Raw genomic sequence first — 57671 nt, 5'->3', positions numbered from 1 at the left:
ACGACCGAGTGTGGTGGTTTGGCCTTCGGCATTGGCCCCGATGAAGCCTTGGGTGATCACAAAGTGATCCGCCAGCAGGGGGGCCAACTCCTGTTGTGCCAGGCTGCGCAGGGCTTCGATGGCCGGGGTGGCCTTGCCAAAGCGACTGTCAGTACGCATCACCTTGCGCACATCAAACCACACCGTCTTGTGCCCTTGCTGGTTCATCAGTTCGGCGAAGAGACGAGTTGACATCAGCTCGCCCTGGGCGACCATCCGATCCACCAGGGCGGTATCGCTGGCCACACTGGCTTGGGCGGCCAGATCTCGCACTTCGTCGAGCATGTCACGAATGGTCTGGGTCAGCGCAGCCGGTTGGCCCAGCGCCTCGAGTATGTGGAACTGAATGTCGGTGAGGCGTTGTAGCCGCTCTTCGCGTCCGGCGGCGTCGAGAGCGCCTTGTGACAGTTCAACCAACAGGTTGGTGACGCCGGCGCTGGCGCTGAGCACGACCACGCGGGTCTTGGGATTGGCGACAACGACCTGGACACAACGGCCCATGGCCTCGGCATTGGCGACACTGGTGCCACCAAACTTGGCTACGCAAAGCTGGTTCACTGCTGAACTCCTGAAAACGTAAAAATGTGTTTATAACAAGTGCGATGACGAGCAAGAGGCGTGGCTATACGGCGGGAAGACGATTCCTGCCAGAAGCACTTCACCCTTAGGTGACAGCCCGAGGGATTCAGCCCTCGCAGCCGACATCCCTGTTTCCAGTAACAGGGGTGTCTCGGCGTTGCTCCCCCTCCTCGATGTTCTGCGGATACGGGATCCTCACATCGACTACCTGGGCAACGCGCCTCTTCTGGTCCCCGCTAGGCGGGGTTTATCCAACAACAAATACCTGTTTGAACTGCCAGCTGTCAATCGATTATCTCGACTTCAGTCGGAAATAGTGAATGTAACCGGCACCAGAAAGCCATTTCAAAGTGTGATCGAGTCTGTGGTTTTTTGTTAACCATGTGAAAACTATCGCCGATTATGTGAACTGTTACACGAATCAGGGCCGGTCGGCACTGTTATAGTAGCTCCCGTGGAAACCAGAAATCTCCATTGCCAAAACGGGGCCGGTAACTTTGTCGGCCCCGTCTTTTTTTGTCTGCTTTTTAACTTTTATATAGTTTTCAACAAGATCTTTGAACGGCGCTGGTAGTTATACAGCTTCTGCTTCGCCACCGGCAGGTCACTCACCTCAACCGGTTCGAACCCTCTTTCCCGGAACCAGTGAATGGATCGAGTTGTTAACACAAACAACTTCTGAATGTTCTGCCGCCGGGCATGCTCCTCTATCTTGGCTACCAGGCGATCACCGCGGCTGGAGCTGCGGTATTCCGGGTGTATGGCCACACAGGCCATCTCGGCCATGGCCTCCTCCGGGAAGGGGTAGAGGGCGGCGCAGCCGATCACCATGCCATCACGCTCTATGATGCTGAAGTGTTCAATCTCCATCTCCAGCTGTTCGCGGGAACGGCGTACCAGTATGCCATCCTCTTCCAAGGGCCGGATCAGATCCAGTATGCCGCCGATATCGTCTATGGTGGCGGCGCGGGCCTGTTCAGCGCTTTGGCGCACTATCTGGGTGCCTATGCCGTCACGGGTGAAGAGTTCTTGCAACAGGGCACCATCTTCCTTGTAACTGACCAGATGGCAGCGAGGGACACCGGCGCGGCAAGAGGCAATGGCGGCGCGGAAGTAGCGGGCTGTGCCTGAGCTGTCTTCGCCTTGTTGTTCCAGGGCGCTCAGATACTCCTCTGCCTGTTCTGGGAAGAGTTCGGAGACGACTTGCCCAGATTGGCCGATAACCCCTTGCAGTGAGCAGAAGGAGATCAGTTTGTCGGCCTTTAGGTAGATGGCGACCTGAGCGGCTATCTCCTCGGCGTTGACGCTGAAGCTCTCTCCTGTGACTGAAAAGCCGATGGGGGAGATGAGGACTATGGCATTTTGCTCCAACTGGCGACGGATACCCTCCACATCAACCCGACGGACCTTGCCGCTGTGGCAGTAGTCGATACCGTCTTCCACACCCATGGGTTGGGCGGTAACGAAGTTGCCACTGACCACATTGAGCTTGGCGCCTTGCATGGGGGTGTTGATAAGACCCATGGAGAGCCGGGAGGTGATCTCCAGCTGTTGCCCGCCACACACCTGTTTGATGATGCGGAAGCTGTCGCTGTCAGTGACTCTGGTCAGCTTATGGAAGCGAGAGCGAATGCCGGCTTGGGCCAGGGCGCTGTCGATCTGGGGACGGGCACCAAACACCAAAACCAGATGAATCCCCAGACTCTGCAACAAGGCTATGTCTGAGACGATATCGTTGAAATTCTCGTCGGCAATGGTTTCGCCACCAATCATGATGACAAAGGTCGACCCTCTATGATGATTGACATAGGGGGTTGAGTGGCGAAACGCATTAACCAGCACTGCATCTCTTTCGCGAACCATTGAATTATCCTTGCCGAACCTTGCGGTAAAAAGAGAGTATATGATCGTGAAAAACAGGGCGGGCTGCAAGTATAAATAATCAATAAAAGTGATTTTTTATGTTGTTGGCCTGGGTGGGGGAAATAACGGCAGCCAGGTGGTCGCTAACCGACTGCCCTGTGTGACACAAGCTTACGTGGCGGCAACCCCTGTGTGTAGCAGCCGATGATTTATGGATCTCACTCGCAAGCATCTTGGCTCTGTCGGCAAGACAGGGCAAACTAGCCTGGGTGAGATTCCACGACCAGATATAAGGGATACAGGGATGTTCAGCAAACAGGTCAGTTTCATCGTCGATAATAAGGGGCAACGGCGGGCGGCTGTGGTGCCGATCGAGATCTATGATGAGCTGATGACCTTGCAAAAGGCGTTGGCGCACAATGCCCCTGGTGAGCGCGAGCGTTACTACTTCAGCGTCAAGGGGGCTGCGGCGACTGGTTACCCGGTCGGCCAACGCCACAAGCCTGGGTTTGTGGTGCTGGCGGGCTCCACCGTCAACAGCGAGCAGGCGGATTCCCTGCGAGAGGCGGTGATCGAGTTGCGTCAGGCTTTACTGGCCAAGGGGGTTCTCGAGACACAGGCTCAGGGCTATCGCTTTGTTCAGGATCAGATATTCAACAGCCCCAGCTTGGCCGCTAGCCTTATCGCCGGTAACAACCGTAGCGGCCTGGATGCCTGGAGCAACCAGGATGGATTTACCCTCAAGCAATCCGGATTTGGTAAAAAAGAGTAGGTTTTACCTTGAGGGTCCGAGAAAACGCCCAGCGTTAAACAACGCTGGGCGTTTTCTTTTTGGCCGGTAGACTGATATTTTATACAGTATAATTTATCTATCCACTCTGACCTGAGTCTGCCCATGTCACTTCGCCTCTGCTCCAGACTCCCCCTCCTTACTGCGCGGGTTGGTGCATCATGACCCGCTCCTGGCTGGTGAGTGGTCTCCAGGGTTTTATCTTGACTCGCCAGAGCCAGGATTGCCTACGTGATTCGAAGGAGAGTAACGAGATCCAGCTCTGGCTGGCGACCGAGTCGGGGCCGGTCAAGGTGTGCATAGCCGATGAGCCCCTGTTTTTCTATCTGCCTCAAGGCCAGCAGCGACAGGCTGTGGCTCTGCAGCAGCAGCATGGGCTCCATGGTTGGTTGCGGGCTCACCCTCTGCACACCTTTTTTGCTCAGACAGTACAGGCCTGTTGCTTCGCTACTTTGGCCCGCTACCACAGGGCCGTCGAGCTGCTGACCCTCCATGGTATTTCGCTGTATGAGGCAGATATTCGCCACGTGGATCGCTATCTGATGGAGCGATTCATCACCGGTGGCGTGGCGGTTTCCGGCCGCATGCGACAGTGTGCCGGTTACCGAGAGCTAGTGGCTGACCAGGTTACTCCTGCCGATGTGGTTCCCTCTTTTCGTGTGCTCTCTTTGGATGTGGAGTGTGCGCTCAGCGGTGAACTGTTCTGCATTGGCCTGCAGTTGAGCCTGGCGGGGCAGCCTCCCCTTGAGCGGGTGTTAATGGTGGGAGAACCCCGGCCTTATGATGAACCCTTCAGCATAGAGTGGGTGGCTGATGAGCGGCAATTACTGCTGGCCCTGGAGCGTCAGCTACTGGCGCTGGATCCGGATCTCATCATTGGCTGGAATGTGGTGAATTTCGATTTTCGGCTACTGATCCAGCGAGGCGCGCTACACCATTTACCCATGCGCTGGGGGCGTGGTGGAGCCAAGGTTCGTTGGCGTGAGGGGCGCGATGAGCGCCAGGGGCAAGTGCTGCTAGCCGGGCGTGTGGTGCTGGATGGTGTTGCGACGCTCAAATCGGCTACCTGGCAGTTTGACAGCTACAGCCTGGAAGCCGTGGCGCAGCAGTTGCTCGGGCGTGGCAAGCAGATCGATGACGTCGATGGCCGAGCCGAGCAGATAGCCAAGCTGTTTGCCTGCGATAAGCGAGCCCTGGCGCGCTACAACCTGGAGGATTGTCGCCTGGTGACGGCGATCTTCGACCACTGCCACCTGCTGGCGTTTGCCCGTTTGCGCAGCCAACTGACGGGCCTGGAGCTGGATCGCTATGGCGGCTCCGTGGCCGCTTTCTCGCATCTTTATCTGCCTCGCCTGCATCAGCGGGGCTATGTGGCCCCGAATATGGATAGCGTGCTGGGTGCTCCCTCTCCGGGGGGCTATGTGATGGACTCCCGGCCCGGCCTCTATCGCCATGTGCTGGTGCTCGATTACAAGAGCCTCTATCCCAGCATCATACGTACCTTCGGTATCGACCCTCTGGCGCTGATCCTGGGGCTGGCCGAAGAGAGCGCGGCAGACGAGATCGCACCAGATGAGATCGCTAACCCGAGCCGCACAACGACTCCCGGCTATTTGGGGGCGCGTTTTAGCCGCCAGGAGCCCATTCTGCCTGGACTCATTGCCCGACTGTGGGCTGAACGGGATAAGGCCAAGGCCCAGCAGGATGAGGCGCTCTCCCGGGCCATCAAGATCCTGATGAACTCCTTCTATGGCGTGCTGGGCTCTCAGGGCTGCCGCTTCTTTGACCCTCGGTTGGCCTCCAGCATCACCTTGCGTGGCCATTGGCTGATGCAGGAGACACGCAAGCTCATCGAGGCGGCAGGTTATAGCGTCATCTATGGGGATACCGATTCGCTTTTCGTCTGGTTACCAGAGTCGGTCAGCGAGCTCCAGGCCTGTACCATTGGGGAGACGCTGGCTCAGGAAGCCACAGCCTACTGGCGGCAGAGGTTAGCGACTGAGCTGGGGGTCGACTCCTGCCTGGAATTGCAGTTTGAGCGCCACTATCGCCGCTTCTTGATGCCGACCATTCGCGGCACTGAGGTGGGCAGCAAGAAGCGCTATGCAGGGTTGGCCGGGGAGGGCGCTCAGGAGCGGTTGATCTTCAAGGGGCTGGAGACGGTACGCAGTGACTGGACTGAGCTGGCCAAACAGTTTCAGCAGGGGCTCTACCAACGGATATTTCATGATGAGGATCCCGGTCCCTTCATCGCTGAAACTATACGTCAGACCCGGGCTGGCGAGCGGGATGACGCACTCATCTACCATAAGCGGTTGCGACGTCGCCTGGCTGACTATGAAAAGAATCAGCCCCCCCACGTCAAGGCGGCGCGTTTGGCCGATGAAGCATTAGTGCGGCAGGGACTGCCCCCCCGCCACCAACACAGGGGGCGCATCTCCTATCTGATGACCACCCAGGGGCCTGAGCCTGTGGCGTGGCAGCAGCATCCTCTGGACTATGAGCACTATGTACAAAAGCAGTTGCGGCCCATCGCCGATGGCATATTGCCGTTCATCGGCCACCATTTTGATGAGTGGGCCGATGATCAACTCTCGCTGTTTTAACACGGCGGCCCTGCTTGGCTAGCCGCCGGCCAATTTGACCTTGAAGCCAGCCTTGATGAGCTCTTCCTGGATCAGATCCCGCTTATCGCCCTGAATTTCGATGATCCCCTCCTTGATGGCACCCCCGGTGCCACATTTCTTCTTCAACAAGGTGGCCAACTCTTTCTGACGCTCGGCAGGAACGCCGTGAATGGTGATGACGCCCGCTCCTTTGCGCCCCTTGTTCTCCCGGCGTAGACGCACCACACCATCATCAGGAAAGGGGGAGGCCGAAGCGGGGGCTTTGTTGCTGGGTTCAGGGACAAAGCCGCTGGCGGTAGAGTAGACCAGGCGAGAGTTGGGATCAGACATGATAAGGCTCCTCAATACTGGCCAGGAGTATAGCCAGAGCGAGAGATAAAAAACTGCTTTATTTTATGGTTATTCGCTCTATAATCGATTTAGTGATAATCGTTATCAATAAGATTGTGGGTGCGGCATATGCATTTAAGTGATATTCAACCGGGCCAATCAGCCCGTATTTTGAGTCTTGGGGCCTTGGATGCTCCGGTACGACGCAAGCTGATGGCCATGGGCTTGCTGCCCTGCAGTGAAGTGCGTTTTATCTGTGCCGCCCCCTTGGGTGACCCACTGCAGATCACCACGGGGGGGATCACCCTCTCGGTGCAGAAAAAGTTGGCCATGCAGATTGAGGTAGAGAGCCTATGAGCTGGAATTTGATGACGGTTGGCAATCCCAATAGTGGTAAGACCTCGTTGTTCAATGCCTTGACCGGGGCCAACCAGCAGGTGGGTAACTGGAGTGGGGTTACGGTTGATAAGAAGAGTGGCCACTTTGCTCAAGGGGATGAGGCATATCAGTTGATGGATTTGCCAGGCATCTATGCCCTGGAGAGCCGTGACAGCTCCATCGACGAGCAGATAGCTTTTCGCTATGCCATGACCCACAAACCCGATCTGGTGATCAATGTCATTGATGCGACATCGTTAGAGCGCTCCTTACTCCTGACCCTGCAGCTGCGTGAGCTGGGTCTGCCGTTGCTGGTGGTGTTGAACAAATACGATGTAATGCATAAGCGTCGCCAATCCATAGATACCCAGGCCTTGGCCAAGGTGCTGGGTTGTCCAGTGGTAGCGTTGTCGGCCTACCATCGCAAAGAGATCCTGGCGCTCAAGAGTCAGTTGCCCCAGCTCATCGCCCAGACCAGTCGTGAGCCACTGGTACTGGATTATGGCACTGTGATTGAGGCGGCGGTCAGCCAGTTACAACCGCAGATCCAGCACCCGCATCTGGCGGCGCGGGGCTGTGCCCTGCGTTTACTGGAAGGGGATCCGGTACTGGACGAAGCCTTGCTGTTGGCTGATGCCCCGGAGATAGCCGCGCTGGTGCAACGCACCCAAGCTCAGGTGGATATGGACTTGAGCCTGGCCGATGTCCGCTACGGTTTTATCCATGAACAGGCTCGTCCTTGCGTCACTCAGCATGGAAAGTTGGGCATCAAAGGCTCAGAACGTCTGGATAATATTCTGCTCAACCGCTGGATAGGGATCCCGTTTTTTCTCGGGGTTATGTACCTGATGTTCCTGTTTGCCATCAATGTGGGTAGTGCCTTCATCGACTTTTTTGATGTGTTGGCCGGGGCCTTGTTTGTTGATGGCCCAAGACACTGGCTGGGCTTATTGGATACTCCGGAGTGGTTGATTTCGGTGGTGTCGGATGGTGTCGGCAGTGGGATGCAGACGGTGGCAACCTTCATCCCGGTGGTCGGTTTTCTGTATTTGTTTCTGGCGGTACTCGAAGCGTCTGGCTACTTGGCGCGGGCGGCATTTGTGGTTGATCGGCTGATGCAAAAACTGGGATTACCGGGAAAGGCCTTCGTGCCCATGCTGATGGGGTTTGGCTGCTCGGTCCCTGCTTTCATGTCAGCCCGGACGCTGAACGCCGAACGTGAACGCCTGATGACCACAGCCATGGCGCCTTTTATGTCCTGCGGCGCTCGTCTGCCGGTGTATGCCTTGTTCGCGGTCGCCTTCTTCCCGCAATCAGGGCAAAACGTGGTGTTCTTGTTGTATCTCATCGGTATTGCGATTGCTGTGGTGACGGGTTTGGTGCTGCGCAAGACTTTACTGCCCGGGCACAGTGAGTCCATGGTGATGGAGATGCCGGACTATGAAGTCCCGCGGCCAACCTATGTGCTGATCAAGACCTGGCATAAGCTGAGCAGCTTCGTGCTGGGGGCAGGCAAGACCATTGTCATCATGGTAGCGGTGTTGAACCTGTTCAATTCCTTGGGCAGCGATGGCAGTTTCGGCAACCAGAATACCGATAAGTCACTGTTGAGCCAGGCGGCGGCATTTTTAACGCCTGTGTTATCCCCATTGGGTGTACGTGAAGATAACTGGCAAGCCACAGTCGGTATTGCTACCGGTATTTTTGCTAAAGAGGCGGTCGTGGGCACGCTCAACAGCCTCTATCAGTCCCCGGCAGATGACGAGGGTGCTGAGTTCAGTCTGATCGACTCATTCAATGAGGCGGTGGCGACCATTCCGGCTAACCTGGCTGCCATTAATCCGTGGGATCCTGTTGGTCTGGAGTTGGGAGATCTGCAGGACCAATCTGCCATGGCGGAGTCTCAGGAGGTAGACTTGTCGACCTTCGCCAACATGCAGACCCATTTTGATGGTCAGGTGGGTGCCTTTGCTTACTTGCTGTTCATTTTGCTCTACATGCCCTGTGCAGCAGCCATGGGCTCCTTGATCCGGGAGTCAGGCCGCAACTGGGCTATTTTTACCGCCATGTGGTGCAATCTGATGGCGTTCATGATCTCTTCGCTCTATTACCAACTGGCAACGTTCGCCGCCCATCCGGCCCAGAGTATGGCTTGGGTGGCGTTTTATACCATGGTGGCGGTGCTAACCTGGTGGGGTATGCATCGCAAGGGCAACATACTGGCACGCAAGGTGGTATTGGTATGATAATTCGTGAATTGGGCACTCTGCTGGCAACCAGAGGACGCATGACCAGGCTGGAGTTGGCTCGCCACTTCCAGGCCTCGGAAGAGGTAGTGGAGGCCATGTTGGGGGTGTGGATGCGCAAAGGGCGCATTCGCAAATCCCAGGCGGCTGGTTGTGCGGGGAGTTGCTGCGGAGCCCGAGCCGAGTGCTACTACGAGTGGTTACCAGAGGGGCAGATAGGCCTGATCCTGCACTCTTAGCGTCTACGCTCTGCTAATGAAATCGCCCGCTGACTGCGGGCGATTTCATTTTGGCGTTATAATCCGAGGCTGTTTGTTAAGGAGAGTTGCCATGACAACGCTTGCCATCCTATCGGATATTCATGGCTCGGCCACGGCCCTGGAGGCCACCCTCGAGCGTCTGCACCCTTTCGCCCCTGATTATTACCTCTTGCTGGGGGATCTGCTCAATCATGGCCCGCGCAATCCGGTGCCACAGGGGTATGCCCCGGCTCGGGTGGTTGAGCTGCTCAACCCGCTTAAGCGGCGCATCATAGCGGTACGGGGCAATTGTGATAGCGAAGTGGATCAGATGCTGTTCGAGTTTCCCATCATGGCCCCCCATAACTATTTGCTGTTATCACAAGGGCGCCGTATCTGTCTGACGCATGGTCATCTCTATCAGCTGGAACAGTTGGCGCTGGCACCTGGGGAGTTGCTGCTCTCTGGCCATTCTCATGTGGCTGGCATTCGCTGTGATGAGAGCGGGGTTATCTGCATGAACCCTGGATCCATCACCTTTCCCCGGCAGGGCGAGGCCAGCTTCGGCCTCTATCAGGATGGGGAGTTGCTGATCATGAGTGTGGCTCAGGGCTCATCTCTGCAACGCTACACTTGGGAAGAGTAGGAGTTGGAGTCAGCTACGCGATGAGCTCTTGTGAGCGATGCGCCAGGGATGAGTGAGCAGGGCATCAAGCTGGGGATCTCTGGGCGCATTCGTCAGATAGGCCAGAAAGAGGCTACGACTCAAGGCGGGGGCCCCCTCGACCAGATGCAATTCGCCTTCACGGATGAGACTGGCAACCGCCGGATGGGGCAGGTAGGCCACACCACCATGGCGCTTCAGGTGTTGGATCGCCTGACGCAAGGAGGGGGTCACCAGCACCGGGGCTTGGTTCTGCAGCTCAGTTGGCAGTGGCGTGTTGGAGAAGATGGCCTGGTTTTCCACCATGACCCAGGGCTGCTGAGCCACTTGTGACATCAACAGACCCGCTTGGCGACTGACCAGGCAGAGCGGGTATTCGGCGAAGGGGCGAACCGTGACCTCTTCAATCTTGCTCGGCTCGCCGAGGATGGCCAGATCCAGAGTGCGCTCCAGCAGTTGACGGCACAACTGCTCCCGATTACCCAGCTCCAGTCGCAGATGATGCTGGGGCGATTGCTCGAACCAGTTATCCAGCCACTCCTGCAGCCCTAATTCCCAGCAAAACAGGGGGGCACCAATGGCCAGTTGATGGCGGTTGGCTCCCTGCTGCACCAGCTCTTGCTTGGCGCGTCCCAGGGTTTGCAGTATGGATTCGGCATAGGGGAGCAGGCGCTCTCCAGCCAGCGTCAGTTGGATGTTGTTGCGATGGCGGGCAAACAGGGACACCCCCAACTGCTGCTCCAGTTGCCGAATGCGGAAACTGACAGCGGATTGGGTCAGATAGAGGGTTTCTGCCGCGCGGCCAAAATGTCGGGTTTTACTGACCTCGATAAAGGTGCGCAGCAGATCCGTATCCATTAATCCAGGGATTCCTCAACGGCTTCGAATGGACCGTCATCGGTCGCATTACCCCCTGACGTGCACAGGCGGTGTACTCGGCGTGGGCCTATCACCTTCAGGTATTTAAACCATACCTTGGCGAAGTTATTACCCGCGGCCTCTCCTGATTTCACCTGCTCGATGAACGCCCTCTCGATCTCATCTTGAGGCTCACGTTTGCCTTGGTAAAGCTCGAGCATCACGTGACCGCACTGCTCCAGAGTATTGGCCTCGGCCACGGTGAACTCACCGCTACGACGCAGGCCGCGAGGGAAATGTTGGAAGTCATTAAAACGCTTGTCTGATTCAAAGCTCATGATGGTCAATACTTTTGTTGGTTGTCCTATCGCCGGGAAGTATGTTCAGCCTGTAGCAGAGTTAAAAATCGAGTTTTTTCATTTTACGATAAAAACTTTTTATCGCTCGATGATTTGCTGCTTGCCTGCCCAATTGTATGGGCATGACTCGTTCGAACCGACCGATTCTGCCGGTAAAAGCAGCAAAAATCAGAACTTGCCAAGGGCGTCCCGATAAAAATTAGTAGAAAAAAAGCCGATGGCATAGGTTCAGCGATCGGATTTTTCCATGATGCGCTGCAGTAAATCCCCCTCCAGCAGCGCCCGCTTGACCAAAGCAACACCGCCAATGGTGGCCTGGGCTTGAAAATGAGCCCGTGCTATGGGCAGGTTTTTATGAAAACTGGGCAATGACTGCTGTGCTATGCAGCGCTGGATAGCCGGAAATAAAATGGTCTCGGCGGCCACTATTTCGCCCGTCAGCAGGATCTTTTCCGGATTGAAGAGGTTGACCATGATGGCAATGGTGCGCCCCAAGTATTCACCCACCTCAGTGATGACATGGCGGGCCAACTCATCCCCTTGCGTGGCGGCTTGGCAGATCTGCTCTATGGTAAGCGCCTCCGCTTTGAGGCAACTGACATGGCCCTGCAGCAGCAGCGCTTGAGCCTGCTCGACTATGGCAGGGTTGGCGGCAATGGTTTCCAGGCAGCCAAAGTTACCGCAGTGGCAGCGTCGGCCAAAGGGCTTCATCTGAATGTGCCCAATCTCGCCCACGTTGCGGTTTTTCCCGAGCAGTACCCTACCGTTGCTGATGATGCCTGCGCCCGCACCATTATGGACGCTGATGAGGATAGAGTCCTGGCAGTCGCGGGAGGCGCCGAAGTAGTGTTCGGCCAGAGCCAGGGAGCGGGTGTCATTGCCGAGGAAGACGGGGAGGGCAAAGTGCTCGCTCAACAGGGCGCCTAGCGGGAGTTGGTGCAGATCCAGTCTAGGCATATAGATCACCTCACCGGAATCGGGGTTCACTAGCCCAGGGAGGGTAATGGCCAGTGCCAGGGGCGCCTGACCCTGCGCAGCGTGTTGCTGCTGCAACTGGCTGATGGCCGAGATGAGCTGCGTCAGGATCGCCTCATTGCCGGTCACCTGGATGCTCTGCTCCACATGCACCACTTCGTTACCGTTCAGATCGCATAGGCTCAGATGCAGGGTGCGCCGACCCAGGCGACAGGAGATGAAACGCAGGCGATCTCGCACTGTGGTCAACGAGATGGCGCGACGACCGCCGGTGGACTCCTGCAGAGCAACCTCGCTGATGAGGTCGTGCTCCAGTAGCTGGCGAGTGATCTTGGTAATGCTGGCGGGGGCCAGTTGGCTTATATCGGCCACCTGGATCCGGGAGATGGGCCCGCGCTCGTCAATCAGGCGATAAACAGCGGCTGTATTGACCTGTTTGACCAGATCTATGTTGGCAATGTGTCCTTCCGTCATAGGGGCTTATGCTCTTGGTAGTGTCCGTTGACCAAAGTGGCATGAACTCGATAGTTGTCATCGAATATCACCAGATTGGCGATCTTGCCTGGGGTGATACTGCCCAGCTCACTATCGATGCCGATGGCGCGGCTGGGATAGAGGCTCGCCATGCGCAGGGCTTCGTCCAGCGGCAGCCCCACTTGCGCTACCAGATTGCGCACTCCCTCAATCATGGTGAGGGCTGAGCCGCCGAGCGTGCCATTGGCATCCACACACTGGCCGTTGCGATAGAAGACGGTCGCGCCACAAAAATCGAAGTGATCAAATCCGTTGGCGGCCCCTGCGGGGGCGGTGGCATCGGTGACGAGACAGAGGCGATCCCCCAGCAATTTGTGGGCTAGACGCACATTGGCGGGGTGAACGTGATGACCATCGACTATGATGCCGGCGTAGATGTCATCTCTGTCATAAATGGCGCCCACTACGCCAGGCTCTCGACCATTTAGGGTGGGCGTCATGGCGTTATAGAGGTGGGTGGCAAAGCGGATCCCCGCGGTAAAACCGGTCATGGCCTGATCGTAAGTCGCCGCACTGTGGCCGATAGCAACCAGTATGCCCGCGTCGGTGAGGCGCTGAATATGGCTGGGCTGATTGGTCTCGGGGGCTAGCGTGATCTTGGCAATCCAGGGCGCCTGTTCACACAGATAGTCGATCATTTCCGGTGAGGGTGTGCGGATCAGGCTCTGTGGATGGATCCCCTTGCGCTGTGGGTTGGTGTAGGGCCCCTCCAGGTGAAGCCCGAGCACCTCATGGGGGCGGCGCTGCATGTAGTCACGGGTGGCCTCGATCGCCGTGCGCATCTCCTCATCGTGGGAGGTGATGAGCGTAGGCAAGAAGCTGGTGGTGCCAGAACGCAGGTTGGCTTCCTGCATCTGCTCAAGGGTCGTGACGGTGGGAGCTTGATTGAACATCACACCACCACAACCATTGAGTTGCAGATCGATAAAGCCGGCGCTCAGATGGGCGCCGCCCAGATCATGAGTGGGGATCCCTGCCGGGCATGCGTGCTGCGGCAGCAAAGCGGCGATCCGCTCATCTTGGATCAACAAGGCATGGTCATGCAGTACGCCATCCTGACCATGGATGGTGCCATTAACCAGCGCAAAGAGGGTCTTTCCTGCCATATTCGGTCACATCCGTTTGATGTTGTCGGCTTCCAACTGCTGGAAGTAGCGCACTGTCTTGACTTTCAGCTCCTGCGTTGAGGCTTCATCGCAGACCATGATCCCCTTGGGATGCAACTGCAGGGCCGATATGGTCCACATGTGATTAACCCCCCCCTCGACTGCGGCTTGCAGGGCCAAGGCTTTGTTGTGTCCGGTAACCAGTATCATGATCTCTTCGGCATCCAGCAGGGTGCCGACGCCCACGGTCAGAGCCAATTTAGGCACTTGATTGAGGTTGCCATCAAAGAAGCGGGCATTGTTAATCCGGGTGTCATCGGTGAGCGTCTTGATCCGGGTCCGTGAACTCAACGAGGAGGCTGGCTCATTGAAGGCGATGTGGCCATCTGTACCCACGCCACCCAAAAAGAGATGGATGCGCCCGTAGGACTTTATTTTCTCCTCGTAGCGTTGGCACTCCTCCATCAGATCCAGCGCATTACCATCGAGCATATTGATGTTTTCATCGGGAATATCAATGTGCTGGAAGAAGTTTTCATGCATGAAGTGGTGGTAGCTCTGCGGATGGGACTCAGGAAGTGCCACGTACTCATCCATGTTGAAGGTTACCACGTTGGCAAAGCTGATTTCGCCCTGCCTGTGCAACTCGATAAGGCGCTGGTAAGTGGTGAGTGGGGTGCCACCTGTGGGCAGGCCCAGCACAAAGGGGCGATCAGGGGTGGGAGCAAATCGGTTAATACGATCCACTATATAACGGGCGGACCAGTAACCCACTTGCTCGGCTGTTTGCAGAGGGATAAGGCGCATGGCGATCTCCTGTCAAAGTAAGGAATAGGTGTTCATATTTTCAATTGTAAATTAAGTCGCTATTTAAGGCCATTGTGATGGGAGTGCTATTCCGTATTTGGTGATCTTTGTCGCGAAAATGAACAGGCTTAGTTATTCATGGGAAATAAGTGCATTAGACTGCACTCATTCTCCGTGATGAGGTGTGCAACTGGGTTGCGAACGCTCGCGAGGAGTGTTGAACTCTTGGCTGCCGTTAGGCGCATGTCGCTGCTTAGCGGTTAGCTCAGGGCTTTGAGGCATAAAGGTCGTGTAAGGAGCTGCATGTGAACATACTCGGGTATCTACAAAAAGTGGGTCGGGCGCTGATGGTGCCCGTAGCAACGCTACCGGCTGCGGCTATCTTGATGGGGGTCGGTTACTGGATTGACCCTGTGGCTTGGGGCGGAAACAGCGCCTTGGCTGCATTTTTCATCAAATCAGGTGGTGCCATCATAGACAATATGTCTGTGCTGTTCGCCGTCGGGGTCGCGTATGGCATGTCCAAGGATAAGGATGGCGCCGCAGCACTGGCGGGGTTTATCGGCTTCTTGGTGTTGACGACCCTCTGTTCACCTGAGGCGGTCTCACAAATCCTGGGTTTGGCGCCGGCCGATGTGCCCGCGGCCTTTGGCAAGATCAAGAATCAATTTGTCGGCATTCTGACCGGCATCATAGCCGCTGAACTTTACAATCGTTTCAGTGAGGTAGAGCTGCACAAGGCGTTGGCCTTCTTCAGTGGTCGGCGTTTGATCCCCATTCTGACCTCCTTTGCCATGATCCCCTTAGCTTTCGTGCTCATGTACCTGTGGCCTGTGATCTTTGGTGGCTTGGTCAATTTTGGCGAACATATTCAAGGCTTGGGTGCCACAGGGGCGGGCATCTACGCCACCTTCAACCGCCTGCTGATCCCCGTGGGTTTGCACCATGCCCTGAACTCTGTCTTCTGGTTTGATGTGGCCGGGATCAATGATATTCCCAACTTTATCGGCGGGGCCAAGTCCCTGGCGGAAGGTAAGGCTGTGGTGGGGGTGACAGGCATGTATCAGGCGGGTTTCTTCCCCATCATGATGTTTGGTCTGCCTGGGGCGGCATTGGCCATCTATCACACCGCCAAAGCGAGTAACAAGGCGAAAGTGGCTTCCATCATGTTGGCGGCGGCATTTTCCGCCTTCTTCACCGGGGTGACAGAGCCTCTGGAGTTCGCCTTCATGTTTGTGGCGCCCCTGCTCTATGTGCTGCATGCGTTGCTCACCGGGCTCTCAGTCTTCATCGCTGCCTCCATGCACTGGATCGCCGGCTTTGGTTTTAGCGCCGGTCTGGTGGACTTGGTGCTCTCCTCGCGTAACCCGCTGGCCGTGCAGTGGTACATGTTGGTGTTGCAAGGCATCGTTTTCTTCTTCATCTATTATCTGCTCTTTCGCTTTGTGATTGTTCGTTTCAACCTCAAGACTCCGGGTCGAGAAGAGGATGAGGTCGGTAGCGATGATCAGAGCGAACATGTGGCAACGAACCGGGGTGAGCTGGCCAAACAATACCTCAAGGCGCTGGGCGGACATGGCAACCTGGTGACAATCGATGCCTGCATTACCCGCTTGCGGTTGACGTTGAAGGATCGCTCCTTGGTCAATGAGCGTGCGCTTAAAGGGCTGGGTGCCTCTGGGGTGATCAAACTTGGAGAGCAAAATCTGCAAGTAGTGCTGGGTCCCTTGGCGGAGATCATGGCCGGTGAGATGAAGCAGATCCCCGTTGCCGAGGATTTAAGCCAGGTGCGTTTGCCGGGGGAGTAAATCGGGTTATGAACCCTTCTTGGGTCACGAAGTAATGATGGCTGCTTATTAATTCCCCGCTACGGCGGGGTTTTTTCATCTGACTGGGCAGATGGGGGGCGTGATAAATACCTTGAGCCTCAAGGGAGATTCATGGATCATTAGCGGTTATCACGCAGTTGTAGCTATTATCTCTTGAGGTGAGTGAATGACTCAGGCGGAACATCGCCCCAGCAATTTTATTCGTCAGATCATCGATGAAGATCTGGCGAGCGGTAAACACAGCAGTGTGGCTACCCGCTTCCCGCCAGAACCGAACGGTTATTTGCATATCGGTCACGCCAAATCCATCTGCCTGAATTTCGGTATCGCACAGGATTATCAGGGTAGCTGTAACCTGCGCTTTGACGATACCAATCCGGCCAAGGAAGAGGTGGAATACGTCGAGTCTATCCAGCGTGATGTGCAGTGGCTGGGTTTTGCGTGGAGTGGCGCCGTGCGTTACTCCTCGGACTATTTTGACCAATTGCATGGCTATGCCATTGAGCTGATCCAGAAGGGATTGGCCTATGTGGATGAGCTCACGGCCGAGCAGATCCGTGAATACCGTGGCACTCTGACCGCGCCGGGCAAGAACAGCCCCTACCGGGATCGCAGCGTCGAGGAGAATCTGGCGCTGTTTGAGAAGATGCGTGCCGGTGGTTTCAAGGAGGGCGAGGCCTGTTTGCGCGCCAAGATCGACATGGCCTCCTCCTTTATCGTCATGCGTGATCCTGTTATCTACCGGGTCAAGTTCGCCGAGCATCATCAGACCGGGAACAAGTGGTGCATCTATCCCATGTACGACTTTACCCACTGCATCTCGGATGCTCTGGAGGGGATCACCCACTCCATCTGTACACTGGAGTTCCAGGATAACCGTCGCTTGTATGACTGGGTGCTGGATAACATCTCCATCGATTGTCATCCACGCCAGTACGAGTTCAGCCGTCTGAACCTCGAATACAGCATCATGTCCAAGCGTAAGCTGAACCAACTGGTGACCGAGCAGTTGGTTGAGGGGTGGGATGATCCGCGCATGCCGACCGTCTCTGGCCTGCGTCGTCGTGGCTATACCTCAGCAGCGGTTCGTGAGTTCTGCCGCCGTATCGGCGTGACCAAACAGGACAACACGGTGGAGATGAGCGCGCTGGAGTCCTGTATTCGCGAAGATCTCAACGAAAATGCGCCGCGTGCCATGGCGGTACTGCGCCCGGTGCGGGTGGTGATCGAAAACTATCCGCAAGGGCAGGTCGAGATCTTGAGCTCACCCAATCATCCGAACAAGCCGGAGTTGGGAACCCATGAGTTGCCCTTTGCCCGGGAAGTGTTCATCGATGAGGCGGATTTCCGCGAAGAGGCCAACAAGCAGTTCAAGCGTCTGGTGTTGGGCAAGGAAGTGCGTCTGCGCCATGCCTACGTGATCAAGGCCGAACGGGTCGAGAAGGATGCGGATGGCAAAATCACCACCCTCTTCTGTAGCTATGATGCCGAGACGCTGGGTAAAGACCCGGCCGATGGCCGCAAGGTAAAGGGGGTGATCCATTGGGTGAGCGCCGCGCATTCGCTGCCCGCTCAGGTGCGTTTGTACGACCGACTCTTTGCCGTGGCGAATCCTGGTGCAGCCGAGGATTTCCTCTCCACCATCAACCCCAACTCCCTGACTATCATAGAGGGGGCGCGCGTTGAGCCGAGTCTGGCAGAAGCCAAGCCGGAGCAGGCCTATCAGTTCGAACGCGAAGGCTACTTCTGCGCCGATAGCAAGCTCTCCAGCCCGGAGCATCTGGTCTTTAACCTGACCGTGGCTCTGCGTGACACCTGGCAGGAATAATCTACTGTTTTACCTAATAAAAAACCGCCGAAAGGCGGTTTTTTTATGGCGGCAGAAACCTATTTCTTGCTGCGTTTGGCTACGCACTCAGGGTGGGTACAGTGGCCATACAGGTAGAGGCTGTGATGGGTTAATTCCATGCCGTGAGTCTTGGCGATCTCGCTTTGTCGTTGCTCTATCACCGCATCGTGAAACTCGATGACGCGGCCGCAATCCAGACAGACCAGGTGATCGTGGTGTTCCTGATGGGCTAGCTCGAATACCGACTTGCCACCCTCGAAGTGGTGGCGGGTGACAATCCCGGCATCATCAAACTGATTTAGTACCCGATAAACTGTGGCTAGACCAATCTCCTCGCCTTGATCGAGCAGTTTCTTATAGAGCTCTTCGGCACTGATGTGTTGGCACTCTGGGGTCTTCAGGTACTCCAGGATCTTGATCCGCGGAGAAGTGATCTTGAGACCGGCATCTTTGAGCTGCTGATTGTTGGTAGACATGGCACTCTTTCATGATGGACGGCGATGGCTCGGCCGTATGGTGTCAGTTGCTAACATTATATGTCCCAGCGGTACAGAAATGGAACCGCAGGGGGGAAAACAGCTGGGGGCTGGGGCGAATTAACGGCCGATCATAGCCTCGTCTCGGCACATAATGCCAGCCACTGGGCTTCATCCAGCAAGCCATCGGCCGCTCCGATGGCACCCACCTTCCACCCTGCATACTGGGTGGCCCGAGACAGGGCTTGATAGGGATTGCGGTGCTTGCTCCAGTCATGGATGAAGGCCGAGAAGAGGGCATCGCCAGCGCCTATGGTGTTCTTGACGCCGCGTGGAGCCCAAGCTGGGGCATGAAACAGCCGCTGCTCCTCCTTCACATACATCAGGGCGCCAGCGTGACCCTGGCCCATCACCACTATGGCATTGTCATAGAGCGCTGCCAATTCGCGCAGCATGGCTTCAGCTGAGCGCTCGCCAATGCCTTCGTCACTCAGAAACAGGATATCGGCGGCCTGCATGAATTCGCGATTATAGGCATCGTGCAGATCGCTTAGCACATGTACATCACAGGCGATGGGTTTGCCCAACTGTTTGGCGCGTTGCAGCAGGGGCCGGGAGAAGTTGATGTTGCACAGCAGGGCCAGATCGGCCTGCATCAGTTGCGCATCCGTAACCTTGGTCAGGTGGCGCTCCTGGCACTCCTTGAGATCGACATGGATTTGGCGGCGACCCAGGGGCTCGTAGAGAATGACGCTCTGGGCTGTGGCGGAGAGCGCCTCTTCCAGCCCTTGGCTTGATAGACCCAACTCTTTGACGGCATGGCGAATCGTGTCGCCCGCCATATCATGGCCGATCAGGCTGTGCAGGCTGACCTGGTTGCCCAAGCGATGCAGAGCCTTGGCCAGGTTGAAACCTACACCCGATACCGTGCTGTTAATCCCACCGAAGGGATAGTGCACGGGGGCGTAATGGAGTGGAAATCCAGAGATAGCCAAGGTGGTCTCGATGTTAAGCAGACCACTGATGAAGAGTTGGGACATAGTCAGAGCCTCGATGCGTGCGAAGCAGTACAATAAAATGGCCCGCATGAGCGGGCCAGAGAGTTATTGCAATTCGGCGAGACACATCTCATCAAACAACTGTTTGCACCAGGCCTCGACCCGGGCCGAGGTGAGGTCGGGCTGGCGATCTTCGTCAATGCCCAGACCAATGAAATGCTTGTCATCGACCAGCGCCTTGGAGGCCTCAAACTGGTAGCCTTCGGTCGGCCAGTGGCCGATGATGATGGCACCACGGGCCTCGATGATGTCCCGCAGTGTGCCCATGGCATCGAGGAAATACTCGGCATAGTCTTCCTGATCGCCGCAGCCAAAGATGGCAACCAGTTTATCGGTGAAGTCGATCTCTTCGAGTTCAGGGAAAAAGTCATCCCAGTCTGCTTGTGACTCACCGTAATACCAGGTGGGAATTCCGAGGATCAGCAGATCGAAGTTTTCAATATCAGCCTTGGTGCTCTTGGCGATATCAAAGACATCGACCAGATGGGAGCCCAATTCTTTCTGGATCATGCCGGCCACGGCTTCCGTATTACCGGTATCACTACCGAAAAACAGACCTACACTTGCCATAGTGGTTGTATACCCTTGGTGTTGAATGATGGTTGATGATGAATTAACTCTGTGACCCTAGCACAGCTTCTTGCGCTATATGTTGTTTGATCAACATCTGGATCATCTCTGCCCGACTCATGTTGTGTTGCTCTGCCAATAGATTCAGCTGTTCGAGCAACTCCACCTCGACCTTGAGCTCTACCCGGCGCAGGCCTTTGGCCTTGTCCCGTTTGAGTTGATTCCGCTTGTTGACCTTCAACTGCAGGGTGCGGGGTAGGGGATTGGTTTTGGGTCTGCCCGGACGCTTCTCTTCGGCAAATAGATCCAGCGTTGTCCGATCTTCTTGGTGTTTTGCCATTGCTACATCTACCGCGAACTAAACCCAGACTCCTCCTCAGACTAAATGATGGTCGAGGGCGCTGCTGCTAAAAGGAGTCATCTTCTTATGGCGGGTCGAATCGACGCTGGGCGGCGGTTTGACCCTATCCAGAACTCGACCCTGACAACCTCATCTCGTGGCTCTGGGCCTGGAGTGTGTTGGCTGGAAGGGTGACCCCGGCAATTTCAGGGGCGTGATTGTAGCACAAGCCCACTTGGCCTGTTAACGGGATATTGACAGGAAATCCACAACCAGTTTATTGAACAACAAGGGTTTCTCGGCATGGAGCCAGTGACCGGCATCGGGGATGATCCTGGCCTTGGCCAGTGGGAAGAGCCGCACTATGGTGGTCTGATGTTCCGGCAATAAATAGTCAGAGCGACCGCCCTTGATAAAGAGGGTTGGCCCAGTAAATGGGGCCTCTGTGGCCTGCCAACCCATCAGCTCGCCATAGCAGGCCTGCAATGCTGCCAGATTAAAACGCCAGGCTGGCCCGGCCTTCGTTGCCATAAAACTTTTCAGCAGGAACTGGCGAACGGCCGCATCGGCGAGAAAGGCTGCCATGATGGCATTGGCACCTTTTCGATCCGGGGCATCACTATTCACCACCGCCTGCAGCGCCGTAAACACCTGCTCATGGCGAGCCTCGGCATAGGCCACTGGGGCCACATCGACGACCACCAGGCTCAGGGTTCGGGCCGGGTGACGCAGGGCAAATTGCATGGCCAGCTTGCCGCCTAAAGAGTGGCCAACCAGATGGACGGCCGGTATGGCCAACTGATCTAGCAGTGCCAGCAGATCTTGGGTCAATTCAGCCCAGCTCATGGTGGCCTGATGAGGGGAGTGGCCATGGTTGCGCATGTCCAGGGCGATAACCCGATAGTCGCTGGCCAACTGGCGCGCCAATTGCCCGAGATTATCCAAATCGCCAAACAGGCCATGGATCAACAGAACTGTGGGGGAATTTGCCGAGCCCGAATCACGATAATGCAGCAAGTACCGCTCCTGAACAGAGGTCTTTATGGGCCAAAGAGGCGCCCAGTCATTGATGATGCAGCATAGCCAAGGCTGGCATGACAATAAACCATGAGTTTGTTGTGCCCTTGTCTGCGAGGTTTACTCCTACGCCATTTATATCGTTCCCACTATCATTTCGCGCCAGTTGTTGGGCTTGGCCTGTTGGCTATGTATAATTCTCTCGTTTTTCTTTTTGGATAGGTGTGGTAACAGAATGAAGACCATTGAGGTTGATGAAGAGCTCTATCGCTACATTGCCGGTAAAACGTTACACATAGGCGAGAGTGCTTCGGAGATCCTGCGTCGCCTGCTTGCGTTAACCCCCCATGATGCGGCCAAGCCACCTATTATCCCCATGGCGCTGACATCCCGTAGCGAATTCGTGTCAGCCCTCTCCGATGTGTCTGCCTTTATTGACCTGTTGAACAGCGATGAGTTTGCCAGCAAAGAGAGTGCCATTGACCGTTTCCTGCTGGTATTGACCTTCCTGTATCAGGCCAGCCCCGAGGCTTTCGTCAATGCCACCGAGATCAAGGGGCGCAAACGCGTTTATTTTGCCAAGAGCGATGAAGAGTTACAGGCCAATGGCAAGACCACTAAACCCAGGGCTGTGCCAGGCACTCCCTATTGGGTCATATCGAATACCAATACCAGTCGCAAGCGCAACATAGTGGCGCAGTTGATGACCACCATGGGTTACCCGGCCGAGCTCATTGAGCAGGCCTGTGCACAGATTTAATTAACAATACAATTAGGAAGTAATGTCATGGCACAACATCCCCATGCCGGTAAGCCGGCCCGTCTGGAAGACCTGACCAACATCCCACGTCTGATGTCTGCTTATTACCTGAATAAGCCGGATATGACCAAGCCCGAACAGCGCGTAGCATTCGGTACCTCGGGTCACCGTGGTAGCTCTTTCAAGAACGCCTTTACCGAGTCGCACATCCTGGCGGTAAGCCAGGCCATCGCTGAATACCGTAAGGCGCAAGGCATCAGCGGCCCACTGTTTATCGGCATGGACACCCACGCCCTCTCCGAAGCTGCTCTGGCCTCGGCCGTGGAAGTGCTGGCCGCCAATGGGGTGGAAGTGCGTATCGACAAGGGTCTGGGTTACACCCCGACGCCTGTGGTCTCCCACGCCATCCTGCGCTACAACTCAGCCGGTCTGACCGACAAGGCGGACGGCATCGTCATCACCCCCTCCCACAATCCGCCGGAAGATGGTGGCTTCAAGTACAACCCGCCCCATGGTGGCCCAGCTGAAGGCGAAATCACCAAGTGGGTGGAGGATCGTGCCAACGAGCTGCTGGAAAACGATCTGGCTGGCGTCAAGCGCGTCAGCTTTGCCCGGGCCCGAGCCATGAGCAACGTGCAGGAGCACGACTTCATGACACCCTACATCGATGATTTGAAGAACGTCATCGATGTGGAAGCCATCAAGAAGGCCGGCGTGAAGATTGGTGTCGATCCGCTGGGTGGCTCAGGCGTCGCCTACTGGGATGTGATTGCCAAGACCTATGGTCTGAATATCGAAGTGGTCAACTATGCCGTTGATCCGACCTTCTCCTTCATGACGCTGGATAAAGACGGCAAGGTGCGCATGGACTGCTCCAGCCCTTGGGCCATGGCCAGCCTCATCAGCCACAAGGATAGCTTCGACGTGGCCGTGGCCAACGATCCGGACAACGACCGTCACGGCATCGTCTGCAAGGCCGGCCTCATGAACCCCAACCACTACCTGGCCGTGGCTATCCAGTACCTCTTCACCCACAGACCGGGCTGGCCGGCTCAGGCAGCTGTGGGCAAGACCCTGGTTTCCTCCTCCATCATAGACCGCGTGGCCAAGAGCATTGGTCGCGAGCTCAAGGAAGTGCCGGTTGGCTTCAAGTGGTTTGTGGATGGGCTGTTTGATGGCAGCTTCGGTTTTGGTGGCGAAGAGAGCGCCGGCGCCTCCTTCTTGCGCAAGGATGGCAAGGTCTGGACCACAGACAAGGATGGCATCCTGCTCTGCCTGCTGGCCGCTGAAATGCTGGCCGTGACCGGCAAGGATCCGCAGACCCTCTACAACGAGATCACCGCCCAGTTTGGTGCCCCTCTGTACCGTCGTATCGACGCTCCGGCCAATACCGAACAAAAAGCCGTGCTCTCCAAACTGGATCCGGCGCTGGTCGAAGCGGCTGAGCTGGCTGGCGAACCCATACTTGCCAAGCTGACCGCTGCACCGGGTAATGGTGCCGCCATCGGTGGCCTGAAGGTCGTGACCGAAAACGGCTGGTTCGCAGCCCGCCCCAGCGGCACCGAATCCATCTACAAGATCTATATGGAAAGCTTTATCGGCGAAGCCCATCTGGACCGTATCCAGAAGGAAGCCCAGGAGATAGTGACTGCGGCGTTGGCCAAGGCCGGCGTCTGATAACCCGCTTCCCTTAATATCCCGAACCGGCCCTAGTGGCCGGTTTTTTTATCTACCGCTCTGGCCCTTGACGCCTTGGCACTTGGCTGGGGTGACTCAGCAAACGCCGTCAGCTCGACCAGGCGTTCCCCACGCCGGTGGGGATGAAGCTGTGATGCCGTTGAATTTATTGTCGCCATTGGATCCTGCTGCTCGTGGACTGTTGCATCTGGTTCCGGGCAAGTTGGTTCAGCGCTTGTATTGTGACCAAGAGGAAACGGAGAGGCTCTTGGGGCGGTTTCGGGTTTGTTACTCGTGGCATTTTTTCTTTGTGCCTCTGCCAATAAAGGACATGTTGCTGGGTGTTTTTTATGCGGGCTGGCCATTTGTTAACAACTTGCGTGAATATGTTGGTTTCTAGTTAAAAATGCTTTCATGCGGTGGAGGGGGAGTGGAGTGTCACTATTGTTAGCTGTATATCGCCAGAAAAGATTGGATTAGCATGAAGAGGTCGCTGTGAAATCGCTTTCTTTTTTTGCCGTGGGCTGGAATTAATTTGCGGGGATTTTTAGCCACTGTGAAGACTTAAGAAAGCAAATCGGTGTTTTAATGCTAAATGATTAGTTAACATCATGATTTTAAATGAAATGTTACTTTTTAGAATTATTTCTTTTCTGAAAAGAGTTTCATGTCCAATGTATCCGTTTACCAGAAAAAAATGTGACTTACGTCTAATTTCAGGGCCAAGGCATTGGGTAGTATTCGGCTGCCGGATCCACAGCCCTTATAATTCATCCCGGCAGCCCCCCATTAGGGTTCAATACTCTCGAGTAACGAAGGAAATTGGTTATGGCGAAGAAAAAAGTTGAGCAGATCAGCGCGTTGGATAAAGACCAGCTGAAGCAGAACATAGTGCATCACCTGCGCTCCACGCTGGGTACCAGCGAGCAAAAAGCCAGCAAGCAGGCTTGGTGGAAGGCCACCTGTGCTGCGGTGAACGAACTGGTGTATGAGCGTCTGACCCAGACTCAACAGACCCATTACAAGGAAGACACTCGCGCAATTCACTACTTGTCAGCTGAATTCCTGATGGGTCGTCTGACAGCCAACAACCTGCACAACCTCTCTCTGTACGAAGTGTGTGGCGACGCCCTGAAAGATATGGGTATCGATATCGCTGACCTGTGCGAAGAAGAGCCGGACATGGCGCTGGGTAACGGTGGCCTGGGCCGTCTGGCTGCTTGCTTCATCGATTCTATGGCTACCCTGAACCTGCCAGCTGTAGGTTACGGTATCCACTACGAGCACGGTCTGTTCCGTCAAGAAATTCGCGATGGTCGCCAAATTGAGCGTCCTGACTCCTGGCGTGAGTACGGCAACCCATGGGAAATCTGCCGTCCTGAGTCTACCCAGGAAATCCCGCTGTACGGTTATGTTGAAACCGTGTTTGGTGCTGATGGCAAGCTGAAGAAAGTGTGGCATGCCGGTCAGAAGATCAAAGGGGTACCATGGGATATCCCGGTTGTTGGTTACCAAGGTAAGACTGTTAACATCCTGCGTCTGTGGGAATCCCGTGCCTCTGAATTCTTCGATTGGGATGTATTCAACGCTGGTGGTTACATCGACTCCCAGTCTGAAAAAGCACAAGCTGAGACCATCTCCAAGGTTCTCTACCCGAACGATGAAACTGAAGCCGGTAAGATCCTGCGTCTGGTTCAACAGTACTTCTTCTGTGCTTGCTCCCTGAAGGACATCATGCGTCGCTACAAGCGTGTGCATGGCAATGACTTCAGCAAGTTTGCCGCTCAGATCGCTATCCAGTTGAACGATACTCACCCGACTATCGCCATCCCGGAACTGATGCGTATCCTGGTTGACGAAGAAGAGCTGGAGTGGGATGCCGCTTGGGCCATCTGCTACAAGGTCTTTGCTTACACCAACCACACCCTGCTGCCAGAAGCGCTGGAAAAGTGGGCCGTGTATCTGTTCGAACGCGTACTGCCGCGTCACCTGGAAATCATTTACGAAATCAACCGTCGCTTCCTGGAAGATCTGGTTGAGCCGAAGTGGCCGGGCAACGATGAGATCAAGCGCAAGCTCTCCATCATCGAAGAAGGCGAAGCTCGCAAGGTCCGCATGGGTAACCTGTGTGTGATCGGTGCTCATAAGGTGAACGGCGTTGCCGAAATTCACTCCAAGCTGGTTAAGGAAGACTTGTTCCCTGAGTTCGCCGAACTGTGGCCGGAGAAGATGTGCAACGTGACCAACGGTGTGACCCCGCGTCGCTGGTTGCTCTCCTGTAACCCGGCTCTGGCTAACCTCTACACCGAGACCGTTGGTAACGAGTGGCCGTTGAAGCTGGATCAGATGCGTGGCGCCCTGGCTCATGCTGACGATGCTGCGTTCCAGAAGAAGTTCATGGACATCAAGCTGGCTAACAAAGAGAAGTTTGTGAAGGTTGTTAAGGAAGAGACTGGTATCGACATCGATGCCAATGCCATCTTCGACATCCAGATCAAGCGTCTGCATGAGTACAAGCGTCAACAACTGAACCTGATCCACATCATGGCTCTGTATCGTCGTCTGCTGGCTAACCCAGACTATGACATGCACCCACGTGTGTTCATCTTCGGCTCCAAGGCTGCCCCAGGTTACAAGCTGGCCAAAGACATCATCCTGGCTATCAACAAGGTTGCCGAGCGCGTGAACAACGATGCTCGCATCAAGGGCAAGCTGAAGGTTGTGTTCATCCCTAACTACCGTGTCAGCATGGCCGAGAAGATGATTCCGGCTGCCGACGTGTCCCAGCAGATCTCTACCGCCGGTTACGAAGCTTCCGGTACTGGTAACATGAAGCTGGCCATGAACGGTGCTATCACCCTGGGTACTATGGACGGCGCCAACATCGAAATCGCAGAAGAAGCCGGTGCTGAATACAACGCCATCTTCGGTCTGGAAGTGGACGATGTTAAGGCCCTGAAGGCGCGTGGTTACAATCCTTGGGATTACTACTATGCCAACCCTGAGCTGAAGGCTGTGCTCGACTGGTTCGACACCGATTACTTCACTCCAGGTCGTCCGGGTGAGCTCTCCTCCATCAAGCGCGCTCTGCTGGATGGCGGCGATACCTTCCTGGCACTGGCCGACTTCGAGTCCTACTCAGACGCCCACAAGAAGGTGGATGCTCTGTACCGCGACAAGAAGGCATGGGCTAAGGCTGTCATCGTTAACTCTGCCACCATGGGCAAGTTCAACTCTGACCGCTCTATCCAGGACTATGCAGACAACATTTGGTATCTGAAGCCCTGCTCTGTGGTCTAAGAGATTATCCAATGTAAAATGATAAGGGGACCTTCGGGTCCCCTTTGTTTTTGGGCCTAACTGGGCTCTCTATGCCGTGTTGCTGGCTATCCGGTGGCGCGGGCCTATAATGTGCGCCTTTCACTCAGCAGGAGTCATAGATGAGGCTGGATAAATTTATCACCGAAAGTTTGGGTCTGAGTCGCTCTCAGGCCGGGCGCGTCATTCGTGCCGGTGAAGTGTCAGTTAATGAGCAAGTCAGCAAGAATGCCTCGCTACAGCTCACCCCCACGGATGTGGTGGTATTTGATGGTCAACCCCTGTGTCTTACCGGGCCGCGCTATCTGATGCTGCATAAGCCGGAAGGGTATGTTTGCTCCAATGAGGATCCAGACCACCCCAGTGTCCTCCTTTTGCTGGAGGAGCCCGCGCTCAACAAGCTGCACTGTGCCGGGCGTTTGGATCTGGATACGACGGGTCTGCTCTTCATCACGGATGATGGTCAGTGGTCCCATCGCATCACTTCACCGCGGCACGAATGTGCCAAGACCTACCGGGTGTGGCTCGCCGATCCTGTGCCACAATCGGCCATTGCTGAATTTGCCGCAGGGATACAGCTGCGCAGTGAACGGGAATTGACCCGTCCAGCTGAGTTGGTGCTGGTGTCGGAAACCGAAGCGCTGCTGACCATACATGAGGGCAAGTACCATCAGGTTAAGCGGATGTTCGCCGCCATCGGTAACAAGGTGATCCGTCTGCATCGTGAGCAGGTTGGGCCGCTGGCGCTGGATCCTGAGTTGGCGCCGGGAGAGTATCGCTTCCTGACGCCAGAGGAGATGGCGGCCTTCTAGGTCGCAGCTGTCAGATCGGCAACAAGGTGGTCCGTCTGCATCGTGAGCAGGTAGGGCCGCTGGCGCTGGATCCTGAGCTGGCGCCGGTAGAGTATCGCTTCCTGACGCCAGAAGAGATGGCGGCCTTCTAGGTCGCAGCTGTCAGCACGAGCGCCGTGCCGCTAAAGACCAGGCCAGCGCCGAGCCAGGCCGCCAGGCTTGGGCGTTGTCCGGTATAGAGCCAGAGCAGTGGCAAGATCATGACGGGGGTGGTGGAGGAGAGGATGGCCACCATACTCATCTCACCGTGCTGCAGGGCCAGCAGGATCAACGTCATGCCCAGCGCCATGGCCAGAAAGCCATTACCGGCTATGATGAGCAAGATCCGGGGATTGATAGGATGTTTGGCTTTAGTAAAAGCGGCACCGGTGGCTCGCAGCAGCAGGTGTGCCAATAGCGCCACCGCCATGCGGGTACAACTGGCCGCCACCGGATCGACTCCGCTGCCCATTACGGGTTTCGCCAAAAGGGTGCCCAGGGATTGGCACAGGGCCGCCAGTAGGCCAAACAGCAGGCCGATCCACAGGGGGCCGATATTGGGCTCCAGGCTTGGGCTGCTCTGCTGGTTTGTCACCTGACGTCGGGCAAACAGTATGGCCACCAGCACACCAGCAAACACGCCTAGACCACCCACTAGGCGCATTCCTGCCAACTGCTCCTGAAACAGCCAGACACCCAGCAGGGCCGAGAAGACGGCGTGACAGGCAAACAGTAGTCCCGCACGTCTGGGCCCCAAGCGATTGAGGCAGGCGTAGAGGGCGGTATCGCCGATGAAGATCCCCACCAGACCCGATAAGCCCATCTGTGCCAATTGTGGCCAACCTAAGGTGGTGAAACCTTGGGTATAGAGCGACATGCTGCCCAGCATCACAGTGACGCAGGCCATTCGCCAGCGACTGAAGGCAAAGGCGCCAAGATGTGCGGCGGGGATGACGGACATGAGGCCGGCAATCGCCCATAACAGGGCTGCACAGAGGGCAAAAAGTTCGTAATGCATAGTGGTCACTAAAAATTAAAGGGGCCAACAGGCCCCTGAGGTATAGGTGTCAGCCGTTAGTTGAAGGGGTTATTCTCTTCATGGCCCAGTGGATCCAGGCTCCAGCCTATGGTCTCGGCACTCTGGGAGAGTTTGCCATCTTCCAGATAGAGCTTGATCTTGAGTTTCAGGTTGTTGGGGGAGTCGGCGTTTTTGATAGCCTCCTCTTCCGTGATGACCCCGGCGGCAAAGATATCAAACAGCGACTGATCGAAGGTCTTCATCCCTAAGGCCGTGGATTTCTCCATGATCTCCTTGAGCGGGCTGAAGTCTCCGCGCTTGATCATATCCCGTACTGTATGAGTGCCCAGCATGATCTCGATGGCCGCTCGACGCTTGCCATCGACGGTTCGTACCAGGCGTTGGGAGACGAAGGCCTTGAGGTTGTTACCTAAGTCGTTGAGCAGCTGCGGGCGGCGCTCTTCGGGGAAGAAGTTGATGATCCGATCCAGCGCCTGGTTAGCATTGTTGGCGTGCAGGGTGGAGATGGCCAGGTGGCCGGTCTCGGAGAAAGCGAGGGCATGCTCCATGGTCTCCCTATCCCGGATCTCCCCTATGAGGATCACATCGGGCGCCTGCCGCAGGGTGTTCTTCAAGGCGGCATGGAAGCTGCGGGTGTCTACTCCCACTTCCCGCTGGTTGATGATGCTCTTCTTGTGGTTATGTACGTATTCGATAGGGTCTTCTATGGTGATGATATGGCCACTGGTGTTGGTGTTGCGGTGGTCAATCAGGGCGGCCAGCGAGGTGGACTTACCCGAGCCAGTACCGCCAACAAACAGTAGCAGGCCCCGCTTCTCCATGATCACATCGAGCAGGATAGGTGGCAGGAAAAGCTCATCGAACTTGGGAATATCCAGCTTGATATTCCGCGCTACTATGGAGATTTCGTTGCGCTGCTTGAAGATGTTGACCCGGAAGCGGCCCACCTTGGAGATGGAGAGCGCCAGATTCATCTCCAGATCCCGCTCGAAGGCGACTCGCTGCTCTTCATCCATTATGCTGTAGGCGATCTGGGCCACGTCACCCGGGGACATGGCCTCATCCTGTATCGGCTTGAGAATGCCCTGGAATTTGGCGCAAGGGGGGGCTCCGGTCGCTAAGTAGAGATCGGAACCATCCTGGCTGGCCAGGATCTGTAACATCTGCGCAAGATCCATAGTGACGTGACTCCTCATCATCTGTTTTGGTAAGCCTAGCAAGAATACGGGAACTGCATAGGGCTATTGCGATTCAGTCTACTAGGCTAGCCGCTCAGTTTCTGACTCTAATCTGTTAATTTGCAAATAGTTTCTCGCGAAAGACAAAAAACACAGCCCCGAGTATGCACAGCCCAGCCCACAAATAGTCCAACTTGATCTGCTCTTTGAGATAGAGGATTGAGAAGGGAACAAATACCGTCAAGGCGATCACCTCCTGCAGTATCTTTAACTGACCTACACTCAGGCTCTGGTGACCAATCCGGTTGGCTGGCACCTGCAGTAGGTATTCAAACAAGGCTATTCCCCAAGAGAGCAGGGCGGCTATGATCCAGGGTTTATGGCTCATCTCCCTGAGATGGGCATACCAGGCAAAGGTCATGAAGACGTTGCTGCACATCAAGAGCACAGAACTGACCAAAATAGGGTGCATGGGGCATTTTCCGTTGGGGCATGCGGGATGGCGATGTTATAGCGCACTTGATTGGCGGGGGAAAGTATCAACTACCGGACTTTGGCTTGTCTTGGCTCGCTGCTAAGATAGCGACCGATTTCACGGATTGGGACAGGGCATGCATTCGTTATTACGGCAACAGGCTCAACGTCGTCGTCGCTGGTTTCTACTGCTGACTATGTTATTGCTGCTGAGTTTTTTGCTCAATCTCTCGGTCGGGCAGTTGAGCCTGAGTCTAAATGATTGGCTCTCTGGCCTTAGCCCACTGCAACAGCAGGTGTTGCTGGAACTGCGTTTGCCCCGTGCCTGGCTCGCCCTGTTGCTAGGAGCGGGGCTTGCGGTCAGCGGTTGCGTGTTACAGACCCTGCTGCACAATCCGGTCGCTGATACCGGTCTTATCGGTGTTTCCAGTGGCGCCTCGCTCTTTGCGGTCATCACGCTCTTTGTGGCTCGTCGGCTGGAGTGGTTATTACCCCCTTGGTTGCTCTCTGTGGCTGCCTTTGCTGGGGCCTTGCTTATTACCCTGGCTTTGCTGGGCCTGGCGCGCCGTGGTCGGCTGGATAATGCGCGCCTGCTGTTGCTGGGGGTGGCCATGGGTATCTGTGCCAGCGCTATTACCACTTGGCTGCTCTACTTTGCCTCGGATCAATCCATGCGGGAGATCATGTTCTGGATGATGGGCTCCTTGGCCTATGGGCAGACTCAGCCCCTGTGGTGGTGGCTACCCTATCTGCTGGTGCTGTTCTGGTTGCTGGGGCAGTCCCGCCAGTTGGCCTTGCTACAGTTGGGCGAGTATCAGGCCCAGCTGATGGGGCTTAATTTGCGACAGGTGCGGCAGCGCTTGGTGTTGGCGGTTTGTGTGCTCAGCGGTATGGCGGTGGCACTGGCCGGGGCTATTGGCTTTATCGGTCTGTTGGTTCCGCATCTGATGCGCCAGATAGGGCGTGATGGCCCGGCCTTTGTGTTACCGGCCTCGGCGTTGGGCGGCGGCTGTTTGCTGTTGTGGGCCGATCTGCTCTCGCGCACCCTGTTGCCCAGTGGCGAACTGCCCGTGGGGGTGCTGACCGCCAGCCTGGGGGCGCCGCTCTTTATCTATCTATTGGTGTGCCGCGATGCTTGAGCTAACCGCAGTGAGTTGCCCCGGACGCCTGCAGGATATTACGGTTTCCTTGCCAGCCGGGCGTTTGGTGGCGCTTATTGGCGCTAATGGTAGCGGTAAGTCTTCCCTGCTGCTGGCGCTCGCCTGCCTGCTGCCCAGTCAGGGGCAGATCACGTTGGCGGGCGTCAGCCTGCTTGAGCAGGAGATGAGCACGTTAGCCCAGTGGCGGGCTATGTTGCCTCAGCGGCAGGCTACGCTGTTGCCTCTCTCCTGTCTGGAGGTGTTACGCCTGGGCGTCAGCATGTTGGCGGCTCCGCCTGCGGCGGCCGAGTTGGCGTTGCAAACGCTGATCGAGCGTCTGGAGCTAGGAGCCCTGCTGGCCCGGGATTTTAGTCAACTCTCGGGGGGGGAACAGCAGCGGGTGCTCATCGCCAAGACCCTGTTGCAAGTCTGGCCAAGTTGCAATCCCCATGGTCGTTTACTCCTACTGGATGAACCCCTGGCCGGGTTGGACTGGCATCATCAGGTCGGGTTATTGGCGCTGCTCAAGGAACTGGTAGCCCAGGGGCTGCTGGTGCTCTTGTCGATTCACGATTTTAATCTGGCGGCCTGGTATGCCGATGAGCTGCTTTGCCTGGAGCGCGGCAAGTTGGTGGCTCAGGGGGCGGTCTCTATTCTAAATTCGGCTCTCATCGCGCGTCTGTTCAAGGTGCAGACCGAGTGCATTGAACAGGGGGGGCGCCCTGTCTATGTACCCAGGCTCTGAGCGCGAGAGCGATTATGGCGCCATATAGTAAGGGGCAGCCGATGGCTGCCCCTTCTTAAATGTTCAACGGTAGTGCCGATTCATGCCAGACGACTCAACCGGGCGGCAGAGGCCTCGGCGAGGCGCGCAAGCAGGCTGAGCGTCTGCTCCCAACCGATACAGGCATCTGTGATACTTTGCCCGAAGAGGGCAGCACAGCCATTGTGGACCTCTTGTCTGCCCTCTTGCAGAAAGCTCTCGACCATGACACCAGCGATCCCGGTGCGGCCACGGCGCAGCTGATCGCCCACATCCTCAGCAACCTCCAGCTGACGGCGATGATCCTTCTGACTATTGCCATGACTAAAGTCGATGATGAGGCGTTCTGGCAGACCCGCCTTGGCCAACTCGGCGCAGGCAGCGTCGACGCTGGCGGTATCGTAGTTGGGGCGACGGCCGCCGCGCAGGATCACATGACCGTGCGGGTTGCCTCGGGTCTGATAGATGGTCATGCGCCCATCCTTGTCCGGCGAGTTGAAGATATGGCTGTGGGCTGCGGCTCGCACCGCATCAATGGCGATACGAATGTTGCCATCGGTGCCATTTTTGAAGCCCACAGGGCAGGAGAGGGCGGAGGCCATCTCCCTGTGAACCTGGCTCTCTGTGGTGCGTGCGCCTATGGCGCCCCAGCTGATCAGGTCGGCAATATACTGTCCGGTCACCATATCTAGAAACTCGGTGGCGGTGGGCACACCCAGCTGGTTGATCTCCAGCAGCAGTTGGCGCGCCAGTTTGAGCCCGGTATTGACGTTATAGCTGCCGTCCAAAAAGGGATCGTTAATGAGCCCTTTCCAGCCGACTATGGTGCGTGGCTTCTCGAAATAGGCGCGCATCACCAGGCAGAGCTCTGCGGCGTATTGCTCGCGCAACGGGGCGAGGCGGCGGGCATATTCCAGCGCGGCCTTAGGATCGTGTAGCGAGCAGGGACCTATGATGACCAGTAGTCGCTGATCTTCGCCGCGCAGAATGGCTTCGACTTGATGGCGACTGTAGAGAATGTGCTGGGCTGTGTCGTTGTCCAGCGGCGATAAGGTAGCCAGCTCGCGAGGCGTGATCAGGGTCTCTAATTTTTGGGTTCTGAGTTCGTCAGTATGGATAGACATGCTATTTCCTTGGCAGGCATGGCAGCGCCCGATAGTCAGGTTTGATAACATAATGGAATTGGTTGCAGAAGGAAATCATGACGCAAGAGGCAAGTTTGGTTTCAGTTTGCTGAGATTTGATGATCTATAAACACAATCAAGAGGTGTAACGTGGCAAAACCAGGCAATACTGGCCTATATCGGATATTCAAGGCCGCCGGCTATAGCATGAAGGGGCTGCGTTCAGCCTGGACCAATGAGGCGGCGTTTCGTCAGGAATTGCTACTGATGGTGATCCTGACGCCACTGGCCTTCTGGTTGGGGGATGGCTTGACGCAAAAGTTGCTGTTGGTCGTGGTCGCGTGGTTGGTCGTGATCGTCGAGATCTTGAATTCGAGCGTGGAGGCGGTTGTCGATCGCATTGGCGCTGAGCACCACGAGTTATCGGGTCGAGCCAAAGACATGGGTTCTGCCGCTGTGTTTCTGGCATTGACCTTGACGCTGGTGGTTTGGGGCGGGGTTGCAGGTCACAATTTATTGGGATTGTGGTAACCCATTCCCGGGTTTGCTTGAGTCTTTTTCCTGGGATTGCCGGGGAGAGAGATGAATGCGAGATGTGCATCACTCTTTAACTATTTGGCTATGCTTTTGCAGATATTGCAATTGACTTATTGAGGGATGCGCTTACAATGCAAACAGCTTGAAAGTGTGCAACCGCTTATTGCTCCATACGATGTCAGCTCCTTACGGAAACGTCCTCGTCATGTTTATAAGTTAACACCTCTCAGCTTGTACCGCCTGAATTAAGGCACAGTTAAGTTATATTTGTTACTAGGAAATTCATTATGTCTGACGTCCGTACTGGCAAGGTAAAATGGTTCAACGAGACTAAAGGTTTCGGCTTCATCGAGCAGGACCAAGGCCCGGATGTATTCGTACACTTCAGAGCTATCAACGCTCAAGGTTTCAAGACCCTGGCTGAAGGTCAACGCGTGCAGTTCAGCGTGACCCAAGGTCAAAAGGGCCCACAAGCTGAGAATGTAACCATTCTGTAAGCTTGTCGGAATCGGTTGCAGTCTAACCGATGACCAGTTAAAAAAAGCGCCTCTCGGGGCGCTTTTGCTATTGGGCGTTAGCCACATCGGGAGTGTGGTTAAAAAATAACCGTCGCCACCGTTTTGTTCACAAGCTATAATCCCGCCCCTCATTTTCAGTGCCAGGCCCAGTGGTATGCAGCAGCCCGACCTCTCCCTCTTCTCCTACCCCAAATATTGGGCCGCATCTTTGGGGCCTGCGCCCTTTCTACCCATGTCCCGTGCCGAGATGGGCAAGCTGGGCTGGGACAGCTGCGATATCATCATTATCAGTGGTGATGCCTATGTAGATCATCCTAGCTTCGGCATGGCCGTGATCGGTCGCTTCCTGGAGGCTCAGGGGTTTCGGGTTGGCATCATTGCCCAGCCGGATTGGAGCAGCAAAGAGCCCTTCATGGCGCTGGGTAAGCCCAACCTCTTTTTTGGGGTCTCTGCGGGCAACATGGACTCCATGATCAACCGCTATACCGCCGACAAGAAGCTACGCCATGATGATGCCTATACGCCTGGCAACGAGGGGGGCAAGCGTCCGGATCGCGCCGTGTTGGTCTACTCCCAGCGCTGCAAGGAGGCCTACAAAGAGGTGCCCGTGGTGATAGGTGGCATCGAAGCCTCGCTGCGGCGGATCGCCCACTATGACTATTGGTCGGAAACCATCCGTCGCTCCGTGCTGTTTGATGCCAAGGCCGAGCTACTGGTCTATGGTAATGCCGAGCGCCCCTTGGTGGAGATAGCTCACCGTTTAGCCCGAGGTGAGAGCACGGCCCAGATGCAGGATATCCGTGGTACGGCCGTGATCCGCAAGGAGGCGTTGCCGGGCTGGCGTGGAGTAGACTCCAGCCGCCTGGATGCCTTGGGTCAGATCGATCCCATTCCCAACCCCTACCTGGAAGGGGCGCCCTGTGCACCTGATGCGCCAAGTGCACCCGAGCCCAAGGCGGTGGTGGTGCGGCCGCCACGCCCCAAACCTTGGGAGCAGACCTATGTCCAGTTACCCTCCTATGAGAAGGTGAAGGCTGACAAGGTGCTCTATGCCCACGCCTCCCGGGTGCTGCATCAGGAGACCAATCCGGGTTGTGCCCGAGCCCTGCTGCAAAAACATGGGGATAGGGTGCTGTGGGTCAATCCTCCGGCTATTCCATTGACCACAGAGGAGATGGATGGGGTGTTTGCCCTGCCGTATCAGCGCATACCCCATCCTGTCTATGGTAAGGCGAAGATCCCGGCCTATGAGATGATCAAGACCTCGGTCAACATCATGCGCGGTTGCTTCGGCGGCTGCACCTTCTGCTCAATCACAGAGCATGAGGGGCGCATCATTCAAAGCCGTTCAGAAGAGTCCATTTTGCGGGAGATCGAAGAGATCCGCGACAAGGTGCCCGGCTTCACGGGTGTTATCTCGGATCTGGGCGGTCCCACCGCCAATATGTATCGCTTGCGCTGCAAGAGCCCGAAGGCGGAGGCCACCTGCCGTCGCGCCTCTTGTGTCTATCCCGTCATCTGCCAGCACATGGATACGGATCACTCGCCTACCATTAGCCTCTATCGCAAGGCGCGCGATCTGAAGGGGATCAAGAAGATCTTGATCGCCTCCGGCGTCCGTTATGATCTGGCGGTGGAGGATCCGCGCTATATCAAGGAGCTGGTTAAGCATCATGTGGGGGGGTATCTGAAAATAGCTCCCGAGCACACCGAAGCGGGGCCGCTCTCCAAGATGATGAAGCCAGGCATGGGCAGCTATCATCGCTTCAAAGAGCTGTTTGACCAGTACTCTCGTGAGGCGGGTAAGCAACAATACCTGATCCCCTATTTCATTTCGGCTCACCCTGGCACCGAAGATCGAGACATGATCAACCTGGCGCTTTGGCTCAAGGCCAACGACTTTAAGCTGGATCAGGTGCAGAACTTCTATCCGTCCCCCTTGGCCACGGCCACCACCATGTTTTACTCCGAGGTGGATCCGTTGCACAAGGTGACCTACAAGTCTGAGCCGCTGTTTGTCGCCAAGGGCGAGCGCCGCCGCCGCTTGCACAAGGCCATTCTCCGTTATCATGATCCGGCGGGTTGGCCCATGATCCGTCAGGCATTGCAAGATCTGGGGCTCTCCCGGCTTATCGGCACGGGCGCCCAGCATCTGGTGCCGCCCGAGGGGCGGGAAGGGGCCGTGGCTGGACGTCCTGCGCGTCCAGCTCTGACCCGGCACACCTCGCTAACGGGCCAGCGCCCATCGGGTCGAGAGGCGAGTGCTGCGGGCAAATCGCTATCTGGTCGTGCTCCTGCACAAACACAACGGGCAACGGCTCGGGATGAGGTTGCGAGTAAAGCCAAAGCCGGTAAAGGCCCAGGGGCGGGGGGCGCAGCCAGAGATGGTCGAGGTAAACCTGATCGAGCCCAGAGCAACCGGACATCTGAGCCAGCCAAATCGCCAGAGCGTGGGTCCCGGCGGAAATGATAAAACGGCATCAAGCCTGACTTGCGTCAGGCTTTTTTCATGCTATGGTTTTGAAAATTAACCTTTTTCATGGAGGATGCATGAGGTTTATCGCATTGCTTACCGGCCTGCTGTTGGCGAGCACAGCTTATGCGGCGGATCCGGCTTTAGAGCTAGCCGATCTCATTGGTGGCAAGGCTCAATACAATCAGCTTAGTCATCAGGTGCTGGGGGATATGATCCGTAAACAGCCGGCATTAGTGCGTTACCAGCCGGTGATCCAGAAGTGGGCGAAGGAGTACCTGACATGGGAGCGGATGCGTGCCGAGTTGGCTCAGACCTATCACAGTCACTTCACGACCAGTGAGATTGACCAAATGCTGCTCTTCTTTGGCACCCCGGTTGGTCAGAAATACATCCGGTATTCCCCGCTTATGCAAGAGGAGATGGCCTTGATCGGTCGGCGTTTGGCCCGTGAGCAGCAACCTAGGCTGATCTTGATGCTGCAGCAGGCGGGAGCCGATGTGCAGCAGGCGCCAGGGCCCCGAGCATCCCACCACTAGCTTGGTGTTGCACGAATAATCCTGGTCAGTTTGCTTCGCTCAGGCTAACGAGCCCCTCTACCACAGCACTGCTTATACTTCTTGCCGCTCAAACAGGGGCAGGGGGCATTAGCCTTGAGTTTGTTGCGTTCTGGCAAAAATTGACCGCGAGTGTAATACCAAAGTCCATCGAGTTGCACAAACTCGGATCGCTCATGATGCGCATGCAGCCCGCTTTCATCCCGATACCAGGCACGAAATTCAACTTCCCCCTTGCTGTCTGCTACCGCGGGGGTGCTAAGCAACTCCAGGTTGAGCCATTGACTCTGTTGTGACTCAGCCTCTAATTCCGCCTCACTGCAGCTAGGGCGAAAATCCGGGTGCCAGGTCGCTAATACGTACTCCCACTGGTGCAGGTAAAACGCCGTGAAGCGAGAGCGCATCAACTGGGCGGGGTTCTCGGCCGCGTTTTGATTGGCTAACAGGGGGGAACAGCAATGAGCAAATTCGTGGCCACTTTGGCAAGGGCAGAGCATAGGTAGGTCCTAAACAGGGCGCGCAAGCGCGGCGGAGGGGTGATTATAGGGGCGCTAATTTGGCTCTCACTAGCAGAATGATGAAATTTGTGCAGTACAAACGGTATGGACTTGGGTATTTGACTAGACTGCTGTTGAGTTGCGTGTGCTACGCATGCAGGGGCAAACAGCGAGGATCTTAGTATGAGAATAAAAAATAAAATTATTACTCTGGCCATTTTGCCTTTGGTATTGGCGGTTCTGGTCATCAATTTATCCGTCTATTTTGCCAGCTACGCCCAATTGAGTGAGCAGCAAGCCACACTGCGTAAAGATTTGTTGGCAGCGAAGAAGGCTGAGCTGAGCAAATATCTGCATTTGGCGGAAACGTCAATCAGTAAGCTCTATGCCCAGCCGGATACACCTGACGTGCGTGAGCAGGTAAAACGTGTGTTGCGCGATCTGCGCTATGATGCGGATGGTTACTTTTTTGTGTATGACTTCAAGGGGATCAATCAGGTGCTTGGTCCCAAGCCGGAACTGGAGGGCAAGGATCTTTCCGGGCTCAAGGATGAGACTGGCAACTATTTTGTGCAAAATATCATAGCCGCCGCCCGCAGCGGTGAAGGCTATGTTCAGTATCTATGGCCCAAACCCTCAATCCAGAAAACTGTCGCCAAATTGAGTTTCAGTATGGTGCTAGATAAATATCAGTGGATTGTGGGGACAGGCTTTTATATCGATGACGTAGATCAACAGCTGGCTCAAGAGTATGCCAAAGGCCAGGTGCGAGTATCCCAGAGCATCCAGCGTAATTTGTGGGTTTCTCTGCTGGTGCTGTTGGTCACCATAGTCACAACGCATTGGGTGAGCAATCGGATTACGCGTCCTCTGGAAGCGGTAGCGGCTGCGCTCAATGATATTGCCCACGGTGAAGGCGATCTAACCCAGCGTCTGCAGGTGGTGAGTCAAGATGAAGTGGGTCTGGTCAGCCGAGCCTTCAATCAGTTTATTACCCAGATCCAGAGCCTGGTCAGCGAAGTCGGTGCCACCAGCGCCCAGGTCTTTGCCGCATCCGATCGGCTACAAGCGCTGTCCGGGCAATTTAGCCAGCAGATGCAAGGGCATAGGAAAGAGACAGATATGGTCGTCACGGCCGTAACCGAGATGAGTTCGACGGCTCATGAAGTGGCCTCTAGCGCGGCCAATGCGGCTAACTCTACGACCGTAGCGGCCCAAGAGGCAGTCCAGGCACATCAGGTGGTGGATGTGGCGAGCCGTAGCATCAACGCCTTGGTCGGTGAAGTTGATCAGGCATCCCATGTTATTGCTGAGTTGGCCCAGGAGACGGCAAAGATTGGCTCTGTGGTGGAGGTGATCCGCGGCATAGCGGAACAGACCAATTTGCTGGCGCTCAATGCGGCCATTGAGGCGGCGCGAGCGGGCGAGCAGGGGCGGGGGTTTGCTGTGGTAGCCGATGAGGTGCGCTCCCTGGCAGGCAGAACCCAACAGAGCACCCATCAGATCAATGACATGCTGCAACGTCTGCAAAATGGGGTGAAAGAGGCGGTCGCCGTCATGGAAACGAGTCAGGAGCGCAGTCAGCAGGCTATCAGTGAAACAGCCAAGATTGCGAGTTCCCTGGACAGCATGTCCCTCTCGGTGAGCTCCATCAATGATATGAATATGCAGATTGCTACGGCAGCCGAAGAGCAAAATGCGGTCTCCGAGGAGATCAACCGTAATCTGGTAGCGATTCAACATATAGTGGAGGAGTTGAGTCAGGCGGCGGATGAGTCAGCCCTGACGACCCAAGCCGTGGTCGCCACCGGACAACAGCTCAAGGCGTTAGTCAGTCGTTTCCGGGTTTAGAGTTCTGGTCCAGGCGATATTTAATAATGGGGCGCCGTTTGAGCGCCTCACTTTTTTTTCGCTGGCGCCATGGGATACACAACATTTGCCTTACGTTAATTTTGCATTTCATTTACTTGAAATTGAGTTTTCTACCCATATTATGGTAGAAGCACAGCTGGCTCATGCCTCTGTGCGCTAAGGCAAACCGTCTGTTCTACTTTCATGAAACTTAAGGAGTCTCAATGAAACGTGTGTTGCTATTTTTGGCGACCAACTTGGCTGTAGTACTGGTGCTTTCCATCGTACTCAACCTCCTCTCTGGTGTGCTGGGTATCAACCGGCAAGGGATGGGCGGTCTGCTGTTGATGGCGGCAGTCTTTGGCTTCGGTGGTTCCTTTATTTCACTCTTGATATCCAAATGGGTGGCCAAGCGCAGTTATGGCGTACAAGTCATCGAGCAGCCGCGTAGTGAAATGGAGCACTGGCTCTTCTCTACGGTAAAGCGTCAGGCCACTGAGGCGGGGATTGGGATGCCCGAGGTGGGGATCTATGATTCACCTGAGATGAACGCCTTTGCTACTGGCGCTAGCAAGAATAGTTCGCTGGTGGCGGTCAGTTCCGGCCTGATGCAGAGCATGAGCCGCGATGAGGCCGAAGCTGTGCTGGCCCATGAGGTGAGCCACATAGCCAATGGCGATATGGTGACTCTCACCCTGATCCAGGGGGTGGTGAACACCTTTGTTATCTTCTTTGCGCGGGTCGTGGCTGGCATCATCTCGAACTTCTTTCGCTCCGATGATGAGGAGTCTCCGGCACAAGGCGGCTTTGTTTACATGATGATAGTGTTTGGCTTGGAGATGGTATTTGGCATCCTGGCTTCCGTGATTGTTATGTGGTTTTCACGGCAGCGTGAATTCCGTGCCGATGCCGGTGCGGCCAAATTGGCGGGACGGGATAAGATGATCGCGGCCCTGGAGCGTTTACGTCACGGGCACGAGTCCCAACTGGAAGGCTCCATGATGGCGTTTGGCATCAATGGGAAGCGTTCTGTCAGTGAGTTTTTCATGAGTCACCCGCCGTTAGAGCAACGTATTGAGGCTCTGCGCCAATACTGATTGAGCAGAGTGAGCATGATAACAAGGGCTGCCGCGGCAGCCCTTGTTGTTTTCGACGAGCACTAGCCCACCAACTGCAGCTCACTCGCTAGTTTCTCATGCTGCTGCCGATAGGCAACCAGATCGGCAATGCTGAGTACGGGCATCTGGTGCCGGAGAGCAAATTGCACGACCTCGGGGAGTCTCGCCATGCTGCCATCTGGATTGGTCAGCTCGCACAAGACCCCATAGGGTTGTAATCCGGCTAGACGCATCAGATCGACTGTGGCCTCTGTGTGTCCGCGGCGGACCAAGACCCCCCCTTCGCGGGCGCGCAGGGGAAATACATGGCCGGGTTTATGGAGATCAGTCGGTTGGGCATGCTCGGCAATGGCGGCTTGTATGGTGGTGAGTCGATCCTGGGCCGATACGCCCGTGGTGACGCCTTTGGCCGCCTCTATGCTGACGGTAAAGGCGGTTTGAAACTGGCTGGAGTTGGCACCGACCATCATGGGTAACTCCAGTTGGCGCACACGCTCCTCTGTCAGACAGAGACAAACGATGCCGGAGCATTCGCGGATCATCAATGCCATCTGTGGCTGAGTCATGCTTTGAGCAGCAAAAATAAGATCGCCTTCATTTTCGCGATCTTCATCATCTACCACCATAACGCCTTTGCCTTGACGTAGCGTCTGCAACGCGAATTCCACCCGTTGCTGGGGGGCGCCAAATTGTGTAAGTAAGGACTGAACCATGGTAAATCTCCCAAAAAATGGTTACCTGGATCAGGGCATGGAAAGGCAGCGGCGCGGTGAGCCGGTTTGGCTACCGTTGAGATAGGCTGTCATATCCTCTTTTATCCGGACTATTACCGTCGGCTCCAGATTCACACTGGATCTGCTGTCCCTGGCGGTAGCGTGCCAGGCGCTCGCGGGCTGACGACGGCCAAGTATGCCGCCGTATCACCGCCGGTGGGGAATTGCACCCCGCCCTGAGAATAAGCCTAGTGAGAGTAACGGTTGCGCTACGCAATTACTAGTGGAAGATGAGAATCTCTCGCAAGTTAGCGACTGGGCGGGCTCAGGAGCGATAGAGCACCTTGATCAGATGAAAACCAAACTGGGTCTTGATGGGACCGAGTACGGTGAGGAGTTCTCCCTTGAATACGGCATCGTCGAAGGCTTTGACCATCTGTCCTCGACGGAACTCTCCCAGGTCTCCTCCCTTCTTGCCAGATGGACAGAGCGAGTGACGGCGAGCTAGCTCGCCAAAGTGAGCACCACGGGCCAGTTTTTGTTTCAGACTCTCACACTCTGCGCGAGTCTTGACCAGGATATGTAAGGCGGCGGCTGTCATTATGGCTCCGTGTTGAAGGGGATATGAGTGTTGGTTGCGCAGGATTTTCCGGTATATCTGATCTGGCTGCAAGTTCGTTACTTGTTGCTCTGCTGCAGGAGTGGAGTGGCTATGTTAGGATTCACTTTACCCTATGGGTTGGCCTGGATATGGCCGCTACCTGATATCTATCTCCCTTTTCCCTGCTCTGAGGGCACACTTGAACCTGATTGTTGCCATTCATCGGCTCTGCCGCCTCTTCACGCTCCGCTGTTTCCGAGCGTGCTGGCAAGCCTTGTTGCTGTGTGTTGGATTGAGCCTGCCCGCCACCGTTCTGGGGAAAGAGGTGCGGTTCGAGGTCACTGGCGTTCGGGGTGAAGTGCAAGATAATGTGGAAAATTACTTGGCGGCTCTCCCCTCTTTTCAAGCTGACCGACTTATCTATCGGCGCAAGCAGATCCTGGCAGAGGTAACCAAGGGGTTGCAGGCGGTGGGTTACTATTCGGCCCACATTGAGCTCTCCCAGGATGAACATGATAAGGGCAAGCTATTGGTCGCCATTGAGCCGGATAAGCCCATCACCATTCGCTCTTTACAGGTGTCACTGCAAGGGGATGCCCTCAATGACAAGATCTTTGACCGCTTGTTGCAAACCCTGCCCCTCAAGCAGGGGGATGTGTTGCACCATGGCAAATATGAAGATATCAAGAGCAGCTTGACCAGTCGGGCACTGGCGCGGGGTTATTTTGATGCCGAGATGGTGCGCTCGACGATCAAGGTCTATCCCAAGGAGTATGTAGCCGATGTGTTCATCGAGTTCTCTTCCGGGCACCGCTATCGCTTTGGTGAGGTGAACATTGAAGGGGTCACAGAGAGTCAGCGTCTGATCAAGCCGTTGCTGACTTTCAAACCCGGGGATCCCTATGTGGCCCAAAAATTGGCCACCTTCAGTCAGTCCCTCTCCGAGACGCGTTATTTCCGTCAGGTGGATGTGCATCCTGTGCTCAAGCAGAGCAAAGATTATCGGGTGCCCATCTACGTAGGGCTAGAGCCCAAGAGTAACAATCTGGTCGAGACCGGGATTGGTTTCTCCACCGATGAGGGGCTGCGCGCCCAGCTCAATTGGGAGAAGCCCTGGCTCAATCAGTATGGTCACAGCTTCAATGCGCAGCTTAAGGTGTCGGCATCTCAACAGGATATCAAGTTCAATTACCGCATCCCAGGTAAGGACCCGATCAATGATTATTACAACCTGCAAACGGGTTATGAGAACAAGGAGCTAAATGATACCAAGTCCAAGCTCTCGCAAGCGGGTTTACACTATTGGACCAAGAAGCTAGGTGACTGGGAGCGCGATTACTTTGTGCGCTTGGAGTATGAGGATTATGTACAGGGCCTGAGTAGTGGTACCAGTCTGTTGTTGATCCCTGGCGTTTCTCTTAGCCGTTTGCGCATTGATCGCGGGCTGGATCCAGAGTGGGGCGATCGTCTCATTTTCAGCAGTGAGTTTTCCCAACCTGCCTGGGGTTCTGACCTGGGCTTTACTCGTCTGCGTGCGCGAGCCAAGTGGTTACGCACCCCCTGGGAGGGGGCCCGCATCACTTCTCGGCTGGAGCAGGGGTGGATAGGTGGGGAAAATCTGGACAACATGCCGGCGAGCTTGCGCTTTTTTGCCGGTGGCGATCAGTCGGTCCGTGGTTTTGGTTATGAGACTATCTCGCCCACCGATGCGAGTGGACAACTCACCGGGGCTCGCTACCTGACGACTGGCAGCCTGGAGTATGCCCATCCTGTGGCTGAAAAGTGGCGTTTGGCGACATTTGTCGATGCGGGTACGGCTACCAATGACTACCTGGATCCGATCAAGGTTGGCTCTGGCTTGGGGGTGCGCTGGATCTCGCCCTTAGGCCCTATCCGGTTCGATCTGGCTTTTGGGGTTTCGGAGACGCATGTGCCTTGGCGCTTGCACTTTGGTCTGGGAGCTGAGCTATGACCTGGCTACGACTGATGCTGGTGGCTTTGAGTGGCCTGCTGCTGATGGTATTGACCCTGCTGGGGGTCGTACTGTTTACCAGCGCGGGTAATCAGATGATCTGGCAGCAGTTGCAACGCCAACTGCCCACCTTGCATGGCGAACTGGTGAGTGGTCACCTGGGGGTGGGCTGGGAGATCCATAATCTTGATTTTCACTCTTCGCTGCTGGATGTGCAGGCCCAGAAGGTGCAACTGGTTTGGCAGGCGGGTGCATTGCTGGCCGGCCAATTGGTGGTTGAGGAATTGGCGCTAGATAAGCCTCGTCTGACGCTGCGATCTCAGCCGACTGAGGTTGCCACTGACTCTTCAGCTGAGCAAACCGCGCCTGCCACGCTGCTGTCACTCCCCATTCGCCTGTTTATTCATAAACTCAGAGTACAGGATTTCGCCCTGCAGACCCCGGATGTGATGGTTAAGGTGGGGTTGCTTGAGGCTGCAGCCGATTGGCAGGGGGAGCAGTTGGTACTGCGGCGGGCTGACGGGGCCGATGTAGATGTGGCCTTGCTGCTGGCGCAGGCCCAGAGTTCACAACCGGAAAAAGGGCACACTCAGGCCCGGAATAATCTAGCCATCGCCGATACCAGGCTGGAGACTAAGGCGCCAGTGGCGCCATCGACGGGCAAAGCCCAACCCCCATCAAAGGATCAAATTAAACGGGCTGTAGCTGGTAAGCCAGTGGGCCCAGGTAAACCAAGCGCCAATGGTAAAGATCAAGCCAAGAGTCAGCCCAAGGAGTTTGACCCTAAATATATTGCCGCGCATATCGCCAAGTTGCCTGCGGTCTTTTTACCGTTTGATCTGCAGGTCGAGCAGTTCGCCGTGACGCGGGCGCGTTACCACCAGCCCGGTTTTGATACGGCGCTGTTCGATGTGGCGCTGCAGGGGCGCTTCGTCGGCGAGCAATTGACGCTGCGCTCCCTGCGTGTCAAACACAGCTGGGGGGAAGCAGAACTACAGGGAGAGCTCACCTTTCATGATTACTATCCCATGGATCTTCAACTGCAGGCAAAGAGTGATGTGGGCTGGCTCGATAACCAGCTCAAGGGGCGGCAGTTTGCTTTACTGGCAAAGGGGGAGCTAACCGATCTGCATACCAAGCTGACGCTGCAAGGCAAAGAGGGGCTGACTCTGCAGGCTAGACTCAATACTCTGGCCGCCGATCTACCGTTCACTGCTCAGTTGGCATGGCATCATCTGCAATGGCCGCTCACCGGCAAGGGTGACTATAGCGTGGATCAGGGCAAGGCCGATGCCTCTGGCAAGCTCTCGGCGTATCGACTCAAGCTGACGACGCAAGCTCAGGCGCTGGCGTTACCGCGCTCCTCAGTGGCGTTGGATCTGCAAGGTTCTCTCAATGGCATCGATCTCAAACCCCTCAAAATAGTGACTGGACACAGTACGCTGCAGGCCGAGGGGCGTCTGGATTGGCAAAAAGAGCTGAACTGGCTCGGCCGGATCACGGCACAAAGCGCCAATATCAAGGAGTGGGTGCCCCAGGTGAGTGGCCGGATCAAGGCCAATATCGCCAGCCACTTTGTTCTGAAAAAGCAGGGCTGGCAACTGGAGTTACCTAAACTCGAAGCGGATGGCCAGCTGAATGGTTACCCTCTTACGTTGCGCGGTCGGCTGCAGGGCAATGACAAGATGGCTTGGCAGTTTGAGCAGATCCGTCTCACCAGTGGTGCCAATCGTCTCGAGCTAGATGGCGGTCTGGGGCAACGCTGGCAAGCTAAGGGGCGTATTGACGCCCCGGCTCTGGGGATTCTTTATCCTGAACTATCAGGGGCCATGAGTGCCGACTTTTCCCTGCAGGGCGCGGCCGCGACCCCCGAATTGAATTGGCGCCTGAATGCCGAGGAGATAGGGTTGCCCAGTGTCCGTCTGCGGCAATTGGCGGCACAAGGTTCACTGCTGTTTGGTAAGCAACTTTCGGGTGAGTTGACCCTAAACTTGGGGCGTTTGCGGCAGGGCAGTACCCGCATCAAGGAGCTGGTGTTGACCCTCAAGGGCAACGAGGCGGCCCACCATCTGGCCCTGCAGTTTGCCGGAGAGCCTATCGCCAGCCGACTGGAATTAAATGGCTCGCTTTTGCGTGGTCGCTGGCAGGGCGAGTTGCACCAAGGACAACTAACGACCCCAGTAGGCGAGTGGCGGCTGGAGGCGCCCCTGTCCATTGCATCGCGTGCGCCCTGGCAACAGGTTCAAGTGGGGAAACAGTGCTGGCGTTCCGATAAGGCTGGAGTCTGCCTGAGTGACGGCGCGCTATCAGCCCAACAAGGGGAGCTCACTGTAGCGCTGACACACTTTGCCACCGAGCGTCTGTCTCCCTTCTTCCCTGAGCGCTTTAGCTGGTTGAGTGAGTTGGGGGTTGAGGGTCAGATTGGATGGTCGCGGGGTATACCGCGCATCAATCTGGCTCTCAACTCTGGGCCTGGTCAATTCGTCACTGATGAATTGACCTCTGATTATCAAACTCTGCGTATTAAGAGTTCATTGGATGGGCAAGAGGGGGCGCTGTTGCTGGACTTTACGTCGCTCAAGCTCGGTTCGGCCCATATCAATCTGCAAATTCATGACCCCATGGCTAAACGGGAGCTGGGGGGAAATCTGAAGCTCACCAATTTACGCTTGTACGGTATCGCGCCGCTGTTCGACGAGTTACGCCGCACTAAGGGCCGAATTGATGCGGATGGCCGGTTGGCTGGGACTCTGGATGCCCCACTGTTTTATGGTGAGGTGCGACTCACCGAAGGCGAGGTGGATACTGCGGCTGAAGTGGCCAACCTGCGCCAGATTGAAACCATAATGCGCATCAATGGCGCGCGCGCCGATATTGATGGCAGCTTGATGGTGGGCAAGGGCAAGCTGGATCTGGGTGGCTTTGTCGACTGGAGTCATAGCGAGCCGCAAGGGCGGCTGACTATTCATGCCGATACTCTGGAGATCGGCTTGGCTGGTTATGGGCGCGCCCGGGTGAGCGCTGATGTGACGGCCTCCATTGGTGGTGGCGTCCAGCTGCAGGGGCGGGTGATGATCCCCTGGGCTAGGATCAAGGTCAAAAATTTGCCTGATAGTGTGGTGAGTCTCTCCGATGATGTTGAGGTTGTCATGCCCAGGCGTAAGGCACCTGAGCCCAAGGCTCCGATCCCCTTTTGGCTGGATTTGGTGGTGAGCCTGGGAGGGGATGTGCAACTGGATGCCTTGGGATTGAAGACCAAACTGGTGGGCGGCATCACCATGACCCAGACTCCGGAGGTGCCGTTGCGTACCGAAGGGGAGATCCGCCTGGATGATGGTCGCTTCAAGGCCTATGGTCAAAATCTGCTGATCAGCGAAGGCAAGCTTATCTTCTCCGGTAATGTCAGCGAGCCCTATCTGAATGTGGAGGCTCAGCGAGATCCCGAGACCATGGAGGATAAGAGCGTTACGGTTGGGGTAAAGGTAACCGGACCCGCTTCACAACCCAAGGTTACTATCTTCTCTGAGCCTCAGCTCTCCGAGACGGAGAAACTCTCCTACTTGCTGCGAGGCAAGAGTACCAGCGCCAGCGGTACCACCTCGGGAGATGAAGCGATGACCGGTATTCTGTTAGGGGCCGGGTTGAGTCAGGCCAGTGGTCTGGTGTCAGGACTCGGCGAAGGGTTGGGGTTGAGTGATGTCACCCTGGATTCGGCCGGCAGTGGTGATGATACTCAGGTCAGTGTCAGTGGTTATCTGCGTCCAGGTCTGCAGTTGCAGTATGGGGTCGGTATTTATAACTCTATCAGTGAGATCCGATTGCGCTATGAGTTGATCCCGCGCCTCTACCTGCAGGCACTGAGTGGGGTGGGGCAAGCATTGGATCTCTTCTACAAGTTTGAATTCTGATAGGCGCCGAGGGGATATAGAGCAGGGATCTGCACCAAGAGTGACGCCCTATGTCTCCTCGGTCTCTGTACCAAGTGTTGTGGTTGCGCTTGGTGCATCAAGGTCACTTTGCTGAACGAGTGTGGGTTCGTCAGCCGCGTCAGCATCCAATCCGAGGGGCAGTTGAGTCAATTGGGCGCTAATCTCTTCTGTTGTCTCACTCTCTTCTCTCCTGGCTTGCAAGTGGGATCTCGTTAGTTCAGCTTGGGTCCGATAATGGGTCAGCGCCAGCACCTGCTCCAGCCGCGCCAGTTCGCACAGATAGAGCCCGAATACCATGGCTCCGACTACCTCAGCTTGGTCATTTAGCACGGGATACCAGTAGCCTGCCCCCTGCTCCTTGGCGGGATTCAAATCGCCCAGATCCTGGAGCTCATCCGCGCTCAGCTGATGAGCTGGCATGGGTAACAGGGCCTGTAAGGTGCGGCTGCACAGCGGGCTGGGGTGGGTGGGCAAGCGGCTCCCTCTGTCGATGGTCAGCAGATGATGCCAGTGCTGGTTGTGAGGCGCATATTGGAAAATCATGATCAGCGCGGCGTGACCCTGGTCGCTCAGCAGTTGGGATAGCGCTAGCCAGTAAGCGTCATCGCGTCGCCAGACGTGAGTCTGGTTGAATTCCGGTAGCCAGGTCAGTGTTAGAGGGTCGCAGGCCAGGCTCTCCGGCAACATCAGTAGCTCCGCGGCTTTTTCGGCCAAGTGAAAGCTCAGGGGCGGAAAACTCTCCTGAATGGAACGATACTCCAGGGTCAGCAGGCCACAGGGCTGGCCGTTGAATTTAAGCTGCACATCCAGACGGGCCAGGATCCCCTCCTGCTGTAGGTACTCCTGGCTTTGCAGCATGGGTTGGTGGGCCAGGTTGGAAAAACCCAAGATACCGCGGCTGCGTAGTGCTTTCTGATAGCGGAGTTCCAGCGACTGAGTGGCGGGTAGGCTTCCGCTGCCTAGCATGAAGACCGGATGCAGTCGATCCGGTTGCTGGCTCCATAGAATAAGGCGATCGCAACCGAGCATCAGTTGTAAACGTTCCAGTATCTGACGATTACGGGCCAGGCCGGCGGGTTGGGCCGCCTGTTTTTCCAGCTCCAGCAACGCCAGCCCCCGAGATGAGCTGCGGTTTTCGTTGTTGAGTAAGCGGCGGGCACAGATAAGCCAATAGGGGGCCAGTTCAGGCACAAACTCCAGCAGCCAGCTCTCACTCTCCAACTCCAGAGGCAGGCAAGCCGCTTGGCCTCGGCGCAGCAACTGCTCAATCGGCTCGGCCAGATCCGCACCCAGTTGGCTGGGCCAGGGTTGGTGGATGCGCGGCAGCAGGGCTAGTGGTGGCAGCTCATCTGCCAGCAACGAGCTTAGTTGACCATCTTGTATATTCAGGCGCATGAAGTGGGAAACTTGTGGGCCGGAGGCGGTGCTGGCTGAGCTGACAGATAAATACATGCAGGTGATGGCGAGAAATATCCAGAATGACTCGGAGAATACGCTATCCCAGCGCCGGGGCAAAGATGTGATTGCAAGGTAAATTAGAATCTTCTAAAGTAATGTCAATTTCGTGGCTGAGGAGCTCAGTATGACCAAGATTGTAATCGTGGGTGGGGTGGCCGGTGGGGCCTCGGCAGCGGCCAGAGCCCGTCGTCTGTCGGAGCGTGCCGAGATAGTGGTGTTCGAACGAGGTGAACACATCTCCTTTGCCAATTGTGGCCTGCCCTATCATATCGGTGGCGAGATTACCCAGCGCCAAGCCTTGCTGCTGCAGACTCCACTTAGCTTCAAGCGACGCTTCAATGTAGAGGTCCGCGTCCAGCATGAGGTGGTGGCCATTGATCGTCAGCGCAAAGAGGTGACGGTGCGGCAGACTCAGACTGGCGAGCAGAGTGTCGAGTCCTACGACAAGTTGCTGCTCAGCCCAGGTGCGGCTCCGGTGCAGCCTCCCATTCCAGGTCTGGATAATCCCAATAGCTTCACTCTGCGCAACCTTGCCGATATGGATCGCATCATGGAGGCTCTGGCGGCTAAGGGGACGCGCCATGCGACTGTGGTGGGGGGGGGCTTCATCGGTCTGGAGATGGTGGAGGCGCTGCATCAGCGCGGTATACAAGTGACCCTGCTGGAGCTCTCTGATCAGGTAATGGCACCGCTGGATAAAGAGATGGCCAATATGGCGCACCAGACACTGGTGCAACATGGTGTCGATCTGCGTCTGCGTACAGGCCTGACGGCGGTGGAGGCCAACGCCGAGCAGGAACTGGTGCTGGCGTTGAGCAATGGCGATGTGCTGACCACGCAGATGGTGATCCTGGCCATAGGCGTAAGGCCGGAAACCCTGCTGGCTGTGCAGGCTGGTCTGGAGTTGGGGCCCCGAGGCGGGATCAAGGTGAATGAGGGCATGCAAACCTCGGATCCGGATATCTACGCGGTGGGAGATGCGGTCGAGACTAAAGAGCTGGTGACCGGCAAACCTGGTTTGATGCCGCTGGCTGGCCCCGCCAACCGCCAGGGCCGCATCGCCGCCGATAACATGCTGGGGCGAGCGGTGAGCTACAAGCGTACTCAGGGTACGGCTATTTGCAAACTGTTCGACCTGGCGTTGGCCAGTACCGGGCTTAACGAGAAGAGCCTGCTGCGATTGGGCCTCGCTTTTGAGAAGATCTACGTGCATCCGGCCAGCCATGCCAGCTACTACCCTGGAGCCTCTCCTGTCTCGCTCAAGCTGTTGTTTGATCCCTCCAGCGGGCAGATCTTGGGAGCCCAGGCCGTGGGTAAGGATGGGGTCGATAAGCGGATCGATGTGCTGGCGGTGGCGATGCGCGCCGGGTTGAGCGTGAATGAGCTGGAGGATCTGGAGTTGACCTATGCACCGCCTTTTGGCTCGGCGCGGGATGTGGTCAACCAGGCCGGTATGGTGGCGGCCAATGTGCTCAAGGGCGATGAACGCATTTGCCATGTGGCCGATGTGCAGATGCGGGGCTCAGCGCAGTTGCTGTTGGATGTGCGCAATCCCGGTGAGCTGACATCACTGGGCAGCATTCCCGGCGCCGTGAATATTCCGGTTGATGAGTTACGCCAACGTCTGGATGAGTTGCCTCGGGACAAGGAGATACTGATCACCTGTCAGGTGGGGCTACGCGGCCATGTGGCCTACCGCATGTTGACCAATGCCGGTTTCAAGGCCCGAAATCTGAGTGGTGGCTTCAAGACCTATCAGATGAGCGTGGCCAGCTTCTAGCCCGTCGTGAACGCAAGAGGCCCCTATTCGGGGCCTCTTGCGTTATTGTTTCCTGGTCGTATCAGGCGGGAAAATCAAACAACATACCGCTTAATCTGGCTTCCTCTATGAAGGTTGGCACCTTGTTGCGTAACCCCCAGACCGAGAGTTCGCCAGCCAGAAAGGGGTGTCCCGGGAAGGATTCGTCATCGCTGCGAAAATTGGGTAGTTGACTGCTATCAAAATCCAGCAGATGGAGAGTGAGAATGGGGCGCAGGGCGAGAAACAGATCCCGGGTCAACTCAGGGCCCAGGCTGACCGGCCGCCTGGCGCCATCAAACAGCCAGTTGCCTTCGCCAAGCATATTGTTGAAGAAGCCGCCTGCCAGCAGGAGTCTCTTGACCAGTGGAATCGCATCATTGACCCCCATGGCTGCCTGCTCCAGGTTGGGGCGCCAGAAACAGAGGTCATCTATCTTGGTCAGGGTCAGCATCTGCTCGAGCTCGGCGACGGGGGTTACCTGCTCCCACAATTTCAGGATACCCTGCTGGATCTGCAGGCTCAGATCACCGAGCAACTCGATTGCTTGCTCGGGTGATAGCTTGGGATCGGAGATCACATGATTGAGGGCCAGCGCTGCCTGGACATTATCCGACCCCGCTGTCTCCTTATAATGCTCATGAGTAGGTTGGTTCATTCTGCGCTTTCCCCATGCAAAGGAGCGGTCTGGGCCGGCTCCTTGACTGTAATGATGACTCTCTGGTTACAGCTTATATCAAGGCAGCATGGCAGCCAGTGGATCTCCGACCTTTATGCCAAGAGCCTTAGGGTGGATCACAGTAAAGCGAATGCTGTCATTCCAAGAGCGTGTATTTGTCCAGAATGGCTTGATAACGGCCATCTTTTTTCATCTGTTGCATGGTCTTATTGAACTCGCTTAGGAAGCCAGGGCCGAGTCGTTTCTTGCTGAGCATGAAGAAGGCGGGGGCTGAGTAAATGGATAAGGAGGAGCGCACAATTTTTCCCTGCAGCCCCCTTTGCTTGATGGCCCAGGTGGTTGCCAGCCAATCGCCGAGAAAGCCCTGGATCCGCCCCTTACCCAGTTTGGCGTAGTTTTGATCTTCGGCCAGCACGGGCTGAATGTTGCCATGGCCTAACAGTGCTTCGACTTCGGGACCGTAATAGAACTCCTTGGTGATCCCCAGCAAAAAGCCGTTATCCAGCAGTTGGGTGATAGTCGTTCCCGGTAGCGGCTGGTTGGGGCGGATCCACAAATTAGCCATGCTGGGACTATAGCTATCGGAGAAGTTGGCGTATTGCGCCCGATCCGAGTTGTAGTAGGCCTCCATGGCGATATCGGTTTCACCTTGTTGTAACTCCTGCAGTTGGCGTTTCCAGGGGCGTTCCCGGAATTCCAGTTTGCAGCCCAAGCTCTGGCTTACCTGGGTCAGAACCTCAATGGCGAAGCCCTGCATCTGGCCATCACTGTTTTTGAAATGGTAGGGGGGCCAGTTGTCCCAACCCACGCGCAATGGATGGGGGCAACCAGCCAGTGCGGGAGTTGCCACCAGCAGCGTTACGAGCAACAGTAGACGAGAGGGCATAGCTGTGAGCTCTTGATGTTAGCCACTATTTTTACAGTTTAGTTGGTGGTGACGGTTATTTTAGCCTCAGAGGCGGCAGTTGCTGAAATAAGTTAACGAGTCCCTCCGACCAGGCGCGGCGCAATGCCAGAAAATGGGGGTGCTGCTCATCGATTCGAAATTGCTGATCCGCACTGAAACTGCCTTGTGGGTAAAGCATCACATCCAGTGGTAGCCCGACAGACAGGTTGCTGCGCAGCGTGGAGTCCAGCGAGATAAGGGCACACTGCATGGCCTGCTCCAGGGTGGTTTGGTAGGTGAGGACCCTGTCTATGATGGGTTTACCATATTTACTCTCGCCGATCTGGAAGTAGGGGGTGTCCTCGGTGGCCTCGATAAAATTGCCTTCCGGATAGATATGAAACAGGCGGGGGGCACAACCACGGATCTCGCCGCCTAACAGCAGATTGCAGCCAAAGTTGATACCACTTTGCTGCTGGCCGCCATCGCGCTGGATCACCTCCCGCACCGTATTGCCGATCAGGGTGGCCGCCTCATACAGATTGGTCACCGTCATCAGGTTTGGCCCCTCTTCCTGGCACCGCTGTTTGAGCAGGCTCAGTACGCTCTGGGTGGTGGCCAGATTGCCTGCACTTTGCAGCACCAGCAGGCGCTCACCGGGTTCGGTGAAAACGGTGAGCTTGCGAAAGGTAGCGATGTGATCGACTCCCGCATTGGTACGGGAGTCGGAGGCAAATACCAGTCCGCTGGCTAGGCGCATGGCGACGCAATAGGTCATGGTGTGTTCTCAAGCAAGGGCCGTGCGATTTGGCGCACGGCGACGATTTCCGATGGTTTACTGTTGCTGTTGCTGTTGCTGCTCTTGTTCCAGCAACTCTACGGCGGCGTGGGCCTGCATGGCCTCACTGCCGCCGCCATAGCGTATCCCACGCACCGGACAGGCATCCAGATAATCTATGCCGACCGCCAGTTTTAGGTGCTGACTGGGGGTGGTGCACTGGTTGGTGACATCAAAGGTATGCCACTTATCGTCACACCACACCTCAGCCCAGGCATGGGTGGCGACATGGCTGGTATCCGGGGTGTAGAGATAGCCGCTCACATAGCGGGCTGGCAACCCCAGGCTGCGGCAACAGGCCAGGAACACATGGGTGTGGTCCTGGCACACCCCTTCGCCGGCGGCAAAGGCGTGTGCCGCGTCAGAGTTGACATCGGTACTGCCCGGTCGATAGGGCATGCGCTCTAGCAACTCGGCCATCATGGCGGTCAAGGCGGCCACTTGCGTCAGCTCCTCTCGATAGGGGGCGGCAAAGGCCCGGATCGCCGCATCGGGCTGGGTCAGCGCGCTGTGGCGCAGAAAGACCAGGGGTGAGATAGCCTGCGAGAGATCCTCTTCCGCATCCATCATGATCTCCACCACACCGCGCGCCTGGATGTGCAGTGCCATGTGCGGGCGGTCCAGGGTCAGCACATGCAGCACATTGCCAAAGCTATCTGTGGTACAGGTGGCATCCTCGGGCAGATCCAGCTCCCAGGAGAGGATGCGCTGGCGACTGGAGTGCTGGGGGGTGAGGCGCAGATACTGGGTGCTGCGGCTCACTTCGCCTTGATAGGCATAGTGGGTGTGGTGCTCTATGGTCAGTTTCATTTATGAGGCCTCCAGATAGGCGCGATGAATGCTGTCGGCGATGGCATTGATGTCATGCAGGAATTGGTTGAGGTAGTCATGCAGCCCCTCGGCGAAGAGATCGCTGATGGTGCCAAAACGCAGCTTGGCATGTTGCACCGCCGTGAGCAGGCGGGGTTCCCGGCCGCTATCACCCTCTATGCGTTCTAGCAGCAGTTCGACCTCTTCGACGCTGGCGCGCAAGGAGCGAGGCACTTCGTTGCGCAGGATCAAGAGCTCGGCCACCAAATCTCGGCTCGGGCTCTGTTTGTAGAGCTCCTGGTAGGCTTCGTATGAACCGACAGAGCGTAGCAGGGCGTTCCAGCGATAAAACTCCCGCACCGGATCTTCATCCTCCTCTTTCATCACCTGATACTTCACATTCAGGATGCGGGCTGTGTTATCGGCGCGCTCGAGAAAAGTGCCCAGGCGGATGAAACGCAGGGTGTCGCTACGCAGTATGGTGCCGAAGGTGGCACCGCGCCCCTGGTGGGAGCGCTCCTTTACCCAGTCAAAGAAAGCAACGGCATCAAAGCCCGCCATGCCGCGCTTACGGTGAGCCTTGATCTCCAGCCAGGTGGTGTTGAGGCTCTCCCATACTTCACCGCTGATGCGGCCCCGCACCGCGTGGGCATTATCCCGGGCGCTGCGGATGCAACTATAGATGCTGCTGGGGTTGCTTTCATCGAAGATGAAGAACTCCAGCAGTCCGTTCATATGGACAGTGCCATAGCGCTCCAGATAGGGCTCATGGGTACCTGTGATGGTGAGTGGGGCTATGAGTTCGCTATTGTCAGAGTCCAGTTGTGGCATCAGCGACATGGTATTGGTCACATCCAGCATCCGCGCCGTGTTCTCGGCGCGCTCCAGATAGCGGGACATCCAGTAGAGTTCACTAGCGGTGCGACTTAGCATACGGAATCCTCCAAAACCCAGGTGTCCTTGGTGCCACCCCCTTGCGATGAGTTCACCACCAGCGAGCCTTCGGTCAGGGCGACCCGGGTCAGGCCGCCAGGGATGAGGCGGATCTCTTTGCCCGTGAGGACATAGGGGCGCAAGTCGATATGGCGGGGAGCAATCCCAGAGTCGACGAAGGTGGGGCAGGTGGAGAGTGACAGGGTGGGTTGGGCTATGTAGTTGTCTGGGCGTGCCTTGATGCGTTCGGCAAAGTCGGCGATTTCACTTTGACTGGCGCAGGGACCAATCAACATGCCGTAACCTCCAGCCCCATGCACCTCTTTGACCACCAGTTCGCGCAAATGGGCCAGCACGTGGGAGAGTTCATCCGGACGGCGACATTGCCAGGTAGGCACATTGTTGAGGATGGGCTCCTCAGAGAGATAGAAACGGATCATATCCGGGACATAGGGGTAGATGGACTTGTCATCGGCGACGCCGGTGCCAACGGCATTGGCTAGCACCACGCCGCCCGCCCGGTAGACCGAGAGCAGGCCGGGGACGCCCAGCATGGAGTCATGGCGAAAAGCCAAGGGGTCAAGGTAGGCATCATCCAGGCGGCGGTAGATCACATCGATCTGTTGCGGGCCTTGGGTGGTGCGCATGAAGACATGACCATGCTTGACGAAGAGATCCGCATTTTCTACCAGCTCGACCCCCATCTGCTGCGCCAGGAAGCTGTGTTCAAAGTAGGCACTGTTGAAGCGCCCTGGCGTCAATACCACCACGCAGGGGTTCTCCACCGGTGAGCTTTCGCGCAGGGTCTGCAGCAGCAAAGAGGGGTAGCGCTCTACCGGGGCGATGCGCTGCTGGGAGAAGAGCTCAGGGTAGAGGCGCATCATCATCTTGCGATTTTCCAGCATGTAGGAGACGCCGGACGGGGTGCGCAGATTATCCTCCAGCACATAGTAATCGCCGTTGTTGTTACGGATGAGATCCACGCCTGTGATATGGGCATAGATGCGCCGGTGCAGCGTGATCCCTTGCATGCAGGGTTGATATTGATCGTTGGCCAGCACCTGCTCGGCGGGAATGACGCCGGCTTTGAGAATGTGCTGCTCATGATAGATGTCGTGCAAGAAGGCATTGAGGGCGGTGACCCGCTGGCGGATGCCCTTATCCAGCATCTGCCACTCGCTGGCCGGAATAATGCGCGGTACGTTATCAAACGGGATCAGCCGCTCGGCACCCTCTTCCTCGCCATAGACGTTGAAGGTGATGCCAACACGATGGAACAGTAGATCGGCTTCTTCGCGCTTTTGCTGGATCCGTTTAGGGTCTGTCTCCTTGAGCCAGTGCCAAAAGGGGGTGTAGTGGGGACGACTGCTGCCATCGGCCAGTAACATCTCATCAAACAGAGAGGGGGCGGGGGGTTGGATCTGGAGCATGGAACACCTCGTGGCTTACATCCTTGCTTGGAGCCACGCAAGGGCCATGCCAGAAAAGATGTCACGAAAATGGGTGATTAGCGGCAATTAAACGCACTTCTTGTGGGCGTACGAGCTCCCTTTGGGCCAATTCGGTGCAGTACTGGCTAGAGTGGTGCGCACTGGCTCTTGCGCTTGCACCATGGCGCAGAGGCCAACGCGTTGGGGCGCCAGAATATGGCAGCCCCTGATCTGCTTA

Annotated in this window: 50 protein-coding genes and 2 riboswitches (1 of these 52 running past the window's edge); of the genes, 23 read left to right on the top strand and 27 right to left on the bottom strand. The window is 56.2% G+C overall.

The genetic code is table 11. The annotated features are described in order from the left end of the window. A protein-coding gene (lysC, locus tag ACZYTD_RS09670; RefSeq protein ID WP_463891602.1) for a lysine-sensitive aspartokinase 3 crosses the window boundary here: on the bottom strand, positions 1-597 show its 5' end (the start). The gene continues 756 nt to the left of window position 1, outside the view; 597 of the gene's 1353 nt are visible here — the first part of the coding sequence; it begins with the start codon at positions 595-597; its stop codon lies beyond the left edge, outside the window. An 85-nt stretch (positions 598-682) separates the two neighbouring features. Next, positions 683-852, bottom strand: a riboswitch (Lysine riboswitch). A 300-nt stretch (positions 853-1152) separates the two neighbouring features. After that, entirely contained in the window at positions 1153-2481 is a 1329-nt protein-coding gene (gene argA / locus ACZYTD_RS09665) for an amino-acid N-acetyltransferase (RefSeq protein ID WP_463891601.1), read from the bottom strand. A 304-nt stretch (positions 2482-2785) separates the two neighbouring features. Here argA and ACZYTD_RS09660 point away from each other — a divergent pair, with 304 nt between their 5' ends. Together ACZYTD_RS09660 and ACZYTD_RS09655 are read left to right on the top strand one after the other, a co-directional pair. After that, a complete protein-coding gene (locus tag ACZYTD_RS09660; RefSeq protein ID WP_463891599.1) occupies positions 2786-3253 on the top strand; it encodes a DUF4357 domain-containing protein in 468 nt (155 codons plus the stop codon). A 179-nt stretch (positions 3254-3432) separates the two neighbouring features. Next, entirely contained in the window at positions 3433-5877 is a 2445-nt protein-coding gene (locus ACZYTD_RS09655) for a DNA polymerase II (RefSeq protein WP_463891597.1), read from the top strand. A gap of 18 nt (positions 5878-5895) precedes the next feature. Here the strand turns inward: ACZYTD_RS09655 and ACZYTD_RS09650 are convergent, their stop codons facing one another. After that, positions 5896-6231, bottom strand: a complete 336-nt coding sequence (locus ACZYTD_RS09650) for a stress response translation initiation inhibitor YciH (protein ID WP_463891818.1) — start codon at positions 6229-6231, stop codon at positions 5896-5898. A gap of 126 nt (positions 6232-6357) precedes the next feature. Between ACZYTD_RS09650 and ACZYTD_RS09645 the strand changes: the two genes are divergently transcribed. The 4 genes from ACZYTD_RS09645 to yfcE all read left to right on the top strand — a co-directional run bounded on the left by ACZYTD_RS09645 (position 6358) and on the right by yfcE (position 9737). Further along, positions 6358-6585 carry a FeoA family protein gene (locus ACZYTD_RS09645; protein ID WP_463891595.1) on the top strand — a complete coding sequence of 76 codons (228 nt, stop codon included), beginning with the start codon at positions 6358-6360 and terminating at the stop codon, positions 6583-6585. Next, positions 6582-8852: a Fe(2+) transporter permease subunit FeoB gene (gene feoB / locus ACZYTD_RS09640; RefSeq protein ID WP_463891593.1), complete on the top strand. Its 2271-nt coding sequence runs from the start codon at positions 6582-6584 to the stop codon at positions 8850-8852. The genes ACZYTD_RS09645 and feoB overlap by 4 nt, the downstream gene beginning before the upstream one ends. Continuing rightward, on the top strand, positions 8849-9091 hold the full coding sequence (locus ACZYTD_RS09635; protein WP_463891592.1) for a FeoC-like transcriptional regulator: 243 nt from the start codon (positions 8849-8851) through the stop codon (positions 9089-9091). The genes feoB and ACZYTD_RS09635 overlap by 4 nt, the downstream gene beginning before the upstream one ends. 91 nt (positions 9092-9182) lie before the next feature. Then, positions 9183-9737, top strand: a complete 555-nt coding sequence (gene yfcE, locus ACZYTD_RS09630) for a phosphodiesterase (protein WP_463891590.1) — start codon at positions 9183-9185, stop codon at positions 9735-9737. 9 nt (positions 9738-9746) lie between these two features. Here yfcE and hdfR read toward each other — a convergent pair whose 3' ends face one another. The 5 genes from hdfR to nagB all read right to left on the bottom strand — a co-directional run bounded on the left by hdfR (position 9747) and on the right by nagB (position 14394). Further along, entirely contained in the window at positions 9747-10613 is an 867-nt protein-coding gene (gene hdfR / locus ACZYTD_RS09625; RefSeq protein WP_463891588.1) for an HTH-type transcriptional regulator HdfR, read from the bottom strand. Further along, positions 10613-10951 carry a MaoP family protein gene (locus ACZYTD_RS09620; protein WP_463891586.1) on the bottom strand — a complete coding sequence of 113 codons (339 nt, stop codon included), beginning with the start codon at positions 10949-10951 and terminating at the stop codon, positions 10613-10615. The genes hdfR and ACZYTD_RS09620 overlap by 1 nt, the downstream gene beginning before the upstream one ends. Before the next feature lie 249 nt (positions 10952-11200). Next, positions 11201-12421 carry an ROK family protein gene (locus ACZYTD_RS09615; protein WP_463891584.1) on the bottom strand — a complete coding sequence of 407 codons (1221 nt, stop codon included), beginning with the start codon at positions 12419-12421 and terminating at the stop codon, positions 11201-11203. After that, a complete protein-coding gene (nagA, locus tag ACZYTD_RS09610) occupies positions 12418-13587 on the bottom strand; it encodes an N-acetylglucosamine-6-phosphate deacetylase (protein WP_463891582.1) in 1170 nt (389 codons plus the stop codon). Before nagA ends, ACZYTD_RS09615 begins: the two co-directional genes overlap by 4 nt. A gap of 6 nt (positions 13588-13593) precedes the next feature. Beyond that, positions 13594-14394, bottom strand: a complete 801-nt coding sequence (nagB, locus tag ACZYTD_RS09605) for a glucosamine-6-phosphate deaminase (protein WP_463891580.1) — start codon at positions 14392-14394, stop codon at positions 13594-13596. A gap of 305 nt (positions 14395-14699) precedes the next feature. On the opposite strand from nagB, the gene nagE reads away from it, so the two are divergent. Both nagE and glnS read left to right on the top strand, forming a co-directional pair. Beyond that, positions 14700-16202, top strand: coding sequence for an N-acetylglucosamine-specific PTS transporter subunit IIBC (gene nagE, locus ACZYTD_RS09600; protein ID WP_463891578.1), 1503 nt, complete (start codon positions 14700-14702; stop codon positions 16200-16202). A gap of 187 nt (positions 16203-16389) precedes the next feature. Beyond that, positions 16390-18051, top strand: a complete 1662-nt coding sequence (gene glnS, locus ACZYTD_RS09595) for a glutamine--tRNA ligase (protein WP_463891576.1) — start codon at positions 16390-16392, stop codon at positions 18049-18051. A 59-nt stretch (positions 18052-18110) separates the two neighbouring features. Here the strand turns inward: glnS and fur are convergent, their stop codons facing one another. The 5 genes from fur to ACZYTD_RS09570 form a co-directional block, all read right to left on the bottom strand. Next, complete coding sequence (gene fur / locus ACZYTD_RS09590; RefSeq protein ID WP_463891574.1) at positions 18111-18548, bottom strand: ferric iron uptake transcriptional regulator; 438 nt, start codon at positions 18546-18548, stop codon at positions 18111-18113. A gap of 131 nt (positions 18549-18679) precedes the next feature. Continuing rightward, positions 18680-19588 carry a carbohydrate kinase family protein gene (locus ACZYTD_RS09585; RefSeq protein WP_463891572.1) on the bottom strand — a complete coding sequence of 303 codons (909 nt, stop codon included), beginning with the start codon at positions 19586-19588 and terminating at the stop codon, positions 18680-18682. 63 nt (positions 19589-19651) lie between these two features. Next, positions 19652-20176, bottom strand: a complete 525-nt coding sequence (gene fldA, locus ACZYTD_RS09580) for a flavodoxin FldA (RefSeq protein ID WP_463891571.1) — start codon at positions 20174-20176, stop codon at positions 19652-19654. Between the two features lie 43 nt (positions 20177-20219). Beyond that, positions 20220-20516, bottom strand: a complete 297-nt coding sequence (gene ybfE / locus ACZYTD_RS09575) for a LexA regulated protein (protein ID WP_463891569.1) — start codon at positions 20514-20516, stop codon at positions 20220-20222. Positions 20517-20759: 243 nt separating this feature from the next. Further along, positions 20760-21530, bottom strand: a complete 771-nt coding sequence (locus tag ACZYTD_RS09570; RefSeq protein WP_463891817.1) for an alpha/beta fold hydrolase — start codon at positions 21528-21530, stop codon at positions 20760-20762. 238 nt (positions 21531-21768) lie between these two features. On the opposite strand from ACZYTD_RS09570, the gene seqA reads away from it, so the two are divergent. From seqA to rsuA, 4 genes are all read left to right on the top strand, one after another. Beyond that, entirely contained in the window at positions 21769-22293 is a 525-nt protein-coding gene (seqA, locus tag ACZYTD_RS09565; protein ID WP_463891567.1) for a replication initiation negative regulator SeqA, read from the top strand. Between the two features lie 27 nt (positions 22294-22320). Continuing rightward, positions 22321-23970: a phosphoglucomutase (alpha-D-glucose-1,6-bisphosphate-dependent) gene (gene pgm / locus ACZYTD_RS09560; RefSeq protein ID WP_463891565.1), complete on the top strand. Its 1650-nt coding sequence runs from the start codon at positions 22321-22323 to the stop codon at positions 23968-23970. An 828-nt stretch (positions 23971-24798) separates the two neighbouring features. Further along, positions 24799-27270 (top strand): glycogen/starch/alpha-glucan phosphorylase, encoded by a 2472-nt coding sequence (locus ACZYTD_RS09555; protein ID WP_463891564.1) that lies wholly within the window; start codon positions 24799-24801, stop codon positions 27268-27270. Between the two features lie 140 nt (positions 27271-27410). Beyond that, complete coding sequence (gene rsuA, locus ACZYTD_RS09550) at positions 27411-28100, top strand: 16S rRNA pseudouridine(516) synthase RsuA (protein WP_463891563.1); 690 nt, start codon at positions 27411-27413, stop codon at positions 28098-28100. Between the two features lie 127 nt (positions 28101-28227). On the opposite strand, the gene ACZYTD_RS09545 is transcribed toward rsuA, so the two are convergent. The 3 genes from ACZYTD_RS09545 to ACZYTD_RS09535 all read right to left on the bottom strand — a co-directional run bounded on the left by ACZYTD_RS09545 (position 28228) and on the right by ACZYTD_RS09535 (position 30807). Next, the gene (locus ACZYTD_RS09545; RefSeq protein ID WP_463891560.1) at positions 28228-29136 is read right to left on the bottom strand and encodes a DMT family transporter; all 909 of its coding nucleotides are present in this window, start codon (positions 29134-29136) and stop codon (positions 28228-28230) included. A gap of 56 nt (positions 29137-29192) precedes the next feature. Next, the gene (locus ACZYTD_RS09540) at positions 29193-30335 is read right to left on the bottom strand and encodes a PilT/PilU family type 4a pilus ATPase (protein WP_463891559.1); all 1143 of its coding nucleotides are present in this window, start codon (positions 30333-30335) and stop codon (positions 29193-29195) included. A 115-nt stretch (positions 30336-30450) separates the two neighbouring features. Continuing rightward, positions 30451-30807 carry a DMT family protein gene (locus ACZYTD_RS09535; RefSeq protein WP_463891557.1) on the bottom strand — a complete coding sequence of 119 codons (357 nt, stop codon included), beginning with the start codon at positions 30805-30807 and terminating at the stop codon, positions 30451-30453. A 139-nt stretch (positions 30808-30946) separates the two neighbouring features. On the opposite strand from ACZYTD_RS09535, the gene btuC reads away from it, so the two are divergent. Together btuC and ACZYTD_RS09525 are read left to right on the top strand one after the other, a co-directional pair. Next, on the top strand, positions 30947-31948 hold the full coding sequence (gene btuC, locus ACZYTD_RS09530) for a vitamin B12 ABC transporter permease BtuC (RefSeq protein WP_463891556.1): 1002 nt from the start codon (positions 30947-30949) through the stop codon (positions 31946-31948). Then, complete coding sequence (locus ACZYTD_RS09525) at positions 31941-32693, top strand: ATP-binding cassette domain-containing protein (protein ID WP_463891555.1); 753 nt, start codon at positions 31941-31943, stop codon at positions 32691-32693. The genes btuC and ACZYTD_RS09525 overlap by 8 nt, the downstream gene beginning before the upstream one ends. Positions 32694-32773: 80 nt before the next feature. Here the strand turns inward: ACZYTD_RS09525 and ACZYTD_RS09520 are convergent, their stop codons facing one another. After that, on the bottom strand, positions 32774-33835 hold the full coding sequence (locus ACZYTD_RS09520; RefSeq protein ID WP_463891553.1) for a 3-deoxy-7-phosphoheptulonate synthase: 1062 nt from the start codon (positions 33833-33835) through the stop codon (positions 32774-32776). Positions 33836-33985: 150 nt separating this feature from the next. On the opposite strand from ACZYTD_RS09520, the gene ACZYTD_RS09515 reads away from it, so the two are divergent. The 4 genes from ACZYTD_RS09515 to ACZYTD_RS09500 all read left to right on the top strand — a co-directional run bounded on the left by ACZYTD_RS09515 (position 33986) and on the right by ACZYTD_RS09500 (position 37902). Then, on the top strand, positions 33986-34366 hold the full coding sequence (locus tag ACZYTD_RS09515; protein WP_463891551.1) for a diacylglycerol kinase: 381 nt from the start codon (positions 33986-33988) through the stop codon (positions 34364-34366). A gap of 293 nt (positions 34367-34659) precedes the next feature. After that, a complete protein-coding gene (locus tag ACZYTD_RS09510) occupies positions 34660-34869 on the top strand; it encodes a cold-shock protein (protein WP_460882399.1) in 210 nt (69 codons plus the stop codon). Positions 34870-35044: 175 nt separating this feature from the next. Then, the gene (locus ACZYTD_RS09505; protein ID WP_463891549.1) at positions 35045-37360 is read left to right on the top strand and encodes a YgiQ family radical SAM protein; all 2316 of its coding nucleotides are present in this window, start codon (positions 35045-35047) and stop codon (positions 37358-37360) included. An 80-nt stretch (positions 37361-37440) separates the two neighbouring features. Continuing rightward, complete coding sequence (locus ACZYTD_RS09500) at positions 37441-37902, top strand: DUF2059 domain-containing protein (RefSeq protein ID WP_463891548.1); 462 nt, start codon at positions 37441-37443, stop codon at positions 37900-37902. A gap of 44 nt (positions 37903-37946) precedes the next feature. Here ACZYTD_RS09500 and ACZYTD_RS09495 read toward each other — a convergent pair whose 3' ends face one another. After that, entirely contained in the window at positions 37947-38417 is a 471-nt protein-coding gene (locus tag ACZYTD_RS09495; protein WP_463891546.1) for a YchJ family protein, read from the bottom strand. A gap of 183 nt (positions 38418-38600) precedes the next feature. Between ACZYTD_RS09495 and ACZYTD_RS09490 the strand changes: the two genes are divergently transcribed. Further along, positions 38601-40268 (top strand): methyl-accepting chemotaxis protein, encoded by a 1668-nt coding sequence (locus ACZYTD_RS09490; protein ID WP_463891545.1) that lies wholly within the window; start codon positions 38601-38603, stop codon positions 40266-40268. A 224-nt stretch (positions 40269-40492) separates the two neighbouring features. After that, positions 40493-41365: a protease HtpX gene (gene htpX, locus ACZYTD_RS09485; protein ID WP_463891544.1), complete on the top strand. Its 873-nt coding sequence runs from the start codon at positions 40493-40495 to the stop codon at positions 41363-41365. Between the two features lie 62 nt (positions 41366-41427). Here htpX and ribB read toward each other — a convergent pair whose 3' ends face one another. Both ribB and ACZYTD_RS09475 read right to left on the bottom strand, forming a co-directional pair. Then, positions 41428-42099 carry a 3,4-dihydroxy-2-butanone-4-phosphate synthase gene (ribB, locus tag ACZYTD_RS09480; RefSeq protein ID WP_463891543.1) on the bottom strand — a complete coding sequence of 224 codons (672 nt, stop codon included), beginning with the start codon at positions 42097-42099 and terminating at the stop codon, positions 41428-41430. Between the two features lie 89 nt (positions 42100-42188). After that, positions 42189-42347: riboswitch (FMN riboswitch) on the bottom strand. Between the two features lie 77 nt (positions 42348-42424). Beyond that, positions 42425-42703 (bottom strand): peptidylprolyl isomerase, encoded by a 279-nt coding sequence (locus tag ACZYTD_RS09475; protein WP_463891815.1) that lies wholly within the window; start codon positions 42701-42703, stop codon positions 42425-42427. Positions 42704-42899: 196 nt separating this feature from the next. Here ACZYTD_RS09475 and tamA point away from each other — a divergent pair, with 196 nt between their 5' ends. Both tamA and tamB read left to right on the top strand, forming a co-directional pair. After that, positions 42900-44672: an autotransporter assembly complex protein TamA gene (gene tamA / locus ACZYTD_RS09470; protein ID WP_463891541.1), complete on the top strand. Its 1773-nt coding sequence runs from the start codon at positions 42900-42902 to the stop codon at positions 44670-44672. After that, complete coding sequence (gene tamB / locus ACZYTD_RS09465; RefSeq protein WP_463891539.1) at positions 44669-48580, top strand: autotransporter assembly complex protein TamB; 3912 nt, start codon at positions 44669-44671, stop codon at positions 48578-48580. The genes tamA and tamB overlap by 4 nt, the downstream gene beginning before the upstream one ends. Positions 48581-48628: 48 nt before the next feature. On the opposite strand, the gene ACZYTD_RS09460 is transcribed toward tamB, so the two are convergent. Continuing rightward, positions 48629-49996, bottom strand: coding sequence for a hypothetical protein (locus ACZYTD_RS09460; RefSeq protein ID WP_463891538.1), 1368 nt, complete (start codon positions 49994-49996; stop codon positions 48629-48631). 187 nt (positions 49997-50183) lie between these two features. Between ACZYTD_RS09460 and ACZYTD_RS09455 the strand changes: the two genes are divergently transcribed. Further along, the gene (locus tag ACZYTD_RS09455; protein WP_463891536.1) at positions 50184-51839 is read left to right on the top strand and encodes an FAD-dependent oxidoreductase; all 1656 of its coding nucleotides are present in this window, start codon (positions 50184-50186) and stop codon (positions 51837-51839) included. Positions 51840-51900: 61 nt separating this feature from the next. Here the strand turns inward: ACZYTD_RS09455 and ACZYTD_RS09450 are convergent, their stop codons facing one another. The 6 genes from ACZYTD_RS09450 to ACZYTD_RS09425 all read right to left on the bottom strand — a co-directional run bounded on the left by ACZYTD_RS09450 (position 51901) and on the right by ACZYTD_RS09425 (position 57433). Continuing rightward, a complete protein-coding gene (locus tag ACZYTD_RS09450) occupies positions 51901-52515 on the bottom strand; it encodes a hypothetical protein (protein WP_463891534.1) in 615 nt (204 codons plus the stop codon). Positions 52516-52672: 157 nt separating this feature from the next. Then, positions 52673-53422 carry a substrate-binding periplasmic protein gene (locus ACZYTD_RS09445; RefSeq protein ID WP_463891533.1) on the bottom strand — a complete coding sequence of 250 codons (750 nt, stop codon included), beginning with the start codon at positions 53420-53422 and terminating at the stop codon, positions 52673-52675. A gap of 55 nt (positions 53423-53477) precedes the next feature. Then, a complete protein-coding gene (locus ACZYTD_RS09440; protein ID WP_463891531.1) occupies positions 53478-54200 on the bottom strand; it encodes a proteasome-type protease in 723 nt (240 codons plus the stop codon). Between the two features lie 57 nt (positions 54201-54257). Continuing rightward, on the bottom strand, positions 54258-55070 hold the full coding sequence (locus ACZYTD_RS09435) for a transglutaminase family protein (protein ID WP_463891529.1): 813 nt from the start codon (positions 55068-55070) through the stop codon (positions 54258-54260). Further along, a complete protein-coding gene (locus ACZYTD_RS09430; RefSeq protein WP_463891528.1) occupies positions 55071-56003 on the bottom strand; it encodes an alpha-E domain-containing protein in 933 nt (310 codons plus the stop codon). Next, positions 55997-57433 carry a circularly permuted type 2 ATP-grasp protein gene (locus tag ACZYTD_RS09425; RefSeq protein ID WP_463891526.1) on the bottom strand — a complete coding sequence of 479 codons (1437 nt, stop codon included), beginning with the start codon at positions 57431-57433 and terminating at the stop codon, positions 55997-55999. The genes ACZYTD_RS09430 and ACZYTD_RS09425 overlap by 7 nt, the downstream gene beginning before the upstream one ends. Between the last annotated feature and the right edge of the window lie 238 nt (positions 57434-57671).

The sequence above is a fragment of the Pseudaeromonas sp. HNCC25DJ180 genome (assembly GCF_055413345.1).
The sequence above is the reverse complement of the archived record's forward strand: the minus strand, read 5'-3'. Positions and strand labels throughout refer to the sequence as shown.

Bases quoted from the DNA above. Each gene is read 5' to 3' on its own strand.
- argA (WP_463891601.1), bottom strand. From the start codon at position 2,481: ATGGTTCGCGAAAGAGATGCAGTGCTGGTTAATGCGTTTCGCCACTCA.
- ACZYTD_RS09660 (WP_463891599.1), top strand. From the start codon at position 2,786: ATGTTCAGCAAACAGGTCAGTTTCATCGTCGATAATAAGGGGCAACGG.
- ACZYTD_RS09655 (WP_463891597.1), top strand. From the start codon at position 3,433: ATGACCCGCTCCTGGCTGGTGAGTGGTCTCCAGGGTTTTATCTTGACT.
- ACZYTD_RS09645 (WP_463891595.1), top strand. From the start codon at position 6,358: ATGCATTTAAGTGATATTCAACCGGGCCAATCAGCCCGTATTTTGAGT.
- feoB (WP_463891593.1), top strand. From the start codon at position 6,582: ATGAGCTGGAATTTGATGACGGTTGGCAATCCCAATAGTGGTAAGACC.
- ACZYTD_RS09635 (WP_463891592.1), top strand. From the start codon at position 8,849: ATGATAATTCGTGAATTGGGCACTCTGCTGGCAACCAGAGGACGCATG.
- yfcE (WP_463891590.1), top strand. From the start codon at position 9,183: ATGACAACGCTTGCCATCCTATCGGATATTCATGGCTCGGCCACGGCC.
- hdfR (WP_463891588.1), bottom strand. From the start codon at position 10,613: ATGGATACGGATCTGCTGCGCACCTTTATCGAGGTCAGTAAAACCCGA.
- ACZYTD_RS09620 (WP_463891586.1), bottom strand. From the start codon at position 10,951: ATGAGCTTTGAATCAGACAAGCGTTTTAATGACTTCCAACATTTCCCT.
- ACZYTD_RS09615 (WP_463891584.1), bottom strand. From the start codon at position 12,421: ATGACGGAAGGACACATTGCCAACATAGATCTGGTCAAACAGGTCAAT.
- nagA (WP_463891582.1), bottom strand. From the start codon at position 13,587: ATGGCAGGAAAGACCCTCTTTGCGCTGGTTAATGGCACCATCCATGGT.
- nagB (WP_463891580.1), bottom strand. From the start codon at position 14,394: ATGCGCCTTATCCCTCTGCAAACAGCCGAGCAAGTGGGTTACTGGTCC.
- glnS (WP_463891576.1), top strand. From the start codon at position 16,390: ATGACTCAGGCGGAACATCGCCCCAGCAATTTTATTCGTCAGATCATC.
- fur (WP_463891574.1), bottom strand. From the start codon at position 18,548: ATGTCTACCAACAATCAGCAGCTCAAAGATGCCGGTCTCAAGATCACT.
- ACZYTD_RS09585 (WP_463891572.1), bottom strand. From the start codon at position 19,588: ATGTCCCAACTCTTCATCAGTGGTCTGCTTAACATCGAGACCACCTTG.
- fldA (WP_463891571.1), bottom strand. From the start codon at position 20,176: ATGGCAAGTGTAGGTCTGTTTTTCGGTAGTGATACCGGTAATACGGAA.
- ybfE (WP_463891569.1), bottom strand. From the start codon at position 20,516: ATGGCAAAACACCAAGAAGATCGGACAACGCTGGATCTATTTGCCGAA.
- seqA (WP_463891567.1), top strand. From the start codon at position 21,769: ATGAAGACCATTGAGGTTGATGAAGAGCTCTATCGCTACATTGCCGGT.
- pgm (WP_463891565.1), top strand. From the start codon at position 22,321: ATGGCACAACATCCCCATGCCGGTAAGCCGGCCCGTCTGGAAGACCTG.
- ACZYTD_RS09555 (WP_463891564.1), top strand. From the start codon at position 24,799: ATGGCGAAGAAAAAAGTTGAGCAGATCAGCGCGTTGGATAAAGACCAG.
- rsuA (WP_463891563.1), top strand. From the start codon at position 27,411: ATGAGGCTGGATAAATTTATCACCGAAAGTTTGGGTCTGAGTCGCTCT.
- ACZYTD_RS09545 (WP_463891560.1), bottom strand. From the start codon at position 29,136: ATGCATTACGAACTTTTTGCCCTCTGTGCAGCCCTGTTATGGGCGATT.
- ACZYTD_RS09540 (WP_463891559.1), bottom strand. From the start codon at position 30,335: ATGGATCTTGCGCAGATGTTACAGATCCTGGCCAGCCAGGATGGTTCC.
- ACZYTD_RS09535 (WP_463891557.1), bottom strand. From the start codon at position 30,807: ATGCACCCTATTTTGGTCAGTTCTGTGCTCTTGATGTGCAGCAACGTC.
- btuC (WP_463891556.1), top strand. From the start codon at position 30,947: ATGCATTCGTTATTACGGCAACAGGCTCAACGTCGTCGTCGCTGGTTT.
- ACZYTD_RS09525 (WP_463891555.1), top strand. From the start codon at position 31,941: ATGCTTGAGCTAACCGCAGTGAGTTGCCCCGGACGCCTGCAGGATATT.
- ACZYTD_RS09520 (WP_463891553.1), bottom strand. From the start codon at position 33,835: ATGTCTATCCATACTGACGAACTCAGAACCCAAAAATTAGAGACCCTG.
- ACZYTD_RS09510 (WP_460882399.1), top strand. From the start codon at position 34,660: ATGTCTGACGTCCGTACTGGCAAGGTAAAATGGTTCAACGAGACTAAA.
- ACZYTD_RS09505 (WP_463891549.1), top strand. From the start codon at position 35,045: ATGCAGCAGCCCGACCTCTCCCTCTTCTCCTACCCCAAATATTGGGCC.
- ACZYTD_RS09500 (WP_463891548.1), top strand. From the start codon at position 37,441: ATGAGGTTTATCGCATTGCTTACCGGCCTGCTGTTGGCGAGCACAGCT.
- ACZYTD_RS09495 (WP_463891546.1), bottom strand. From the start codon at position 38,417: ATGCTCTGCCCTTGCCAAAGTGGCCACGAATTTGCTCATTGCTGTTCC.
- ACZYTD_RS09490 (WP_463891545.1), top strand. From the start codon at position 38,601: ATGAGAATAAAAAATAAAATTATTACTCTGGCCATTTTGCCTTTGGTA.
- htpX (WP_463891544.1), top strand. From the start codon at position 40,493: ATGAAACGTGTGTTGCTATTTTTGGCGACCAACTTGGCTGTAGTACTG.
- ribB (WP_463891543.1), bottom strand. From the start codon at position 42,099: ATGGTTCAGTCCTTACTTACACAATTTGGCGCCCCCCAGCAACGGGTG.
- tamB (WP_463891539.1), top strand. From the start codon at position 44,669: ATGACCTGGCTACGACTGATGCTGGTGGCTTTGAGTGGCCTGCTGCTG.
- ACZYTD_RS09460 (WP_463891538.1), bottom strand. From the start codon at position 49,996: ATGCGCCTGAATATACAAGATGGTCAACTAAGCTCGTTGCTGGCAGAT.
- ACZYTD_RS09455 (WP_463891536.1), top strand. From the start codon at position 50,184: ATGACCAAGATTGTAATCGTGGGTGGGGTGGCCGGTGGGGCCTCGGCA.
- ACZYTD_RS09450 (WP_463891534.1), bottom strand. From the start codon at position 52,515: ATGAACCAACCTACTCATGAGCATTATAAGGAGACAGCGGGGTCGGAT.
- ACZYTD_RS09445 (WP_463891533.1), bottom strand. From the start codon at position 53,422: ATGCCCTCTCGTCTACTGTTGCTCGTAACGCTGCTGGTGGCAACTCCC.
- ACZYTD_RS09440 (WP_463891531.1), bottom strand. From the start codon at position 54,200: ATGACCTATTGCGTCGCCATGCGCCTAGCCAGCGGACTGGTATTTGCC.
- ACZYTD_RS09435 (WP_463891529.1), bottom strand. From the start codon at position 55,070: ATGAAACTGACCATAGAGCACCACACCCACTATGCCTATCAAGGCGAA.
- ACZYTD_RS09430 (WP_463891528.1), bottom strand. From the start codon at position 56,003: ATGCTAAGTCGCACCGCTAGTGAACTCTACTGGATGTCCCGCTATCTG.
- ACZYTD_RS09425 (WP_463891526.1), bottom strand. From the start codon at position 57,433: ATGCTCCAGATCCAACCCCCCGCCCCCTCTCTGTTTGATGAGATGTTA.